The organism is Streptomyces sp. NPDC096205 (assembly GCF_044763135.1).
In the GTDB taxonomy this organism is placed as follows: domain Bacteria; phylum Actinomycetota; class Actinomycetes; order Streptomycetales; family Streptomycetaceae; genus Streptomyces.
This window is the reverse complement of record NZ_JBIWFS010000007.1, coordinates 487,643-543,537: the sequence shown is the minus strand read 5'-3', so window position 1 is coordinate 543,537 and position 55,895 is coordinate 487,643. Positions and strand designations below refer to the sequence as shown.

General features: G+C 72.0%; 51 protein-coding genes (1 of these 51 cut by a window edge). 21 read left to right on the top strand and 30 right to left on the bottom strand.

Annotation, left to right across the window (positions count from 1 at the left end):
* The first annotated feature begins 61 nt into the window (after positions 1 to 61).
* The 6 genes from ACIQ6Y_RS27295 to ACIQ6Y_RS27270 all read left to right on the top strand — a co-directional run bounded on the left by ACIQ6Y_RS27295 (position 62) and on the right by ACIQ6Y_RS27270 (position 7,031).
* Positions 62 to 1,111, top strand: coding sequence for a BMP family protein (locus ACIQ6Y_RS27295; protein WP_404042626.1), 1,050 nt, complete (start codon positions 62 to 64; stop codon positions 1,109 to 1,111).
* Positions 1,112 to 1,319: 208 nt separating this feature from the next.
* On the top strand, positions 1,320 to 2,867 hold the full coding sequence (locus tag ACIQ6Y_RS27290; RefSeq protein WP_404042625.1) for an ABC transporter ATP-binding protein: 1,548 nt from the start codon (positions 1,320 to 1,322) through the stop codon (positions 2,865 to 2,867).
* Positions 2,867 to 3,994, top strand: coding sequence for an ABC transporter permease (locus tag ACIQ6Y_RS27285; protein ID WP_404042624.1), 1,128 nt, complete (start codon positions 2,867 to 2,869; stop codon positions 3,992 to 3,994). The genes ACIQ6Y_RS27290 and ACIQ6Y_RS27285 overlap by 1 nt, the downstream gene beginning before the upstream one ends.
* Positions 3,991 to 5,265 (top strand): ABC transporter permease, encoded by a 1,275-nt coding sequence (locus ACIQ6Y_RS27280; protein ID WP_404042623.1) that lies wholly within the window; start codon positions 3,991 to 3,993, stop codon positions 5,263 to 5,265. The genes ACIQ6Y_RS27285 and ACIQ6Y_RS27280 overlap by 4 nt, the downstream gene beginning before the upstream one ends.
* Positions 5,262 to 5,651 (top strand): cytidine deaminase, encoded by a 390-nt coding sequence (locus ACIQ6Y_RS27275; protein WP_404042622.1) that lies wholly within the window; start codon positions 5,262 to 5,264, stop codon positions 5,649 to 5,651. Before ACIQ6Y_RS27280 ends, ACIQ6Y_RS27275 begins: the two co-directional genes overlap by 4 nt.
* A 96-nt stretch (positions 5,652 to 5,747) precedes the next feature.
* A complete protein-coding gene (locus tag ACIQ6Y_RS27270; RefSeq protein WP_404042620.1) occupies positions 5,748 to 7,031 on the top strand; it encodes a thymidine phosphorylase in 1,284 nt (427 codons plus the stop codon).
* Positions 7,032 to 7,171: 140 nt separating this feature from the next.
* On the opposite strand, the gene ACIQ6Y_RS27265 is transcribed toward ACIQ6Y_RS27270, so the two are convergent.
* Positions 7,172 to 8,095 (bottom strand): AEC family transporter, encoded by a 924-nt coding sequence (locus ACIQ6Y_RS27265; protein WP_404042618.1) that lies wholly within the window; start codon positions 8,093 to 8,095, stop codon positions 7,172 to 7,174.
* Between the two features lie 59 nt (positions 8,096 to 8,154).
* On the opposite strand from ACIQ6Y_RS27265, the gene ACIQ6Y_RS27260 reads away from it, so the two are divergent.
* A complete protein-coding gene (locus ACIQ6Y_RS27260) occupies positions 8,155 to 8,541 on the top strand; it encodes an STAS domain-containing protein (RefSeq protein WP_404042654.1) in 387 nt (128 codons plus the stop codon).
* Here ACIQ6Y_RS27260 and ACIQ6Y_RS27255 read toward each other — a convergent pair.
* Entirely contained in the window at positions 8,425 to 9,438 is a 1,014-nt protein-coding gene (locus tag ACIQ6Y_RS27255; RefSeq protein ID WP_404042617.1) for a sigma-70 family RNA polymerase sigma factor, read from the bottom strand. The two genes, ACIQ6Y_RS27260 and ACIQ6Y_RS27255, sit on opposite strands and share 117 nt — an antisense overlap.
* Before the next feature lie 257 nt (positions 9,439 to 9,695).
* Positions 9,696 to 10,970, bottom strand: a complete 1,275-nt coding sequence (locus tag ACIQ6Y_RS27250; RefSeq protein ID WP_404042616.1) for an MFS transporter — start codon at positions 10,968 to 10,970, stop codon at positions 9,696 to 9,698.
* 63 nt (positions 10,971 to 11,033) lie between these two features.
* Here ACIQ6Y_RS27250 and ACIQ6Y_RS27245 point away from each other — a divergent pair, with 63 nt between their 5' ends.
* Positions 11,034 to 11,987 (top strand): LysR family transcriptional regulator, encoded by a 954-nt coding sequence (locus ACIQ6Y_RS27245; RefSeq protein ID WP_404042615.1) that lies wholly within the window; start codon positions 11,034 to 11,036, stop codon positions 11,985 to 11,987.
* Positions 11,988 to 12,005: 18 nt separating this feature from the next.
* On the opposite strand, the gene ACIQ6Y_RS27240 is transcribed toward ACIQ6Y_RS27245, so the two are convergent.
* The 7 genes from ACIQ6Y_RS27240 to ACIQ6Y_RS27210 all read right to left on the bottom strand — a co-directional run bounded on the left by ACIQ6Y_RS27240 (position 12,006) and on the right by ACIQ6Y_RS27210 (position 19,782).
* Positions 12,006 to 12,851 carry an anchored repeat-type ABC transporter permease subunit gene (locus ACIQ6Y_RS27240; RefSeq protein WP_404042614.1) on the bottom strand — a complete coding sequence of 282 codons (846 nt, stop codon included), beginning with the start codon at positions 12,849 to 12,851 and terminating at the stop codon, positions 12,006 to 12,008.
* The gene (locus ACIQ6Y_RS27235) at positions 12,848 to 13,558 is read right to left on the bottom strand and encodes an anchored repeat-type ABC transporter ATP-binding subunit (RefSeq protein WP_404042613.1); all 711 of its coding nucleotides are present in this window, start codon (positions 13,556 to 13,558) and stop codon (positions 12,848 to 12,850) included. The genes ACIQ6Y_RS27240 and ACIQ6Y_RS27235 overlap by 4 nt, the downstream gene beginning before the upstream one ends.
* Positions 13,555 to 15,069 (bottom strand): choice-of-anchor M domain-containing protein, encoded by a 1,515-nt coding sequence (locus ACIQ6Y_RS27230; RefSeq protein ID WP_404042612.1) that lies wholly within the window; start codon positions 15,067 to 15,069, stop codon positions 13,555 to 13,557. The genes ACIQ6Y_RS27235 and ACIQ6Y_RS27230 overlap by 4 nt, the downstream gene beginning before the upstream one ends.
* Positions 15,069 to 16,598: an anchored repeat ABC transporter, substrate-binding protein gene (locus ACIQ6Y_RS27225; protein WP_404042610.1), complete on the bottom strand. Its 1,530-nt coding sequence runs from the start codon at positions 16,596 to 16,598 to the stop codon at positions 15,069 to 15,071. Before ACIQ6Y_RS27225 ends, ACIQ6Y_RS27230 begins: the two co-directional genes overlap by 1 nt.
* Entirely contained in the window at positions 16,595 to 18,268 is a 1,674-nt protein-coding gene (locus ACIQ6Y_RS27220) for a choice-of-anchor M domain-containing protein (RefSeq protein WP_404042609.1), read from the bottom strand. The genes ACIQ6Y_RS27225 and ACIQ6Y_RS27220 overlap by 4 nt, the downstream gene beginning before the upstream one ends.
* Complete coding sequence (locus ACIQ6Y_RS27215) at positions 18,265 to 18,909, bottom strand: choice-of-anchor M domain-containing protein (protein ID WP_404042608.1); 645 nt, start codon at positions 18,907 to 18,909, stop codon at positions 18,265 to 18,267. The genes ACIQ6Y_RS27220 and ACIQ6Y_RS27215 overlap by 4 nt, the downstream gene beginning before the upstream one ends.
* Before the next feature lie 108 nt (positions 18,910 to 19,017).
* Positions 19,018 to 19,782, bottom strand: coding sequence for an alpha/beta hydrolase family protein (locus tag ACIQ6Y_RS27210; RefSeq protein ID WP_404042607.1), 765 nt, complete (start codon positions 19,780 to 19,782; stop codon positions 19,018 to 19,020).
* 114 nt (positions 19,783 to 19,896) lie between these two features.
* Here ACIQ6Y_RS27210 and ACIQ6Y_RS27205 point away from each other — a divergent pair, with 114 nt between their 5' ends.
* Together ACIQ6Y_RS27205 and ACIQ6Y_RS27200 are read left to right on the top strand one after the other, a co-directional pair.
* Positions 19,897 to 21,051, top strand: coding sequence for an adenosine deaminase (locus ACIQ6Y_RS27205; RefSeq protein WP_404042606.1), 1,155 nt, complete (start codon positions 19,897 to 19,899; stop codon positions 21,049 to 21,051).
* A gap of 152 nt (positions 21,052 to 21,203) precedes the next feature.
* The gene (locus ACIQ6Y_RS27200) at positions 21,204 to 21,557 is read left to right on the top strand and encodes an ATP-binding protein (RefSeq protein ID WP_404042605.1); all 354 of its coding nucleotides are present in this window, start codon (positions 21,204 to 21,206) and stop codon (positions 21,555 to 21,557) included.
* Positions 21,558 to 21,625: 68 nt separating this feature from the next.
* Here the strand turns inward: ACIQ6Y_RS27200 and ACIQ6Y_RS27195 are convergent, their stop codons facing one another.
* From ACIQ6Y_RS27195 to afsQ1, 5 genes are all read right to left on the bottom strand, one after another.
* A complete protein-coding gene (locus tag ACIQ6Y_RS27195) occupies positions 21,626 to 21,829 on the bottom strand; it encodes a PspC domain-containing protein (protein WP_404042604.1) in 204 nt (67 codons plus the stop codon).
* Positions 21,830 to 21,892: 63 nt separating this feature from the next.
* The gene (locus ACIQ6Y_RS27190) at positions 21,893 to 22,456 is read right to left on the bottom strand and encodes a VanZ family protein (RefSeq protein WP_404042602.1); all 564 of its coding nucleotides are present in this window, start codon (positions 22,454 to 22,456) and stop codon (positions 21,893 to 21,895) included.
* A gap of 438 nt (positions 22,457 to 22,894) precedes the next feature.
* On the bottom strand, positions 22,895 to 23,494 hold the full coding sequence (locus ACIQ6Y_RS27185; RefSeq protein ID WP_404042653.1) for a hypothetical protein: 600 nt from the start codon (positions 23,492 to 23,494) through the stop codon (positions 22,895 to 22,897).
* A gap of 5 nt (positions 23,495 to 23,499) precedes the next feature.
* Positions 23,500 to 25,059, bottom strand: coding sequence for an ATP-binding protein (locus ACIQ6Y_RS27180; RefSeq protein ID WP_404042601.1), 1,560 nt, complete (start codon positions 25,057 to 25,059; stop codon positions 23,500 to 23,502).
* Entirely contained in the window at positions 25,056 to 25,733 is a 678-nt protein-coding gene (afsQ1, locus tag ACIQ6Y_RS27175; protein ID WP_404042600.1) for a two-component system response regulator AfsQ1, read from the bottom strand. Before afsQ1 ends, ACIQ6Y_RS27180 begins: the two co-directional genes overlap by 4 nt.
* Before the next feature lie 225 nt (positions 25,734 to 25,958).
* On the opposite strand from afsQ1, the gene ACIQ6Y_RS27170 reads away from it, so the two are divergent.
* Complete coding sequence (locus ACIQ6Y_RS27170; protein WP_404042599.1) at positions 25,959 to 26,729, top strand: SigE family RNA polymerase sigma factor; 771 nt, start codon at positions 25,959 to 25,961, stop codon at positions 26,727 to 26,729.
* A gap of 273 nt (positions 26,730 to 27,002) precedes the next feature.
* On the opposite strand, the gene ACIQ6Y_RS27165 is transcribed toward ACIQ6Y_RS27170, so the two are convergent.
* Positions 27,003 to 27,638: a uridine kinase gene (locus ACIQ6Y_RS27165; RefSeq protein ID WP_404042598.1), complete on the bottom strand. Its 636-nt coding sequence runs from the start codon at positions 27,636 to 27,638 to the stop codon at positions 27,003 to 27,005.
* Between the two features lie 124 nt (positions 27,639 to 27,762).
* Here ACIQ6Y_RS27165 and ACIQ6Y_RS27160 point away from each other — a divergent pair, with 124 nt between their 5' ends.
* On the top strand, positions 27,763 to 28,155 hold the full coding sequence (locus ACIQ6Y_RS27160; RefSeq protein WP_404042597.1) for a hypothetical protein: 393 nt from the start codon (positions 27,763 to 27,765) through the stop codon (positions 28,153 to 28,155).
* A gap of 93 nt (positions 28,156 to 28,248) precedes the next feature.
* Here the strand turns inward: ACIQ6Y_RS27160 and ACIQ6Y_RS27155 are convergent, their stop codons facing one another.
* Genes ACIQ6Y_RS27155 through deoC form a run of 3 tightly spaced genes read right to left on the bottom strand, consistent with a single transcriptional unit; the run spans position 28,249 to position 31,524 of the window.
* Positions 28,249 to 29,136: an aldehyde dehydrogenase family protein gene (locus ACIQ6Y_RS27155; protein ID WP_404042596.1), complete on the bottom strand. Its 888-nt coding sequence runs from the start codon at positions 29,134 to 29,136 to the stop codon at positions 28,249 to 28,251.
* Positions 29,129 to 30,565, bottom strand: a complete 1,437-nt coding sequence (locus ACIQ6Y_RS27150) for an aldehyde dehydrogenase family protein (protein WP_404042652.1) — start codon at positions 30,563 to 30,565, stop codon at positions 29,129 to 29,131. The genes ACIQ6Y_RS27155 and ACIQ6Y_RS27150 overlap by 8 nt, the downstream gene beginning before the upstream one ends.
* Entirely contained in the window at positions 30,565 to 31,524 is a 960-nt protein-coding gene (gene deoC / locus ACIQ6Y_RS27145) for a deoxyribose-phosphate aldolase (protein WP_404042651.1), read from the bottom strand. Before deoC ends, ACIQ6Y_RS27150 begins: the two co-directional genes overlap by 1 nt.
* 266 nt (positions 31,525 to 31,790) lie before the next feature.
* On the opposite strand from deoC, the gene ACIQ6Y_RS27140 reads away from it, so the two are divergent.
* Together ACIQ6Y_RS27140 and ACIQ6Y_RS27135 are read left to right on the top strand one after the other, a co-directional pair.
* Positions 31,791 to 32,423 (top strand): PH domain-containing protein, encoded by a 633-nt coding sequence (locus ACIQ6Y_RS27140; protein ID WP_404042595.1) that lies wholly within the window; start codon positions 31,791 to 31,793, stop codon positions 32,421 to 32,423.
* 50 nt (positions 32,424 to 32,473) lie between these two features.
* Positions 32,474 to 34,135, top strand: a complete 1,662-nt coding sequence (locus ACIQ6Y_RS27135; protein ID WP_404042594.1) for a hypothetical protein — start codon at positions 32,474 to 32,476, stop codon at positions 34,133 to 34,135.
* 189 nt (positions 34,136 to 34,324) lie between these two features.
* Here the strand turns inward: ACIQ6Y_RS27135 and ACIQ6Y_RS27130 are convergent, their stop codons facing one another.
* The 3 genes from ACIQ6Y_RS27130 to ACIQ6Y_RS27120 all read right to left on the bottom strand — a co-directional run bounded on the left by ACIQ6Y_RS27130 (position 34,325) and on the right by ACIQ6Y_RS27120 (position 37,427).
* Positions 34,325 to 35,965, bottom strand: a complete 1,641-nt coding sequence (locus ACIQ6Y_RS27130; protein WP_404042593.1) for a phospho-sugar mutase — start codon at positions 35,963 to 35,965, stop codon at positions 34,325 to 34,327.
* Between the two features lie 74 nt (positions 35,966 to 36,039).
* Positions 36,040 to 36,864, bottom strand: coding sequence for a purine-nucleoside phosphorylase (locus tag ACIQ6Y_RS27125; RefSeq protein ID WP_404042592.1), 825 nt, complete (start codon positions 36,862 to 36,864; stop codon positions 36,040 to 36,042).
* A gap of 125 nt (positions 36,865 to 36,989) precedes the next feature.
* Entirely contained in the window at positions 36,990 to 37,427 is a 438-nt protein-coding gene (locus tag ACIQ6Y_RS27120; RefSeq protein ID WP_404042591.1) for a gamma-glutamylcyclotransferase, read from the bottom strand.
* 116 nt (positions 37,428 to 37,543) lie between these two features.
* Between ACIQ6Y_RS27120 and ACIQ6Y_RS27115 the strand changes: the two genes are divergently transcribed.
* Complete coding sequence (locus tag ACIQ6Y_RS27115) at positions 37,544 to 38,989, top strand: NAD(P)H-quinone dehydrogenase (protein WP_404042590.1); 1,446 nt, start codon at positions 37,544 to 37,546, stop codon at positions 38,987 to 38,989.
* A 130-nt stretch (positions 38,990 to 39,119) separates the two neighbouring features.
* The gene (locus tag ACIQ6Y_RS27110; protein WP_404042589.1) at positions 39,120 to 40,070 is read left to right on the top strand and encodes a DeoR/GlpR family DNA-binding transcription regulator; all 951 of its coding nucleotides are present in this window, start codon (positions 39,120 to 39,122) and stop codon (positions 40,068 to 40,070) included.
* Between the two features lie 119 nt (positions 40,071 to 40,189).
* Here the strand turns inward: ACIQ6Y_RS27110 and ACIQ6Y_RS27105 are convergent, their stop codons facing one another.
* Entirely contained in the window at positions 40,190 to 41,962 is a 1,773-nt protein-coding gene (locus ACIQ6Y_RS27105) for an acetyl/propionyl/methylcrotonyl-CoA carboxylase subunit alpha (RefSeq protein WP_404042588.1), read from the bottom strand.
* Positions 41,963 to 42,308: 346 nt separating this feature from the next.
* Here ACIQ6Y_RS27105 and ACIQ6Y_RS27100 point away from each other — a divergent pair, with 346 nt between their 5' ends.
* Positions 42,309 to 42,755, top strand: coding sequence for a hypothetical protein (locus tag ACIQ6Y_RS27100; RefSeq protein ID WP_404042587.1), 447 nt, complete (start codon positions 42,309 to 42,311; stop codon positions 42,753 to 42,755).
* Here the strand turns inward: ACIQ6Y_RS27100 and ACIQ6Y_RS27095 are convergent.
* Genes ACIQ6Y_RS27095 through mmpB form a run of 4 tightly spaced genes read right to left on the bottom strand, consistent with a single transcriptional unit; the run spans position 42,730 to position 48,639 of the window.
* On the bottom strand, positions 42,730 to 46,923 hold the full coding sequence (locus ACIQ6Y_RS27095; protein ID WP_404042586.1) for a caspase family protein: 4,194 nt from the start codon (positions 46,921 to 46,923) through the stop codon (positions 42,730 to 42,732). The two genes, ACIQ6Y_RS27100 and ACIQ6Y_RS27095, sit on opposite strands and share 26 nt — an antisense overlap.
* Positions 46,920 to 47,801, bottom strand: coding sequence for an antibiotic ABC transporter ATP-binding protein (locus tag ACIQ6Y_RS27090; protein ID WP_404042585.1), 882 nt, complete (start codon positions 47,799 to 47,801; stop codon positions 46,920 to 46,922). Before ACIQ6Y_RS27090 ends, ACIQ6Y_RS27095 begins: the two co-directional genes overlap by 4 nt.
* A gap of 57 nt (positions 47,802 to 47,858) precedes the next feature.
* Entirely contained in the window at positions 47,859 to 48,467 is a 609-nt protein-coding gene (locus ACIQ6Y_RS27085; protein ID WP_404042584.1) for a Maf family protein, read from the bottom strand.
* A gap of 43 nt (positions 48,468 to 48,510) precedes the next feature.
* Positions 48,511 to 48,639, bottom strand: coding sequence for a morphogenic membrane protein MmpB (mmpB, locus tag ACIQ6Y_RS27080; protein ID WP_399645817.1), 129 nt, complete (start codon positions 48,637 to 48,639; stop codon positions 48,511 to 48,513).
* A 140-nt stretch (positions 48,640 to 48,779) separates the two neighbouring features.
* On the opposite strand from mmpB, the gene ACIQ6Y_RS27075 reads away from it, so the two are divergent.
* Positions 48,780 to 49,916, top strand: coding sequence for an SGNH/GDSL hydrolase family protein (locus tag ACIQ6Y_RS27075; RefSeq protein WP_404042583.1), 1,137 nt, complete (start codon positions 48,780 to 48,782; stop codon positions 49,914 to 49,916).
* Here the strand turns inward: ACIQ6Y_RS27075 and ACIQ6Y_RS27070 are convergent.
* Both ACIQ6Y_RS27070 and ACIQ6Y_RS27065 read right to left on the bottom strand, forming a co-directional pair.
* Positions 49,911 to 50,120, bottom strand: coding sequence for an acyl-CoA carboxylase epsilon subunit (locus ACIQ6Y_RS27070; protein ID WP_404042582.1), 210 nt, complete (start codon positions 50,118 to 50,120; stop codon positions 49,911 to 49,913). The two genes, ACIQ6Y_RS27075 and ACIQ6Y_RS27070, sit on opposite strands and share 6 nt — an antisense overlap.
* Before the next feature lie 9 nt (positions 50,121 to 50,129).
* Positions 50,130 to 51,725 carry an acyl-CoA carboxylase subunit beta gene (locus ACIQ6Y_RS27065; RefSeq protein WP_404042581.1) on the bottom strand — a complete coding sequence of 532 codons (1,596 nt, stop codon included), beginning with the start codon at positions 51,723 to 51,725 and terminating at the stop codon, positions 50,130 to 50,132.
* A 110-nt stretch (positions 51,726 to 51,835) separates the two neighbouring features.
* Between ACIQ6Y_RS27065 and ACIQ6Y_RS27060 the strand changes: the two genes are divergently transcribed.
* Together ACIQ6Y_RS27060 and ACIQ6Y_RS27055 are read left to right on the top strand one after the other, a co-directional pair.
* Positions 51,836 to 52,693: a biotin--[acetyl-CoA-carboxylase] ligase gene (locus ACIQ6Y_RS27060; RefSeq protein ID WP_404042580.1), complete on the top strand. Its 858-nt coding sequence runs from the start codon at positions 51,836 to 51,838 to the stop codon at positions 52,691 to 52,693.
* A gap of 175 nt (positions 52,694 to 52,868) precedes the next feature.
* Complete coding sequence (locus ACIQ6Y_RS27055; protein WP_404042579.1) at positions 52,869 to 53,960, top strand: adenylate/guanylate cyclase domain-containing protein; 1,092 nt, start codon at positions 52,869 to 52,871, stop codon at positions 53,958 to 53,960.
* On the opposite strand, the gene ACIQ6Y_RS27050 is transcribed toward ACIQ6Y_RS27055, so the two are convergent.
* Complete coding sequence (locus tag ACIQ6Y_RS27050; RefSeq protein ID WP_404042578.1) at positions 53,961 to 55,319, bottom strand: hypothetical protein; 1,359 nt, start codon at positions 55,317 to 55,319, stop codon at positions 53,961 to 53,963.
* Positions 55,320 to 55,523: 204 nt separating this feature from the next.
* Here ACIQ6Y_RS27050 and ACIQ6Y_RS27045 point away from each other — a divergent pair, with 204 nt between their 5' ends.
* Positions 55,524 to 55,895, top strand: partial view of an enoyl-CoA hydratase/isomerase family protein gene (locus ACIQ6Y_RS27045; RefSeq protein WP_404042577.1) — the beginning only. Its footprint extends 432 nt past the window's final position; only the first 372 of its 804 coding nucleotides appear in the window; its start codon is at positions 55,524 to 55,526; the stop codon falls past the right edge of the window.

Genomic DNA, 55,895 nt, shown 5'->3' with positions numbered 1-55,895 from the left:
CGGCGAAGCCAGCGCCGAAGCTGAACCGTCCTACGGCGCTTGTACGACAGGAGCACCACACATGCGCCGGATTTCCCGGATCACGGTCGCAGGCGCAGCGACCGCCTCTCTGGCCCTCGCGCTCTCCGCCTGTGGCGGTACCTCGACCTCCGCCGGCTCGTCGGAGTCGAAGGGCGACCTGGGCCTGGCCATCGCGTACGACGTCGGCGGCAAGGGCGACCAGTCCTTCAACGACGCCGCGTACGCGGGCCTGGAGCAGGCGAAGAAGGAGTTCGGCTACGACACGGCCGACATCGAGCCCACCGAGGGCGAGACCGACGCCGACAAGCAGCAGCGCCTGGAGTCCCTGGCCAAGCAGGGCTACAACCCCGTGATCGGCATCGGCTACTCCTACGCCACCGCCGTCAAGGGCGCCGCCGAGAAGTTCCCGGACACCACCTTCGGCATCGTGGACGACTCCACGATCGAGGCGAAGAACGTGGCCGACCTGGTCTTCTCCGAGGAGGAGGCGTCCTACCTCGCGGGTGTCGCCGCCGCCAAGGCCACCAAGACCGACACGGTCGGCTTCGTGGGCGGCGTGGACATCCCGCTCATCCACAAGTTCCAGGCCGGCTTCGAGCAGGGCGTCAAGGACACCGACCCGAAGGTCAAGGTCCTGTCGCAGTATCTCACCCAGACGGCCGAGGAGGGTGGTTTCTCCAGCCCCGACAAGGGCAAGTCGGCCGCCGAGGGTCAGATCGAGAAGAAGGCCGACGTCGTCTACGCGGCCGCCGGTCTGTCCGGTCAGGGTGTCATCGAGGCCGCCGCCGCCAACAAGGTGTGGGCGATCGGTGTCGACTCCGACCAGTACAAGCAGGCTGCTCTGGCGAAGTACAAGGACTCGATCCTGACCTCCGCCATGAAGGACGTCGCCAAGGCGGTCTACAACCTGGCGAAGTCGGTCGAGGACGGCAAGCCCGAGACCGGTATCGTTCGTGGCGATCTGAAGAGCGGCGAGGTGTCCCTGTCGAGCTCGAACCCGAAGTTCGCGGGCGACGCCCAGGTGCAGAAGGCCGTCGAGACTGCCAAGGAGAAGATCATCAGCGGCGACATCAAGGTCAAGTCCAGCTGAGGAACCACACCCTGAGCAGTGTGTAACCGAGGGGTTACGTCCGCTGAACGGGGTACGGGGAGGCTGCTCCCCGTACCCCGTCGGCAGCGGTGCGTCGCCCCCTTGTATGCCGTAGGGGCGCTACGCGCGTAGACGACCCCCGTCCCCAGGAGAGTGCGCCATCAACGCGTCCAGCAGCCCTCCGGCCGGAGCGGCGGTCAACGAATCGGTGACCGCCGTCGAACTCGCCGGGATCACGAAGCGATTCCCCGGTGTCGTGGCCAACCACGACATCCACCTCACCGTCCGCAAGGGCACCGTGCACGCCCTCGTCGGCGAGAACGGCGCCGGCAAGTCGACCCTGATGAAGATCCTCTACGGCATGCAGAAGCCGGACGAGGGCACCATCGCGATCGACGGCGAGCAGGTCAGCTTCTCGTCCCCGGCCGACGCCATCGCGCGTGGCATCGGCATGGTGCACCAGCACTTCATGCTCGCCGACAACCTGACGGTCCTCGAGAACGTCGTCCTCGGCAGCGAGAAGCTCTACGGCATCGGCGCCAAGGCCCGCCGCAAGATCAAGGAGATCTCCGAGCGCTACGGCCTCGGCGTCCAGCCCGACCTCCTGGTCGAGGAGCTCGGTGTCGCCGCCCGGCAGCGCGTGGAGATCCTCAAGGTCCTCTACCGCGGCGCCACCACGCTCATCCTCGACGAGCCGACGGCCGTGCTGGTTCCGCAGGAGGTCGACGCGCTCTTCGACAACCTGCGCGAGCTGAAGTCCGAGGGCCTGTCGGTCATCTTCATCTCCCACAAGCTGGGCGAGGTGCTGTCCGTCGCCGACGACATCACCGTCATCCGGCGCGGTACGACCGTGGGGACCGCCGTACCGTCGCAGACCACCCCGCGCCAGCTCGCCGAGATGATGGTCGGCAGCGAGCTGCCCACGCCGGAGACGGCCGAGTCGACCGTCACCGACCGCCCCGTCATCACCGTCGACAAGCTGCGCATGGAAGCGCCGGGCGGCAAGGCGCTGCTGGACGACATCACCTTCACCATCCACGCCGGCGAGGTGCTGGGCATCGCGGGTGTGGAGGGCAACGGCCAGACCGAGCTGGTCGACGCGCTGATCGGCCTGCGCAACGCCGACTCCGGCACGATCAGCCTCGCCGACGAGGAGATCACCGGCTGGGTCACCCGCAAGCGCCGCGAGCAGGGCATCGGCTACATCCCCGAGGACCGCCACCGCCACGGCCTGCTCCTGGAGGCCCCCCTCTGGGAGAACCGCATCCTTGGCCACGTCACCGAGAAGCCCAACGCCAAGGGCGTCTGGCTGGATCCGAAGGCAGCGCAGGAGGACACGCGGCGGATCGTGACGGAGTACGACGTCCGTACCCCGGGCATCGACGTCACCGCGGCCTCCCTGTCCGGCGGTAACCAGCAGAAGCTGATCGTCGGCCGCGAGATGAGCCACAAGCCGCGGTTCCTGATCGCCGCCCACCCCACCCGCGGTGTGGACGTCGGTGCGCAGGCCGCGATCTGGGACCACATCCGTGAGGCCCGCCGCGAGGGCCTGGCCGTGCTGCTGATCTCCGCGGACCTGGACGAGCTGATCGGCCTGTCCGACACGCTCCGGGTGATCTACAACGGCAAGCTGGTCGCGGACGCCGACCCGGCCACCATCACCCCCGAGGAGCTCGGCTCGGCCATGACCGGTGCCGTCACCGGACACCTCGAGCACGAAGAGACGCCGGAAGCCCCCGAAGACGAGGCCCGCTGATGAAGAAGTTCGACAAGGAGCGTGTGCTCCTCGCGGTGGCCGGACCGGTCATCGCGCTCGCCGTGGCCTTCGCGCTCAGCGCGATCGTGCTGCTCGCCTCGGGCAAGAACCCGATCGAGCCGTTCACGCTGATGTTCGAGCAGATCGGGTTCTCCGACAAGCAGGTCCTGATCATCAACCAGGCCTCGATGTACTACATCGCGGCCCTGGCGGTGGCCATCGGCTTCCGGATGAACCTGTTCAACATCGGTGTCGACGGCCAGTACCAGCTCGGCGCCATGCTGGCCGCGGTCGTCGGCGCGCACGCCGACCTGCCGGCCGCGCTGCAGATCCCGCTGCTGCTGCTGACCGCCATGCTCGTGGGCGCCTTCTGGTCCGGCATCGCCGGTGTCCTGAAGGTCACCCGCGGCGTCAGCGAGGTCGTCGCGACGATCATGCTCAACGCGATCGCCACCTCCGTCATCGCCTACCTGTGGCTGCCCGACGTCTTCGGCGTCAAGATCGGCAACAACAACACCACCGGCGAGATGCACGAGTCCGGCTGGGTGCCCGGCATCGACCTGGGCGAGGCCGGAGAGATCTACGGCCTGGTCGTCCTCGCCGCGCTGCTCGGCATCGGCTACTGGGTCGTCCTCAACCGCACCCGCTTCGGCTTCGACCTGCGCGCCTCCGGCGCCTCGGAGTCGGCTGCCGCGGCCAGCGGTGTCGACCCCAAGCGGATGACGCTGACCGCCATGCTGATCTCCGGCGCCGTCGCCGGTCTCGCGGGTCTGCCGATCCTCATGGGCCAGGCCCACACCTACAACCTGAACTTCCCCACCGGCATCGGCTTCCTCGGCATCGGCATCGCCCTGCTCGGCCGCAACAGCCCGGTCGGCATCGCCTTCGCCGCCCTGCTGTGGGCCTGGCTCGACAAGGCCTCCCCGGAGCTGGACTTCCACGGCTACGACAAGGAGATCGCGGTCATCATGCAGGGCATCATCGTCCTCGCGGTGGTCGTGTCCTACGAGGCCGTCCGCGAGTGGGGCCTGCGCCGCCAGCAGCGCCGGGTCGGCGCCGAGCTGGCCGCCGGGCATGTCCTCGGCGCCACCGACAACAACGTGAACAAGGAGGTGGCGGGCCGATGACCGCCCCTATCTCTGCGGCTGACGTCAACCAGCCCACGCTGCAGCCCGCGGCGCCGGCCGGCCGCCGCATGTCGCTGCCGGTGCTGCTGCTGGTCATCGCCGGCGGCCTGGCGCTGACCTCGATCGTCCGCCTGATCACCGGCGCGGACGGCATCACCAACGTCAGCCAGATGTCCACCGCCCTCCAGCTCGCCGTGCCCATCGGCCTCGCCGGTCTCGGCGGTCTGTGGGCCGAGCGCGCGGGCGTCGTCAACATCGGTCTCGAGGGCATGATGATCCTCGGCACCTGGTTCGGCGCCTGGGCCGGCTTCCAGTGGGGCCCGTGGACCGGTGTCCTCGTCGGCATCATCGGCGGCTGCCTCGGCGGCCTGCTGCACGCCTTCGTCACCGTGACGTTCAACGTCAACCACATCGTCTCCGGTGTGGCGATCAACATCCTCGCCCTCGGCGCCACCCGCTACCTCGCCCCGCTGGCCTTCGAGGGCCACCAGGGCGGCTCGGCGAAGCAGTCCCCGCCGGTGGAGTCCCTCGGCCACTTCACGGTGCCGGGCCTGTCCGACGCGCTGCGGGACCTCAACGCCAAGGGCTGGTTCTTCCTCTCCGACATCGCCGGCCTGCTCGGCGGTCTGGTCACCAACGTCTCCTGGCTGACTCTGATCGCCGTAGCCCTGGTCCCCGCCACCTGGTGGATCCTGTGGCGCACCGCGTTCGGCCTGCGGCTGCGCTCCTGCGGCGAGAACCCGGTCGCGGCCGAGTCCCTCGGCGTGAACGTCTACAAGTACAAGTACCTCGCCGTGATCATCTCCGGCGGCCTCGCCGGTCTCGGTGGCGCCTTCCTGTCGATCGTGGCCAACCCCTTCTACCTGGAGGGCCAGGTCAGCGGCCGCGGCTTCATCGGCCTCGCCGCGATGATCTTCGGCAACTGGATGCCGGGCGGCCTCGCCCTCGGCGCCGGCCTGTTCGGCTACACCGACAGCCTCAACCTGCGCGGCGGCTCGGAGAACGTCCACGCCCTGCTGCTGCTCGGCGCGCTGCTGCTGATCATCGGCGCGATCTGGCAGCTGGTCCGCAAGAAGTACGTCGCGGCCGCGATCACCGCCGTCATCGGCGGCCTGGTCTTCGCCTGGTACGCGGGCACCAACGAGGTCCCGAACCAGGTCGTCTCCGCCACGCCGTACGTCATCACGCTGGTGGTCCTGGCCCTGTCGGCCCAGCGCCTGCGGATGCCGAAGGCGGACGGTCTGCCGTACCGGAAGGGACAGGGCAAGTGACCTTCGACTGGGACGCCCTGCGGGCGGTGGCACGGGAAGCCATGTCCCACGCCTACGCGCCGTACTCGGGCTACCCGGTCGGGGTCGCGGCCCGCGTGGACGACGGCCGTACCGTCTCCGGCTGCAACGTCGAGAACGCCTCCTACGGGCTCGGCCTGTGCGCCGAGTGCGGGCTGGTGTCGGAGCTGCAGCGCACCGGGGGCGGCCGGCTGACCCACTTCACCTGTGTGGACGGCAAGGGCGAGATCCTCGTCCCGTGCGGCCGCTGCCGGCAGCTGCTGTACGAGTTCGGCGGGCCGGACCTGATCCTGGAGACACCGGCGGGCATCCTGCCGCTGTCTCAGATGCTGCCCCAGGCCTTCGGCCCGGACCATCTCACCAAGTAATTCCCCGCGGCCCCTCTGAGAGCCCCTGCTCAGAGGGGCCGCCCATTTCTCCAGCACTTTCTGCACCACTTTCTTCAGCACGTCGGAAGGAAAGCCATGGCCATGGACGCCATCTCCGTCATCCGCACCAAGCGGGACCGCGGTGAGCTCAGCGACGAGCAGATCGACTGGGTCATCGACGCGTACACCCGCGGCGAGGTCGCCGACGAGCAGATGTCCTCGCTCGCCATGGCGATCCTGCTCAACGGCATGAACCGGCGTGAGATCGCCCGCTGGACCGCCGCGATGATCGCGTCCGGCGAGCGCATGGACTTCTCCTCGCTGTCCCGCCCGACCGCCGACAAGCACTCCACGGGCGGTGTCGGCGACAAGATCACCCTGCCCCTGGCCCCGCTGGTCGCCGCCTGCGGCGCGGCCGTCCCGCAGCTGTCCGGCCGCGGCCTCGGCCACACCGGCGGCACCCTGGACAAGCTGGAGTCGATCCCCGGCTGGCGCGCGCTGCTGTCCAACGAGGAGATGCTGCACGTCCTCGACACGACCGGGGCGGTCATCTGCGCGGCGGGCGACGGGCTGGCCCCGGCCGACAAGAAGCTGTACGCGCTGCGGGACGTGACCGGCACGGTGGAGGCGATCCCGCTGATCGCCTCGTCCATCATGTCGAAGAAGATCGCGGAGGGCACCGGCTCTCTCGTCCTGGACGTGAAGGTCGGCTCCGGCGCCTTCATGAAGACCATCGAGGACGCCCGCGAGCTGGCCTCCACGATGGTCGGCCTCGGCACCGATCACGGCGTGAAGACGGTCGCCCTCCTGACCGACATGTCGACCCCGCTCGGCCTGACCGCGGGCAACGCCCTGGAGGTCCGCGAGTCGGTCGAGGTCCTGGCGGGTGGCGGACCTGCGGACGTGGTCGAGCTGACGGTCGCCCTGGCCCGCGAGATGCTGGCGGCCGCCGGCATCCACGACGCCGACCCGGCCAAGGCCCTCGCCGACGGCTCGGCCATGGACGTCTGGCGCCGCATGATCGCCGCCCAGGGCGGTGACCCGGACGCCGCGCTGCCCACGTCCAAGGAGCAGCACATCATCAAGGCCCCGGCCTCCGGTGTCCTCACCCGCCTCGACGCCTACGACATCGGCGTCGCCGCCTGGCGCCTGGGCGCCGGCCGCGCCCGCAAGGAGGACCCGGTCCAGGCGGGCGCGGGCATCGAGATGCACGCCAAGCCCGGCGACGAGATCCGCGAGGGCCAGCCCCTGCTGACCCTCCACACCGACACCCCCGAGCGCTTCGACTACGCCCTGAAGGCGGTGGAGGGCTCGTACGACATCGCAGCCCCGGGCACGACGTTCACGGCGTCGCCGGTGGTGCTGGAACGCATCGCCTGACCTGCGGGTTTCCCTTTCGGGTGAACGGGATCGGTGGACCTCCGCCGGTCCCGTTCGGCATGACTGGGGAAACGTTCAGCGCCTGGCCGTGGCCGTACCGTCGCGGCTCGGTCTCCACGTGCCCGACAGCAAGGCCTGAGTCACCCCAACACCGCCGCCACCCCCACCAGCACCGGTACCGACACCACCGTCGACAGCAGGACGGCCTCCCGGGCCAGTGCCTCGCCCACGCGGTACGTGCTCGCGTAGGTGAAGAGGTTCTGCGCGGCGGGCAGCGCGGCGGTGACGACCACGTCGAGGAGTGGGGCGCCGTGCAGGTCGAAGGCGCCTGCGGCCAGGAGCCAGGCGATCAGGGGCATGGCCACGGTCTTGAGGCCCACGGCCAGCAGGACGGGTTCCCTCTCGCCACCGCGTAGCGGTACGGCACTGCCCCGCAGGGCGATGCCGAAGGCCAGGAGGGCGGCGGGGACGGACATGTTGCCGAGGAGGGTCAGGGGGTCCAGCACCGGGGCCGGGACCGAGAGGCCTGCCGCCGACACCGCCACGCCCGAGAGGGAGCCCAGCGCGATCGGGTTGCGCAGGGGAGTGAGCAGGCGCTGCCACAGCGGGCGCTTCGAGGCGCCGCCCGTCGCCAGGTCCAGCACCGTCACCGCGACCGGCGTCACCCCGACCAGTTGGAAGAGCAGCACCGGAGCCACCAGCGAGGCGTCCCCGAGGACGTACACCGCGATCGGGATGCCGAGGTTGCCGGAGTTGACGTACCCCGCGCAGAGCGCGCCGATCGTCGTACGGCCCACCCCCCAGCCGCGTACGACCGCCACCGCCACGAACAGCGCGGCCACGGCCGCCGTGCTCAGGGCCGTCACCAGCAGGCGGGTCGAGAAGATCACCGACAGGTCGGCCTGGGCGAGGACGGTGAAGAGCAGGGCCGGCGTCGCCACGTGGAACGCCAGCTTGGTCAGGACCTCGCGGCCCTGGTCGCCGAGGTAGCCACGCCGACCGATGGCATAGCCGACGGCGATCACCACCACGATCACCGCGAACCCGCTCAGTACCCCCCGCACGCCCTCAACCCTTGGCCAGAGCACACACCCCGGTCAATGTGATGCCGACGACGTCCGCGATGAGTTCCGGCCGCCCGCGCGGTCTACCGCACGTGGACGCCATGACACCCGCTGTACTCGTGATCACCGGCCCCGTCACCCGGGGCGAGGTGACGGGGTGGTGCGATGCCCTGCGGGAGCTGCTCGGACCGGCCGGTGGCCGGCTCGTGGAGTGCGACGTGGCCGGGATCGGGCCGCCGGGGCTCGCGGCCGTCGACCTGCTGGCGCGGATGCAGCTCACCGCGCGCAGGTCGGGCGGCCGGATACGGCTGCGCGACCCCGCCCCCGAGCTACGCGCCCTGCTCGACCTCGTCGGACTCCGCTTCGATGTGGTCGCGCAGCCCGAACAGCGGGAACCACCGCTGGACGTCCAGGAAGCAGTGGAAACCGGTGATCCGGCCCTCTGAGACCTCCAGCACCTGGATCGCCCAGGGGGAGAAGCCGCCCTTCTCCGGGTCCGGCTTGTAGTGCGCGAACCCGGGCAGGCCGTTGACCTCGACCGGACGCAGCCGCGAACCGGCGCACCCGGCGCCGAGCGTCGTCATGAAGCCGGTGATGTCGGACGGGCCCAGCAGCCACAGGTCGAACGGCGGCATCGTCATGATGGCGTCCTCGTGCAGCAGCGCCGTCAGCGCCGTCATGTCGTAGCCCTCGAAGGCCGCGACATAGCGCTCCAGGAGCTTCTTCTGCTCCTCGTCCAGCGGGTTCGCCACCTCCGCGTCGGCCCCCGCCTCGGACCGCTCGGAGAGGGTGGCCCGGGCCCGCTGGAGCGCGCTGTTGACCGAGGCGACCGAGGTGTCCAGCAGCTCGGCGACCTCGCTCGCCTTCCACGCCAGTACCTCGCGCAGGATCAGCACCGCGCGCTGCTTGGGCGGCAGCTGCTGGAGCGCGGCCATGAACGCCAGCCGCACCGACTCCTTGGCCACGGCCGCCTCCGCCGGGTCTGCGGTGCTCGGCAGCACCCGGGCGTCCGGCATCGGCTCCAGCCAGGTGTGGTCGGGGCGCGGGGACAGCGCCGCCTGCGCGAGCGGGGTGGCCTCCGTCAGGTCCATCGGCCTGGCGCGCTTGTTGCCCGCGGTCAGCATGTCCAGGCACACGTTCGTCGCGATCCGGTACAGCCAGGAGCGCAGACTGGACCGGCCCTCGAACTTGTCGTGGCTCCGCCAGGCACGTACCAGCGTGTCCTGGACCGCGTCCTCCGCCTCGAAGGAGGAGCCGAGCATGCGGTAGCAGTAGCCCGTCAGCTCGACGCGGTACCGCTCCAGCTCGACGTCGAGATCTGTCGTCGTCGCGGTGTTGCTCATCGTCCACCCACCCCTGTGGCCGGTCCTGTGTCGTACGCCACAAGGACGCTACCGCAGGCCACTGACAATGGCCCGCGGTCCTGGAAAAGGGGCTGGTGGTGGGGGGTTCTGTGCATTGCCGGGTGCGGGTGGTACGTGGCCGGTCGCGCAGTTACCCGCGCCCCTTGAGCAGGCACAGTGCATGTCCCTGAAGGGGCGCGGGGAACTGCGCGAGCAACCCACGACCACCCGCACCCGGCAACGCACCGGACGACCCCTTACGCCGCCCGCGCCGCCACCAGCGCCGCCCGCGTACCCGCCAGGGTGATCCCCACGACGCCCAGAACCGCGACCACACCGACCGCCACCGTGCCGCCCCAGCCCCCTGCATGGAAAGCGACAGCGCCCACCGTGCTGCCGGCACTGGAGCCGACGTAATAGGCCGACTGATAGAGCGCGGACGCCTGTGCGCGACCCTTCGTCGCGGTCCTGCTCACCGCCGAGGACGCCACCGCGTGCCCCGCGAAGAAGCCGGCGGTGATCAGCACCAGGCCCAGCAGCACCGGCACCAGGGAGTCCGACAGGGAGAGCAGCAGGCCGGCTGCGGTGGTCCCGCCCGCCGCGTACAGGGCGCCGCGGCGGCCCAGGCGGCCCACCAGGCGGCCGGCCGTCGAGGCGGACACCGTACCGACCAGGTACACGAGGAAGATCGAGCCGACGATGCCCTGGGGCAGGGAGAACGGCTCGTCCGTCAGGCGGTAGCCGATCACCGTGTAGACGCCGCCGAACACCGTCATGAACAGCGCGCCGATCGCGTACAGCCGCCGCAGCAGCGGGTCGGCGAGGTGGCCGCGGACCGTGTCCAGCAGGACGCGCGGCCGCAGCGAGCCCGGCGTGAAGTGCCGAGGCGCGGGCAGCAGGAGGCGGAAGGCGATCGCGCAGGCGACCGCGAGCACGCCGATCACACCGAGCGCGACCCGCCAGCCCCACTCCTGGGCCACCCAGCCGGTGATGACCCGGCCGCTCATCCCGCCGACGCTGTTGCCCGCGACGAACAGGCCGATCGCGGTGATCAGCGCCCGCGGCCGCACCTCCTCGGCGAGATACGCGGTCGCCGACGCCGGAAGCCCCGCCAGGGCCGCGCCCTGCACCGCGCGCAGCGCCACCAGGGCCGGCAGCGAGGGCGCGAGGGGGACGAGCACCGCCACGGTCACGGCGACGGCCAGGGACGCCGTCATGACCGTGCGCCGCCCGAACCGCTCGGACAGGGCACTCATCGGAAGGACGAACACCGCCAGGCCACCGGTCGCGGCCGCCACCGTCCAGCTCGCCTCGCTCGCGCTGACCCCGAACTCGCCGGAGATCAGCGGCAGCAGCGCCTGGGTGGAGTACAGCAGGGCGAAGGTCGCGACACCGGCGAGGAAGAGCGCGAAACTCATGCGCCGGTAGCCGGGCCCGCCCGGGGTCATACGGGAATCAGCAGAAGACTGGACGGGAGCGGAGGACGGAACGGCGCCCACGACGGTGGACGCCCCGGTATCGGCGGGATTCATGCCTAGAAGGTAAGGAGACCTTCACTCATCCGTCCAATGCATGGAATCGGCATAATCGTTCCCGTGATGCATCAGCAGAGGTCAGGGGAGTGGCTGTCACCGAGTGGTGACACAGAAGACATCGTCGCGCTGCTCGCGCCACGGCTCGCGTACTTCGCCGGGGTCGCCCGCACCGAGCACGTCACCCGTGCCGCGCAGGAGATGAACGTCCCGCAGTCGACGCTGTCGCGGGCGATGGTCCGCCTCGAACAGGACCTGGGCGTCGAACTGTTCGCGCGCCGCGGGCGGACCGTGTCCCTCACGCCCGCCGGGCGCACCTTCCTCGGCTCCGTCGAGCGCGCCCTCGGCGAGATCGAGCGGGCCGCGGAGGAGGTGCGCGCCGACGCGGACCCGGCGACCGGCAAGGTGGCGTTCGGGTTCCTGCACACCATGGGCGCCGAGACCGTGCCCGGCCTGATCCACGCCTTCCGCGCCGACCACCCCCGGGTCCGCTTCAGCCTGGTGCAGAACTACGGCGAGGCCATGCTGGAGCGGCTGCGCGCGGGCGAGCTGGACCTGTGCCTGACCTCGCCGGTACCGGACGCCCCCGACCTGGTGGGGCGCCGGCTCGACGAGCAGAAGCTGCGCCTCGTCGTGCCGGCCGACCACCTGCTGGCCGGCCGCCGCCGCATCCGGCTCGCCGAGGCCGCCGAGGAGGCCTTCGTGACCCTGGAGCCCGGCTACGGCCTGCGCCGCATCACCGACGATCTCTGCAAGGAGGCCGGCTTCAAACCCCGGGTGGCCTTCGAGGGCGAGGAGGCCGAGACCTTGCGCGGCCTGGTCGCCGCCGGCCTGGGCGTCGCCCTCCTGCCCCCGCCGGCCGTCCCCCGCCCCGGCGTCGTCGAACTGACGGTGACCGCCCCGCGCGCGGCCCGCGAGATCGGCGTCGCCTGGCTGGAGGGCCGGCCGGACACGCCTCCGGTGGCCGCCTTCAAGAAGTTCCTGCTGTCGCGCCGGGGGCGCCTGCTCCACGAGTGACCCTTAAAGGCCGCCTGCTCAGGAAGCCGCGAGCCGCCCCCGCAGCAGCCGCCCGTGCCTCGGCGCCAGCAGCCACGTCAACACGAACAGCCCGGTCAGCACGACCACGATCGAGCCGCCCGCCGCCAGGTCGTAGGCGTACGACACGTAGAGCCCGGCCACGCTGCCCGCGCAGCCCAGCACCGAGGCGAGCAGGGTCATCGACCACAGCCGGTCGGTGAGCAGCCGGGCCGTCGCCGCGGGCGTGATGAGCAGCGCGAGCACCAGGACGTTGCCGACGGCCTCCAGGGACATCACGATCGTGGACGTCACCACCGCGTACAGCACCAGGTCGAGCCGGAACACCGGCAGCCCCGCCGCACGGGCGGTCTCCCGGTCCAGGCTCACCGTCACCAGCTCCCTGCGCAGGACCAGCACGACCGCGACGAGCACCGCCCCGATCCCGGCCACCGTCCACACGTCCGCCGCCGACACCGCGAGCACCTGCCCGAACAGGAACGACGACAGGTCCGTCGTCCAGCTGTCCCGCGTCGAGACGAGCACGATCCCCAGCCCGAACGCGAACGCGAAGAACACCCCGATGACGGTGTCCTCCTTCAGCCGCCGGTTCTGCGACACGAACGCGATCAGCACCGAGGTGACGATCCCGGCGGCCGCCCCGCCCAACAGCAGGTTGCCCTGGAAGGTGTAGGCGAGCGCCACGCCCGGGAACGCCGAGTGCGCCACCGCGTCCCCGATGAACGCCATCCCGCGCAGCACGACGTACACCCCGACCACCCCGCACACCAGCCCCACCACCGCGGCGACCGCGAACGCCCGCTGCATGAACGGCAGTTCCCAGGGCTCCAGCAGAAAGCCGATCACGCGGACACCCCTCCCATCGCCCGGTCCAGACCGAAGGCCCGCAGCATCCGTTCCGGGTCGGCCAGCACCTCCGGGCCGCCCTCGGCGACCACCGTCCGGTTCAGCAGCACCACCCGGTCACAGGTGCGCGCGGCCGCCGCCAGGTCATGGGTCGTCATCAGCAGCGCCTTGCCCTCCTCGGCGGTCAGCCGGCCGAAGAGCTCGTTGAGCAGATCCTGCGTCGGTACGTCGACCCCGGTGAACGGCTCGTCGAGCAGGAGCAGTTCGGGTTCGGCGGCCAGGGCGCGCGCCACCAGGACGCGCTGCCGCTGGCCGCCGGAGAGCTCACCGACGGGCCGTCGCCGCAGTGCGGCGAGTCCGGTGAGCTCCAGCGCGCGCCCGGCGGCCGCCCGGTCGGCCGGGCGGGGCCGGCGCAGCCGCCCCATCGCCCGGGTCCGCCCGGTCAGCACCGCGCCCGCGACATCGATGGGGAAGTCCCAGGCGAACTCGTGCCGCTGCGGCACATAGCCGACCGCGCCCCGCGTCTCGACCCGGCCGGTGTACGGCAGCAGGCCCAGCACCGCCCGCAGCAGGGTCGTCTTCCCGGCGCCGTTCGGCCCGATCAGACCCACCAGTTCTCCGGCCGCCACCTGGAGCGACACATCGTGCAGGGCCTGACGCCCGCCGAGCACCACCCCGGCCCCCTCGACCGCCACCAGCGCGCTCATGACGTACGGCCCCTCCGTCGCCGTACGCCCCACACGGCCGCACCACCGGCGAGCGCGAGCCCGCCCGCGACGGCGGCCACCCGCACGGGGTCCCCGGCGCCGGTGTGCGCCATGGAGCCATCGCCGCCGACCGAGGAGCCGCCCGAGCCGGAGCCATCTGAGCCCGACCCCGAGCCGGTGCCGCCCCCAGAAGGAGAGGAAGAAGACGAAGGAGACGCAGAGGGATCCGCGCCGCCGCCCCCCACATCCGCCTTCCCGCCCCCCACATCCGCCTTCCCGCCCCCCACATCCGCCTTCCGGTCCCCCACCACGAACGTCACCGGCACCGTGTCCGACACCGCCCGCCCGTTCGCCAGCGTGCCGCTCATCCGGAACGTCAGCCGGTAGGTGCCCTCCTTCGTGAACGCCCAGCCGCCGTGCGCGTGGGAGTTGGCGGGCACGTCGAAGGAGTCCGGCACGCCGTCCTTGCTGTTGAAGAGCACGGTCGCGCCGGACATGGCGTCGTAGGTGTACAGCGCGACCGAGCCCGGCCCGTCCGCCCCGGCCAGCGTGAACTCGACCCCGCCCCGCAGCGCCCCCGCGGCCACGTGGTCCGTGGACCAGCCGGGCCACAACAGCCCTTCCTGCTGCACCTGGTCGAGCAGCCACACCGGGTCGCCCGCCTTGCCGAGGAAGGCGAACTGCCCTCCCGGCGGAAGGGTGTTGCGGGCCGCAGGCTTCACCCGCAGCTCCAGCGCGGACGGCTCGCGCCACACGGTCCGTCCGGGCACGGTGCCGTCCTTGACGTGCAGCTGAAGGGTGCCGTCGAGCACCCGGGCGGCGAAGTCGATGTGCCCCTCGCCGAGGACCGTGTGCTCGGTCCGTACGTCGTCGTCCTCGGCCGCCGCCGCTGCCCGCACGGGAGCCGCCGCCTGGGCGAGCGTCCGCGGGGCCGCGGGGGAGGGGGCGACGGAGGACGCCCGCTCGGGAGCCTCCTCCTCGGTGGCGGAGGGCGACGGCTCAGGAACCCCGGTCTCCTCCTCGGCGACCCGGACCGTGTACACGGTCCCCGTCGACAGCTCCCGTCCGTCGGCCGACGTGGCAGCGGCGCTGAAGATCAGCCGGTAGGTGCCGGGCTCGCTGAACTCCCAGTCCGTCTCCGCCCGTCCACCGACCGGCACCTCCACGACGTCCGGCACGTCGTCCCCGCTGTCGAACAGCGGTCCGTCCGCCCCGCGCACCCGTACCTCGCCCGGCCCGTCGACCCCGTCCAGCGCCCAGCGCACGGTGTCATCGACGAGTGCGCCCGCCGGCACACCGGTGGTGTCCCAGCCGGGCGCGGAACCGTCCCCCGACGCCTCGATCACCGTAGGGGCCGCCGCTCCGGCGTCGAGCGTCAACGCCCCGTCCGCGTAGGCGATACGACCCATGCCACGGCCGTCCTCGTCCGCGGCGACGGCGGGACCGCCCCCGGCCGTCCCCGCCGCGGCCGCCACCAGCGCGGCCAGCGCTCCTGCTCGTGCCGCCCTCATCAGGCATTCCTCCCCAGGCACTTCGCGAGCTCGCGCGCGTTGTGCCGCATCATCGATACGTAGTCGTGGACCCGGTCGTCGAAGGAGTCGCCGTAGAGCGTGCAGACCCCGACGCCCTCGTCCTCCGCGACCCGCTTCAGCACATCCGCGCGGGCCGCCAGGTTGGGCTCCAGGAACACCGCCGGGATGCGCTTGTCCCGGATGGTGGCGCCCAGTTGCCGCACCTCGGCGGCGCTCGGCTCCTGTCCCGGCACGGGCACGACGAAGCCGGCGACCTCCATGCCGTACGCGTCGGCGAGATAGCCGAACGCGTCGTGCGTGGTGATCAGCTTGCGGTGGGCGGCGGGGATCGCCGCGAGCGTGCGGGCGACCTCCTGGTCCAGCACGTCGAGCGTCTGCAGATACGCCTTCGCGTTCCGGGCGTACGTCGCCCTGCCCGCCGGGTCGGCCTTGGTCAGCTCGGCCTGGATGCGCCGCACATAGGCTTGCGCGTTGGCGACGTCCTCCCAGGCGTGCGGGTCCAGGTCGCCGTGCACATGCTGGCCGACGACGGCCTGCGGCAGCACCCACACCGGGTCGCCGGGCGCGCCGAGGAACCGGTACGGCGCCTCCTGCGGCACGGACTCCCGCGCCCGGTCGGGCACGTTCAGCACCACGTCCCCGGGCGCGAGCCGACGCCGCTGCCCGCTGCCGGTCGCCTCGCCCCGCACGTACACCTCGCCGCTCGCCGCGTCCAGCGCCAGGTCGGCGTGCCCGCCGTCGAGGACTTCGGCACCCCGGGGCGCCTCGGCCGCGTCGCCGACGGTGAACGTGAAGGTGCCGCTGCCGATGCCCGCGCCGCCCCCGCCGAGCGTCTCGGTACGGCCGGACACGGTCAGCCGGTAGGTGCCCGGCTCGCTGAACGCCCAGTTGACGTGCGTGTGCGCCTCGGGCGGCAGGGTGAAGGAGTCGCGCGCGTCGAGCCCGTCGGCGGAGTCGACGTACACCTTCGGCCGCCCCAGCGTGTCGGTGAGGTACACGCGCAGCTCACCGGGCCCCTCCAGCTGCGTGGCGGTCGTACGGACCTGGGAGCCCTCCCCTGCGACCTCCCCCTCCACGGCCCAGCCGAGCCACAGCACGTCCAGCCCGAGGTCCTCCTCCAGCTCGATGACCGTGCCGCCGTATTCCTCCAGCCGCTCGGCGATCTCGATCTTCGGCGCCGACCTGGGCGCGTTCGTATGGACCATCTTCATGATCCCGGGCTCCTCCAGCAGCAGCCCGTTGCCGAAGACGATGTCCGCCCGCGCGACCTTCGCCGCGTCCCCGGGGCTCGGCTCGTAGGAGTGCGGGTCGCCGTGGTGCGGCACGATCGAGGTGACGTCCACCCGGTCACCACCGACCCGGCGCACCAGGTCCGCGAGGATGGCGGTGGTCGTCGACACCGTCAACTCCGCGTCCCCGGAGTCCCCTTGCCCGGCCCCGCACCCGCTCACCAGCACCGCTCCGGCCAGCGCCCCGGCGAGCGCCGCCCGCCTCTTCGCGCCGCTCATGAGGCCCTACGCCGCTGTCGGCGCCGGACGCTCAACACCGCGGCCCCGCCGAGCAGCAGCGCGGCGACCGCCGTCCCGGCGAGCAGCGCGGCCCCCGAACCGGTGGTGGCCAGACTGCCGTTCACCGACGTCCCACCACTGCCGTACGACGGTGCAGGGGCCCCTGCCGCAGACCCGGAGGGCGCCGCCGGAGCCGACGGGCTCGCGGCCGGCTCGCTCGAGGCGGCGGAAGGCGTGGCAGAGGGCGTCGCCGTCGTCGGTGTGGGCGTGGCCGAGGGCTCGGACCCCTCTCCGGGCCGCACACCGCCCGGGTCCACGTCGTCCCCGACGACCCAGGCCAGCGTCTCGGTGTCGCCGACTCGTGTGCCGTCGGCGAGGGTCGCGCTCCAGGACCAGGTGGTGCGGTAGACGCCCTCGGCGGTGAACGCCCAGTAGGTGTGCCGGTGGGTGTCCGCGGCGATGGTCATGGCGTCGGGCAGTCCGTCACCGCTGTTGATCTGCACCTCCGTGCCGCCCAGCGCGCCGTCGCTGAACAGCGCGACGTTCCCGGGCCCCCGCACGGAGTCGAGCCGGTAGGTGAACCTGCCGTCGATCTCGTCCTTGTCCCACTCCGTGGTGGACCAGCCGGGCCACACGATGTCCGGGTGCTGGCTCATCGGCAGCCACCACACCGGGTCGCCGGGTGTGCCGAGGAAGTCGTACCCCTGCGGGATCTTCCGCCGCGCGACGGGCGTCACATGGAGGACGACCTCGTCCGGCTCGTACCACTCGTGGTCCTCCGGGGTGCCCTCCTTCACCTGGAACTCCAGATCGCCGTCGGACTTACGGGCGGCCAGGTCGAGATGGCCCTTGCTGATGACATGGGCCGTCGGCGCGGTGCCGGACGGACCACCGGAACCGGTGGGCGTACCGGGCGTGCCGGGCGTTCCCGGTGTTCCGGTGGGTGTGGCCCCGTCGCCGGGCAGGACGTCGGCCGGGTCGACGTCGTCACCGACGACCACGGCGAGCGTCTCGGTGTCGGAGGCTCCACCGTCGGCGCCGGTCACGGTGAAGGTCAGCCGGTAGACGCCCTCGGCCGCGAACAGCCACGTCGGCGTGCGCCGTTGTGCATCCGCGCCGAGGGTGAACGCGCGCGGCGCCGGGTCGGCGCTGCCGAGGTACACCCGCGGCGGCTCGTCGGCGTTCTCCATCTCCGAGGTGAAGTCCGCCATGCCGAAGACGCCCGGCCCCGCGAAGGCGGACAGCCGCACCTCGGTGGCATCACCGGCGCGGGCGCCGCTCCAGCCGGGTTCCAGCGCGAACAGGCCGGCCGACTGCTGCCCGTTCAGCTGCCACAGATCCTGGCTGACCAGCCCGAAGGCCTCGGCCAGCGGGGACGGGGTGTGCTGCCGTGTGGCAGGCGGGACGTGCAGGACGACCTCGGAGGGCGCGCGTTCGACGGGGGTGGCGCCGGTGCGGTCGTCGATGCGCAGCCGAAGCCTTCCGTCGACGACCCGGGGGGCGAGGTCGATCTCGCCCTCGTCGAGCACGACGGCACCGCCGCCGGCGGCGCGGGCATCCCCGCTGCCGCCGGCGACGACCAGCCCTGCCGCGCCGAGGAGCACCGCGGTCGCCGTGGTGAGAGCGGCTGCCGTGAGGGCGCGCCCACCGCGCGTCAGGGCCGCCGTCACGAGCTGACGACCACGGTGTAGGTCGCGGTCGCGGACTTGGCGACACCGCCGACCGTGCCCTGGACACGGAAGGTCAGCTTGTAGGTGCCGGGCTCCTCGAAGGCCCAGTTGGCGTGGTTGTGCGTGGCGACACCGAAGGACTTCGACTTGTACGAGGTCGTCGCCGGGTTGCTGTCGTACCAGCGGCTTCCGGCGCCGGCGTAGACGCTGAAGTCGTCGGTCGAGCCGCCGTTGCGGGTGGCACCGGTGAGGGTGTAGGTGACGGCGTCGCCCCCGAAGACGCCGGTGGTGAGGTGTTCGGTGGAGATGCCGGGGAACAGCACGCCGCGGCTGTCGGCGAGGACCTCGTCGTCGGGCAGCAGCCAGACCTGGCTGCCGGTGCCGAGGAAGCCGTAACCGGGGTTGGCGACCTTCGCGGCGGCCGGCACGGACAGCGACACGTCGGCCGGCGCGTACTCGACGCCCGCTTCCTCGTCGTGGACGTGCAGCTGCAGGTTGGTGCCGTCCCACTCCGCGTCGAGGACGTCGACGTGGCCGGAGGAGAGGGTGGTGGCGGCGAAGGCCGAGGAGTTGAGACCGGCGGCGGCGAGCGCCGCGGCGGCGACACCGGTGACGGTGAGCAGATGGTTGCGGGTACGCAAAAGAGACCCCCCTGGATCATGAACATGCCCGCCATGGGCACGCCGAGACGATAATCATTTTCAACTAAGAGGCGCAAGGGGGTAGCGCACGAGGGGCAGGCGGCTGGATCAGTGGCGCCGCAACGAGCGGCCGAACCCGGAAGCCAGCGGCATCCGCAGCCCCAACGGCGGCGGCGCGGCCAGCGCGTCCTCCACGGGACGCGAGAAGGCATGCCCGAACAGGGAACCCATGACGAAGTCCTCGGCGAGGGCGAGCACTTCACTTCGGTGCTGCTGCAAGGCGTGCTTGTCGGAGTGGACTTCGAAGCGGCACACATCGCGGTTGGACTTCTTCGCCCGCGCCGCGAGCCGGAAGGACAGCTCCGGATCGGTCCGCTCGTCGTTCGTGCCGTGCACGATCAGCACCCGCCGCCCCGCGAGCTGCTTCACCGGTTCGGGCGGCGCCGCCATGTCCTCCTCGGGCAGCCAAGGGGCGATCGCCAGCACGGAGTTGACGGCTTCATGGCCGCCCGCGTGCAGCGCCGCGCGCCCGCCCATGTCGAGGCCGGCCAGACAGACGGGCACATCGCCGTAGCGTCGTACGACCTCGTCGGCGGCCCAGGCGGCGTCGCGCGCGAGATGGGCCTCGCTGCCGTTCCAGCCCCGGAAGCGGTAGTGCACCACATGCGTGACCAGCCCCTCCGCCCGGCCCGCACGGGCCAGCTGCCGTCCCAACGCCCTTACGGACGCGGACGCCAGCCAGGGCGAGGGCCGCCGCGCGGACTGCTCCTCACCCGCCGGGAGCAGCAGCACGACCCCGCTCACCGCCGTGGGCTCCGGCCCGAAACCCCGCCCCAGTCGGGCCTCACGCACCGACGTCGCTTCCTGTGCCATGGCAGAACAGTCTCAGAAGCGCGGGTGTACGCCACCCGTCCGTGCGGTCACCGTTACGTATCGGCCCGAGCCGTACACCGCGCCGTCTACGCGCGTAGGCGTTACAGTGCGAAAATGACGAGCCAGACTGACCGGATGAGGACCGCCCCGAGCCCGGACCAGATCCGCCGGGCACCCAAGGTTCTGCTGCACGACCACCTCGACGGCGGGCTGCGCCCCGGCACGATCGTCGAACTGGCCCAGGAGCAGGGCTACTCAGCTCTCCCCGAGACCGACCCGGCCAAGCTCGGCCTCTGGTTCCGCGAGGCCGCCGACTCCGGGTCCCTCGAACGCTACCTGGAGACCTTCTCCCACACCGTCGGCGTCATGCAGACCCGCGACGCCCTGGTGCGGGTCGCCCGCGAGTGCGCCGAGGACCTCGCCGAGGACGGCGTCGTCTACGCCGAAGTGCGCTACGCCCCCGAACAGCACCTGGAGGGCGGCCTCACCCTCGAAGAGGTGGTCGAGGCGGTCAACGAGGGCTTCCGCCAAGGCGAACGCAGCGCCCGCGAGAACGGCCACCGCATCCGCATCGGTGCCCTCCTCACTGCCATGCGGCACGCCGCCCGCGCCCTGGAGATCGCCGAACTCGCCAACCGTCACCGCGACCTGGGCGTCGTCGGCTTCGACATCGCCGGCGCCGAGGCCGGCTATCCGCCCACCCGGCACCTCGATGCCTTCGAGTACCTCAAGCGCGAGAACAACCACTTCACCATCCACGCCGGTGAAGCCTTCGGACTGCCCTCCATCTGGCAGGCCCTGCAGTGGTGCGGCGCCGACCGGCTCGGCCACGGGGTGCGCATCATCGACGACATCGAGGTCAAGGACGACGGCAGCGTCCACCTCGGCCGCCTCGCCTCCTACGTCCGCGACAAGCGCATCCCCCTGGAGCTGTGCCCCAGCTCCAACCTCCAGACCGGCGCCGCCACCTCCTACGCCGAGCACCCCATCGGACTGCTGCGCAGGCTGCACTTCCGGGCCACGGTCAACACCGACAACAGGCTGATGTCCGGCACCAGCATGAGCCGGGAATTCGAGCATCTCGTCGAAGCATTCGGTTACACGCTCGACGACATGCAGTGGTTCTCCGTCAATGCGATGAAATCAGCGTTCATTCCTTTCGATGAACGCCTCGCGATGATCAATGACGTGATCAAGCCTGGCTACGCCGAGCTCAAGTCCGAATGGCTGTTCCAGCAGACGGCCGCGACCAGGGACTCTACGGACTGACAGGGCGAACACGGGGCACGAAATGCGGGCGGGCATTCACAAGCCGTCCGCATTTCGATGTTTGCGGCGGCCGCCCGGGCGTGTTTACGTTCATGGACCGCTCCCCATCCCCGTGTCATCCCATTTCGAGTTCAGTCAAGGACGCATTCACGATGAAGCAGTCTGCTGCCAAGACCCTCGGTGTCGCCGCCCTCGGTGCCGCCTTCGCCGCCACCGGCGCGGGCGCCGCGAACGCCGCTCCGGCCGTGCCCGACGCGACCCAGGCGCTGGGGGCCGTCTCCCAGACCCTGCCCGCCGAGAACGTCTCCAAGGCGCTGCCGGGTGCCGGTGATGCCCTCACGCAGGCGCAGCCCGCTCTCGCCACCAGCCTCGCCACCGTGCAGCCGATCGCCACCCAGGCCCTCGCCGAGGGCCCGACCAAGCCGGTCGCCGGCCTCCTCGGCGGTCTGCCCCTCCAGGGCCTGCCCACGCACGGCCTGCCCGTGAACGGCATCCCGCTGGGCTGAGCACCTCACACGCCGTCGGGGCGCGACCTGGATCTCCGGGTCGCGCCCCGACGCATGCGCGCAGGGCGTCACCAGGCGGTGCGGGCGGCCTTGTCCTCGGAGGGCAGCAGTATCCACAGAGCGATGTACAGCAGGAACTGCGGGCCCGGCAGCAGACAGGACAGCAGGAAGATGACCCGCATCGTGGTCGTCGAGGTGCCGAAACGCCGAGCCAGCGCGGCACACACTCCGCCGATCATCCGGCCGTTCGTGGGGCGGGCAAGGCGGGACATGGCGGCTCCTTCGTGAGCTCCTCGGAAGGCGGCCCGAGCGGCTGCCTTCATCTGCCCTCCACGTTACGGAGACGAAGGGGGCAAAGCATCGCTCCAGGGGGCGATCCCGACCCTGGGAATCGTCGGGGTCCGACCCTGAGCCGCCTCCTCCTTCGGAAGGCCCGCCCGCCGCCGCAGCCGCGCCCGCCCCAGCGGAACCAGCACCACATGGACGAGGGCCACCCCGACGGTGTTCAGCAGCAGCGAGTCGACATCCACCACCTGGCCGGGCACACCCGTCTGCAACAACTCCACAGCCAGCGAGATCAGCGCCCCCGCCGCCGCCGTACGCAACAGCGACCCCAGCGGCGACACGGTCAGCCTTCCGCCCACCATCGGCAGCAGCACACCCAGCGGCGCCAGCAGCGCCATCCCCTCACCGATCCGCCGGGCCGCCTCGGGCCAGCCCAGCGCCAGATCGGCCCTGATCCCGGCGAGCGGCCGCAGATTGGCCGGCATCACCCAGGGGACGTCCAGCGGACGCAGCGTGAACCAGGCGACGAACGCGAGATGAGCGACGAGGAGAATCCCCCCGGTCACACGGATGCGGGACGCGGCGTTGCCGCCCATGGAGCCTTGACGCTGCACGCCCCCCTAGACGCGGCCCCCACCGCGAACGGTTCCGCGGACCGGAGGGTGAGGCCTACGACACACCGTTGCCGCGTCTCGCCGTATGCGGCTGCGGGCCGTCCTGGGCTGGTCGCGCAGTTCCCCGCGCCCCTGAGGAAGTGGGCCGTTCCCGCCGTATGCGACTACCGGCCGTCGTGGGCTGCTCGCGCAGTTCCCCGCGCCCCTGAAAGGGACGTTGCACGGCCGGTCAGTCGCGTACGGCGGGGAGGGGACGGGACGGGGGGTTGTCCGCCCGCAGCGGCCGGCGGAAACCCGTTCCACCCCCGTAGCCGACCAGATCGCCGGACCGAGGACGGACAACCCCCCGGCCCGGCCCCGACCCACCCACACAGCGGGTGCGCTACCGCCACCCCCACCGAACCCGCGCAGGCCGCCGCAGGCACCCGGCGGCGTCACTCACCCCGCGGCGGCCTCGGAAGACGGCGGTCGCACCTCACCCGGATGCGACCGCACATCCTCGGTGCACTCGTACCGGCGCAAGGCCCCCTCAGGGCCGCCCAGGATGACCGACCCGTCCCCCTCCGCGGCCTCGGAGTCGGAGAAGGTGCACACGATCTGGGCGAGGGCGTACGAGGACAGCGCCCCGGGCGGCGTGCTCAGCCGCAGCGTGTCCTCCGGGTCCCCGCCCCGAGGACCGCTCGCCTTCAGCCCGGAGGGCACGTCCGTGCTGTAGCCGGCCTCCCGCTCAGCCGCAGAGGGCCGTTCGGCCAGCTCCGTCAGCAGCCCCTGCGCCAGCAGCACCCGCCGAGCCGAGTCCGCCGTACCCTCCGGCACCCGCACCGACCGGTCCACCGTCACCAGCGAGGACGCACACCGCAGGAACACCTGCACGGCCAGCCCCCGAGAGGACTGCGTGGTGACATCCGCCCCGGCCAGCGAACAGTGCGCCCGAGAAGGCGCCGCCCCGAAGTCGGTCGGCACCTCGGTGGCCCGGATCCCGCACCCGGCGAGCACCCCGGCGAGGAGGGAGAACACCAACGCCCGACGCACCTTCACCCCGTTCACGAGGCGCCGCCCTCCTCGCCCGGCTCAGCCCGCTCCGCGACATCCGCCCCGTCCCGAGGCAACCGCAGCGTGAACACGGCCCCGCCCTCCGGCGAGTTGGCGGCAATGATCTCCCCGCCGTGGATGTGCGCGTTCTCCAGCGCGATGGACAGCCCCAGCCCGCTGCCCTCCGACCGCGGCCGGGACGCGCTCGCCTTGTAGAACCGGTCGAAGACATGCGGCAGGACGTCCTCGGGGATACCCGGCCCATGGTCGCGGACCGAGATGACGACCGAGTCGTCCGCCGTACGCACAGCGACCCGCACCGGCGAGCCCCCGTGCTTCAGCGCGTTCCCGATCAGGTTGGCCAGGATCACATCGAGCCGGCGAGGATCGAGCCGCGCGTGGATGCCGCGCTCGGCGTCCAGCTCCACCGCGTCCAGCCAGGCCCGGGCGTCGATGCAGGCGGTGATCTGGTCGGCGACGTCGACGTCGTCCAGCACCAGCCGAGCCGTACCCGCGTCGAACCGGGTGACCTCCATCAGGTTCTCCACGAGGTCGTTCAGCCGCCGCGTCTCGCTGACGACGAGCCGGACCGCGGGCTCGATCATCGGGTCCATGGACCCGGTCTCCGCCTCCAGCTCCTCCTCCAGCACCTCGGTCACCGCGGTGATCGCGGTCAGCGGCGTCCGCAGCTCATGGCTCATGTCCGCCACGAACCGCCGCGAGGCGTCGTCGCGCGCCGCCATCTCCGCGACCCGCTTCTCCAGCGCCTCGGCGGCGTTGTTGAACGTCCGCGACAGATCGGCGAGTTCATCGGTGCCCGACACCCGCAGCCGCGTGTCCAGCTTCCCCTCCCCGAGCCGCCGAGCGGCGACACCCAGCCGATGCACGGGCTTGAGCACCGTCGTCGCCGCGGCCTGGGCGAGCAGCGCGGAGCCGATCAGCGCCAGCGCCGTGGCGATACCCAGCGACCAGGCAAGGGAGTTGAGGTCCTTGGCCTCCGGCTCCAGCGACTTGAGCATGTAGCCGGACGCGCCGCCGCCGATCACCCGGGTGCCCGCCACCAGATAGGGGGTGCCGTCGTCGACGACGCGCTGCCAGTACAGGTGGTACTCGGCGTCGTTGGCCGACGTCAGCGACTGCTTCTTGTTCACCGCGGTGCGCAGCGACTTCGGTACGTCGCCCAGCGCGAAGCCGTTCAGCCCGCCCGAACTGCCGTAGACCGTCTTGCCGTCCGGGTCCTGGGCGACCAGCAGCACGGTGAAGTGCTGGCTGCCGCCCGCCATCTGCCCGGCGGTGCGCTGCAGTTCGTCCTGGGTGGGGTGCTCGGGCAGCGTGCCCGCGCGGTTCTGCATCTCCTGCTCGAAGTCGCGCAGCACCGCGTCCTGGGCGCGGGTGAGCACCGCCTCCCGGTTCAGCCAGTACGCGATGCCCGACGCGGACACCGCGGCCGTCAGCGCGACCAGACCGAACACGACCACCAGCCGCAGCCGCAGACTGGTGAAGCGCAGCCGTGAGAACACTCCCTTGCGATCCGCGGTCCAGCCGCGGAGACCCCCTTGCTCGTTCGTCACTGAGGCGGATCCAGCCGGTAGCCGACACCGCGCACGGTACGAATCAGCGTCGGCGAGGACGGCACGTCCTCCACCTTGGCGCGCAGCCGCTGCACACAGGCGTCCACGAGCCGCGAGTCACCGAGGTAGTCGTGCTCCCACACCAGCCGCAGCAGCTGCTGCCGCGACAGCGCCTGACCGGGCCGCCGGCTCAGCTCGAGGAGCAGCCGCAGCTCGGTCGGGGTCAGCTGCAGGTCCTCGCCGTTCTTCGTGACGGTCATCGCCGCCCGGTCGATGACCAGGCTGCCGAAGGCCGCGGCGTCGTTCGACTCGCGCTCCCCGCGCCGCAGCACGGCCCGGATCCGGGCGTCGAGGACCCGCCCCTGGACCGGCTTGACGACATAGTCGTCGGCGCCGGACTCCAGGCCCACCACGACGTCGATGTCGTCGCTGCGGGCGGTCAGCAGGATGATCGGCAGCTGGTCGGTGCGCCGGATACGCCGGCACACCTCGAAGCCGTCGATGCCGGGCAGCATCACGTCCAGCACGATCAGGTCCGGCCGCTGCTCGCGCAGCAACTGCAGACCGTCCTCACCGCTGGCAGCCGTGGCCACCCGGTGTCCCTGGCGCGTCAGTGAGAGCTCCAGGGCCGTCCGGATGGCGTCGTCGTCCTCGATCAGCAACAGGGAAGGCACGGGCTCATTCTGGCCCATGGATGCCACAAGGATCGACCTGTGGGCCCGATGGAACGCAGCCCTTACGCGTGGTGCCTGTCCGTGATCCCGTTCTTCCCGGTGGACGACCCCTGTGACAGCTCTGTGACAGTCGGCGGACACGGCGATGAAGTGGCCCGGGCAAGCTTTTCGGCACAGGCAAGGAAGCAAGCCGAACACCGGCAAGTCCACGACGGGGGGCGCGAGATGAACACGCTGCACAGCATGAACACCAGCGCAGTGATCACGCGCCTGCACGACGTGCACACGCACCGGGGTTCCGAGAAGTCCGGTGCCGTGAGCGGGCGGGGGTGCGCTCGCGGCACCGGACGTCAGCACACCGCGCATGTGCCGCAGGGCGTCGCGCCCTACATGACGGTGGTTGACGGTCTCACGGGGGAGACGCCGCACGGGGGAGCCGCGTACAGGGAGGAATCGGGGGAGCGCCGCTCGCTGTCGGAGGCCGAGTTCACGGCCTACGTCCAGGAGCGCCGCGCCTCCCTGTACGCCACCGCCTACCACCTGACCGGTGACCGCTTCGAGGCCGAGGACCTGCTGCAGAGCGCGCTGTTCTCGACCTACCGGGCGTGGGACCGGATCAGCGACAAGGCGGCGGTCGGCGGCTATCTGCGCCGCACCATGACGAACCTGCACATCAGCGCCTGGCGGCGGCGCAAGCTGAACGAGTACCCGACCGAGGAACTGCCGGAGACGCCCGGCGACACGGACGCGATGCGCGGCACCGAGCTGCGCGCGGTCCTGTGGCAGGCGCTGGCCCGGCTGCCCGAACTCCAGCGCACCATGCTGGTCCTGCGCTACTACGAGGGCCGCACGGACCCGGAGATCGCGGACATCCTCGGCATCAGTGTCGGCACGGTGAAGTCCAGCATCTGGCGCTCCCTGCGCCGGCTGCGCGAGGACGAGGTCCTCAGCTTCGGCCGTGACGAGGAGGACGCCTTCGGCGAGCTGGTCGCCTGAAGGTCGTAAAAAAAAGTTCCCCTGGGGGTGTATCAGGGGGACGGTACGGGGGTCTTGCTTACAGGTCCGGGGGGACGGGAACGGGGGAAGCACCACCGAGGGACCACGGGGGACACGGGGGAAAGCAAGGCATACGGGGGAAACACGGGGGAGCACAAAGGAAGCGGGACTGGAGGGCCGGGGGGTCCGTCCAGTCCCGCTTTCGCATGTGCGCTTCGCCGTACGACGGTCGGGCCGCGGCCCGCTCTCCGCCCTACGGACGCCGTACGACGGTCAGACCGCGGTCCGTGTTGCCGCGCAGCGACCCGCGGCCGCGGCGGCCAGCCGGTCCAGGGCCTCGTCCCGGTCGCAGGCGTGGGCGCCCAGCGCGCTCTGGCGGGCGACGATGGAACGCTCGGCACGCATCAGACGCCAGCCGCGGCGCAGCAGGAACGGCACCGACTTGCGGCCCTCCTTCAGATCGCGCAGGAAGCGCCGGCGGAAGGTGGTGACCGGACCGCGGCTCAGGCACAGCGCGTCGGCGAGCACTCCCGCCTCGCGGCAGCGCCCGACGATCTCGGCGGCGAAGATGCCCTCGGCGATGAACGCCGCGGTCCGCCCGATGTCGATGCTGTCGGCGCCGGTCCGGGCGCTGAGCGAGAGGTCGTAGACAGGGATGTCGGTACGGCCCGTGCGGCACAGGTCCTCGATGGCGGCGACGGCCGCGTCCGCGTCCCAGGAGTCCGGGTGGTCCCAGTCGATGTCGGAGCTCCCCGTCACCCGCGGCAGCGTCGGGTCGTCGCCCTCCTTGTAGAAGTCGTCGAGCCGCAGCACCGGAAGGCCGGAGCGGGCCGCGAGCAGGGACTTGCCGGAGCCGGAAGGGCCGCAGAGCAGCACGACTCGCGTGGGTATGGGCGGTTGGGGACTCACGGAACACCAGTGTGAGGCATCCGCGCGCGGTTCACGACCCAGCGGGTCGGCTTTGAAGCCCGCGTCACACCTCAACTACGCTTCGCGTCTGACCGATTACCTAGCGCATCAGAAGGTGGCACCGATGGGCCGACACGACGACTCCCCGAACTCCACGGGCCGGCGCGCGCTGGCCGTGCTGGCCACGGCAGGCGTGGCACTGGGCGCTTCCGCCACGACGGCCGCCGCCTCCGACACCGGGCCGGCGCTGGACGTGGTGCGGACGCGTCCCACCTCGCTGGGCCACATCGACCCGCAGGCCGGGCTGACGGCGCTCACCGGGTCCGTCCAGTACGTGACCGGGCCGATCACCGCCCTGAAGCCCAACCCCCTTGCCGGCACGGGTGTCGACCCGCTCGACAACGGGGTCGGCACCCAGCTCGCCGACTTCCAGCCGCTGACGTCCCAGGCGCTGACGGGGCCGGTGGCTCAGGCGCAGTCGATCGGGGGCATTCCCGGGGGCTTGCTGGGGGGCTGAGCTGGTGCCCCCAGGGGCGCGGGGAACTGCGCGACCGGCCACGGACCGCCCGCAGCCGCCGACGGTCGGCAGCTCCCCGCCGCTCCGCCGTCCTCAGTAGGCGGAGCCCGATGCGCCGAGGCTGCCCGTCGGGTGCCAGACCGTCTTGGTCTCCAGGAACGCCGTCATGCGGTCGGTTCCCGCCGGTGCGGCCCAGTCGTCCACAGGCTGTGGACGCAGGACGCGCTTGAGGTTGTCGGCCGCGGCGATCTCCAGCTCCTTGGCCAGCGCCTCGTCCGCGCCGGCCAGGTCGATCGCGTTGACGTCCTGGTGCGCGGCGAGGGGCGCCGCGATCTCGGCCGTACGGCCGGACAGGACGTTGACGACGCCGCCCGGCAGGTCGGAGGTGGCCAGGACCTCGCCCAGGGAGAGGGCGGGGAGCGGGGACTTCTCCGAGGCGACGACGACGGCGGTGTTGCCGGTCGCGATGACCGGGGCGATCACCGACACCAGGCCCAGGAACGACGACTCCTGCGGGGCGACGACCGCGACCACGCCCGTCGGCTCCGGGGAGGACAGGTTGAAGTAGGGACCGGCGACCGGGTTGGCGCCGCCGACCACCTGGGCGATCTTGTCGGTCCAGCCCGCGTACCAGACCCAGCGGTCGATCGCCTCGTCCACCTGTGCGGCCGCCTTCGACTTGGACAGCCCCTCGGCGTCGGCGACCTCGCGCACGAACTGGTCCCGGCGGCCCTCCAGCATCTCGGCGACGCGGTAGAGGATCTGGCCGCGGTTGTACGCCGTCGCGCCCGACCAGGCACCGAACGCCTTGCGGGCTGCGACGACCGCGTCACGGGCGTCCTTGCGGCTCGACTGCGGTGCGTTGGCCAGCCAGTTGCCCTTGGAGTCCGTCACCTCGTACACCCGGCCGCTCTCGGAACGCGGGAACTTCCCGCCCACGTACAGCTTGTAGGTCTTGAACACACTGAGACGGTCAGACATCGAGGTACGCCTCCAGGCCGTGGCGGCCGCCCTCGCGGCCGAAGCCCGACTCCTTGTAACCGCCGAACGGCGAGGTCGGGTCGAACTTGTTGAACGTGTTGGACCAGATCACGCCCGCGCGCAGCTTGTTCGCCACGGCGAGGATGCGCGAACCCTTCTCGGTCCAGATGCCCGCCGACAGGCCGTACGGCGTGTTGTTGGCCTTGGCGACGGCCTCGTCGGGCGTACGGAACGTCAGCACCGACAGGACCGGGCCGAAGATCTCGTCGCGGGCGACGGTGTGCGCCTGGGTGACGTTCGTGAACAGCGTCGGGGCGAACCAGTAGCCGGCCTCGGGGATGTCGCAGGCCGCGGACCAGCGCTCGGCACCCTCCGCCTCGCCCTTCTCGACGAGGGTGGTGATCCGGGCGAGCTGCTCCTCGGAGTTGATCGCGCCGATGTCGGTGTTCTTGTCCAGCGGGTCGCCCAGGCGCAGGGTGGAGAGCCTGCGCTTCAGCGACTCCAGCAGCTCGTCCTGGATCGACTCCTGGACCAGCAGCCGGGAGCCCGCGCAGCAGACCTGGCCCTGGTTGAAGAAGATGCCGTTGACGATGCCCTCGACGGCCTGGTCGATGGGGGCGTCGTCGAAGACGATGTTGGCGCCCTTGCCGCCCAGCTCCAGGGTGACCTTCTTGTGCGTGCCCGCGACCGACCGGGCGATCTGCTTGCCGACGGCCGTGGAGCCGGTGAAGGCGACCTTGTCGACGTCCGAGTGCGCGACGAGCGCGGCGCCCGTGTCGCCGTAGCCCGGAAGGATGTTGACGACACCCTTGGGCAGGCCCGCCTGGCGGCAGATGTCCGCGAAGAACAGCGCGGACAGGGGGGTGGTCTCGGCCGGCTTCAGGACGACCGTGTTGCCGGTCGCGAGGGCCGGGGCGATCTTCCACGCCAGCATCAGCAGGGGGAAGTTCCAGGGGATGACCTGGCCGGCCACGCCCAGCGGGCGCGGGTTCGCGCCGAAGCCGGCGTGCTCCAGCTTGTCGGCCCAGCCCGCGTAGTAGAAGAAGTGCGCGGCGACCAGGGGCAGGTCGGCGTCGCGGGTCTCCTTGATCGGCTTGCCGTTGTCCAGCGTCTCCAGGACGGCCAGCTCACGGCTGCGCTCCTGGATGATCCGGGCGATGCGGAAGAGGTACTTCGCGCGCTCGGAGCCCGGCAGTGCCGACCACTTCTCGAACGCCTTGCGGGCGGCCTTGACCGCCCGGTCGACGTCGGCCTCACCGGCCTGGGCGATCTCGGAGAGCACCTCCTCGGTCGACGGGGAGACGGTCTTGAAGACCTTGCCGTCGGCCGCCTCGGTGAACTCGCCGTCGATGAACAGGCCGTAGGACGGGGCGATGTCGACGACCGAGCGGGACTCGGGCGCCGGTGCGTACTCAAAAGTCATGTCGATCAGTCCACCGTCACGTAGTCGGGGCCGGAGTAGCGGCCGGTGGCCAGCTTCTGGCGCTGCATGAGCAGGTCGTTCAGCAGCGAGGAGGCGCCGAAGCGGAACCAGTGGTTGTCCAGCCAGTCCGCGCCTGCCGTCTCGTTGACCAGGACCAGGAACTTGATCGCGTCCTTGGTGGTGCGGATGCCGCCGGCGGGCTTCACTCCGACCTGTACCCCGGTCTGGGCGCGGAAGTCGCGGACGGCCTCCAGCATCAGCAGGGTGTTCGCGGGGGTCGCGTTGACGGCGACCTTGCCGGTGGAGGTCTTGATGAAGTCGGCGCCCGCCAGCATGCCGAGCCAGCTGGCCCGGCGGATGTTGTCGTACGTCGAGAGCTCGCCGGTCTCGAAGATGACCTTGAGGCGGGCGGCCCCGCAGGTCTCCTTCACCGCGACGATCTCGTCGTACACCTTCAGGTACTTGCCCGCGAGGAACGCCCCGCGGTCGATGACCATGTCGATCTCGTCCGCACCCGCGGCGACGGCGTCCCGCACGTCGGCCAGCTTCACGTCGAGCGCGGCGCGGCCGGCCGGGAAGGCGGTGGCCACCGAGGCGACCTTCACGCCGGAGCCGGCGACGGCCTCTTTTGCGGTGGCCACCATGTCGGGATAGACGCAGACCGCGGCCGTGGTGGGCGTGGTGCGGTCGGTCGGGTCGGGGAGGACCGCCTTGGCGCCGAGCGCCCGGACCTTGCCCGGGGTGTCCGCGCCTTCCAGCGTCGTCAGGTCGACCATCGAGATGGCGAGGTCGATCGCGTACGCCTTGGCGGTCGTCTTGATGGAACGGGTGCCGAGGGAAGCGGCGCGCGCCTCCAGGCCGACCGCGTCGACGCCGGGCAGCCCGTGGAGGAAGCGGCGCAGCGAGGTGTCTGACGACGTCACGTCCGAGAGGGCGTGTGCTGCGGTGGGTGCATTGGTGGGCATGGTCACCAGACGAGCATATCTACGCGCGTAGCGGCTGTACAGGGGGGCGGGTGCGCCTTATCGCCGTGGGTGGATTTGTCCCGTTCGCGTCTGCGGGTGGTCGTGGGTTGCTCGCGCAGTTCCCCGCGCCCCTTCAGGGACATGCACTGTGCCTGCTCAAGGGGCGCGGGGAACTGCACGATCGGCCACGGACGGTCCGCACCCGCGAACGCGCACAGACCCCCACGGCGAGGAGGCGAACAAAACCCCCAGGCATAATCGCGGGCATGACCACCAACGACCGGATCTACCGCTCGCCCATGGCCCTCGTCGGCGGCGTGCTGCTGCTCGCCCTCGCCGGCTGGCTCGGCATCGACGCGTTGATCCGGGGCGAGGGACGCACACCCTGGCTCGCCCTCGCCGCTCTGCTCACCTTCGTGCCGCTGGTCGTGGCCTACACCCTCAGGCCCGCCGTCTTCGCCGGCGAGGACCGCCTGCGCGTCCGCAACCCGCTGCGGGACGTCACCCTGCCCTGGGGCGAGATCGCCTCCCTGCGCTCCGGCTACACCAACGAGGTCGTGGCCAACTCCGGCGACAAGTTCCAGCTGTGGGCCGTCCCCGTCTCCCTGCGCGGCCGCAAGCGGGCCGCCCGCCGCCAGCAGCGCCGCGACGCCCAGGCCGCCGCCGCCAAGGCGGGCAAGCGGGTGCGGGGCAGCGCCTTCGGGCCGGCCGCCGACCTGGACGAGGGCCCGCTGCGCGACGAGGGCGACAAGATCATGGACGAGCTGCGCGCCATGCGGGAGGCCCGCGAGAAGGCGAAGACGTCGCAGGGCGAGGTCACCGTGCGCTGGGCGTACGAGATCATCGCGCCGGCCGTCGTGGGCGCGGTGCTGCTCGCGGTGCTCTCGGCGCTGGGGTGAGCCCGCAGCGCCAGGACAACCCCTTCCCCGGTTCGTCCGTCTGACCTTCGATGAGTACGAACGCCGACATCGAAGGTCCCCTGCCGCTGCCCGCCGGGCTCGTGCCCGAGGGCAGTCCGGCCTGGGACGGTGAGCGGGCCCGGCACTGGACGGCCGCGCTCGCGCCCCGCTGGATGCCCGGCCGGACACCCGACGCCGTGAACTTCTGCCTGCTCGTGGCCGCGCTCACCGCGAGCGGGGCCCTGCACCTGTACGCCGGCCTGCCCGCCTGGGTGGCCGCGCTCGCCGCGCTGCACCTGGTGTGGACGCCCCTGCGGCCGGAGGCCGTCGTGGTGTCCGCCCCGGTCGCGGCCGGACTGGTGCTCGTACAGGCGCAGGCACCGCTCGGCGCGCGGCTCGGCCTGGCCGTCGTACTCGCCGTGGCGTGGGCCCTCGTCCTGCCGCGGCTGCTGGCGCGCGGGCGGCAGCGGGCGGCGGCCCCCGGGGGAGTGACCGCGGTGGTGCCGGACGCCGCGGGGAAGGTCCTCCGCGGGCGGTTCCTGATCGGGGCGGGGGTGCTCGTCGCGGCGGCCGGGGCCACGCTGTTCGCCGTACGGGACTTCTGGGACCTGGCCGAGGACCGGCAGGTCACCCCGGCGCTGGCCTGGTGTGTCGTCGGGCTGGGCGTCACCGTGGTGCTCTCCGGGGTGCTGGCCCGCCGCCGTGCGCTCGCCCTGCGCGCGGGGCCCGTGCCGGTGCTGCGGGTGCTGGTGCGGGAGGGCGTCGACGTGGACCTGGAGGTCTTCGCGGCCGACGACCGGGCCGGACTGCGCCCGCTGTTCACGGTAGCCACGTCGTTCGCCGACGAAGACGACGAGGACGACGAAGACGACGAGGGCGACAAGGACGACGAGGACGACGACAGCGACGACGAGTTGCAGGCCCTCCTCGACCGGCTGGACGCCGAGGAGCCGGGCCCGCTGCGGGAGGCCGTCCTGTACGGCGCTCCCTGGGACGGGGCCGAGGTGGTCGTCGTCAGCGCCGCCGACCTGTCGGACGAGCCGCCCGTCACCGAGTGCTCGACCGGGCCGGTGCGGCCGCTGTCGGAGCGTGCCGTACGGCGCCGGGCCGCCCGGCAGAAGCGGGCCGTGACCGACGAGTCCGCCGACCGGCAGCGCCTGGACGACCTCGCCGCGTCCGTGGCGGGCGGACAGGTGCGCCGGTGGCGGGCCGGGCTGCGCGACTGGCTCTCCCTGCTCGCCTTCCTCGGGATCGCCTGCGTCTTCGTCTGGGACGAGCACGGGGTGCTGCGCTGGCCGGCCGGGGCGTTCGTCGCCGCGGTGGCCTACGGCGTGGCCCCGCACCTGGCCGCCTGGTACGTCGTCGCCGACCGCGAGGGACTGTGGCTGGACGGCCTGAAGGGGCCCCGGCACATCCCCTGGGAGCAACTGCGGCTGGTGAAGGTCGACAAGCACCAGCTGAAGATCGACAGCACCGACCGCGACTTCATGGAGTGGACGCTCAACGGCAACCGCTGGCGCCGCCTGGAGCGCCGCCTCGGCCGGGTGCACCGCCAGGACCGGATCGCCGCCGAGCTCACCGCGCTGTGGCAGGACCCGGCCAAGCGTCCGACCGAGGCCGTCGAGCCCCGCCACCGAGGCGGCCCGCACTGGCCGTACGGCCTGATCGCGGCCCTGGCCTGGGCGGCGCTGCTGCTGTTCGTGCTGCCGTAGGGGGACACATGCCCGGTGACGGCGACGACTCCGGCAGAGCGCGGTCCTGCACAAGATGGTGCCGAGCGTGCCCCACGAGCAGGGCGTCGGCGGCGCGGTGAAGTCACCCGGTGAGGCGCCCCGAGGCGGAGACGGCCGTGGGGCGCCCCCGGACGGTGGGGCGCCCCACGGACGAGGGGGAGGGCGGCGTCAGATGCCGGCCGCCGCCGAGAGGTCGCGCTTGATCGTGGCGAGCAGGTCGGCCGCCTTGGCGCGTGCCTCGGGCAGCCGGCTGTGGTCGGCGACCGGGACGACGACCTCCAGGTAGCACTTGAGCTTCGGCTCGGTGCCGCTGGGGCGGACGATGACGCGGGCGCCGTCCAGGGTGTAGCGCAGGCCGTCGGTGGGCGGCAGCGTCTCCGTGCCCCGGGTGAGGTCCTCGGCGCGGGTGATGGCCAGGCCCGCGAGCTCGGTCGGGGGCTGCTCGCGCAGGCGCCGCATGGCGTCGGCGATCAGGGACAGGTCCTTCACGCGTACGGAGAGCTGGTCCGTGGCGTGCAGGCCGTGCTCGACGGCGAGGTCGTCCAGGAGGTCCAGCAGGGTGCGGCCCCGCTCCTTCAGCTCCGAGGCCAGCTCGGTGATCAGCAGCGCGGCGGTGATGCCGTCCTTGTCGCGCACGCCCTCGGGGTCGACGCAGTAGCCGAGCGCCTCCTCGTAGCCGTAGCGCAGGCCCTCGACGCGGGCGATCCACTTGAAGCCGGTGAGGGTCTCCTCGTAGGGCAGGCCCGCCTTCTCGGCGATCCGGCCGAGGAGGGAGGAGGAGACGATCGACTCGGCGAAGGTGCCGCGCGCGCCCCGGGCGACCAGGTGGGCGGCGAGCAGCGCGCCGACCTCGTCGCCGCGGAGCATGCGCCAGTCACCACCTTCCGGGCCGTCCTTCACCGCGACGGCGCAGCGGTCGGCGTCCGGGTCGTTGGCGACGATCAGGTCGGGCTCCACCTCGCGGGCCTTGGCGAACGCCAGGTCCATCGCGCCCGGCTCCTCCGGGTTGGGGAAGGCGACCGTCGGGAACGCCGGGTCGGGCTCGGCCTGCTCGGCGACCAGGACCGGCTCGGGGAAGCCGGCGCGGGCGAACGCGGCCAGCAGGACGTCCTTGCCGACGCCGTGCATGGCCGTGTAGACGGTGCGGGCGCCGCGGGCGGAGCCGTCGGCGAGGACGGCGTCCGTGCGGGCCAGGTAGGCGTCCAGGACCGCGTCGTCGAGCACCGACCAGCCGCTGTCGGGCCGGGGCACGTCCGCCAGGGCCGCGATCGCGTCGATCTCGGCGGCGATCTCCGCGTCGGCGGGCGGCACGATCTGCGAGCCGTCGCCGAGGTAGACCTTGTAGCCGTTGTCGCGCGGCGGGTTGTGGCTGGCGGTGACCTCGACACCGGCGACCGCGCCCAGATGCCTTATCGCGAAGGCGAGCACGGGCGTGGGCAGCGGGCGGGGCAGCAGGACGGCCTTCAGGCCCGCGCCGGTCATCACGGCCGCCGTGTCGCGCGCGAAGTCGGCGGACTTGTAGCGGGCGTCGTAGCCGATGACGACCAGGCCCCCGGTCTCGCCCTTGGCCTTGAGGTAGCCCGCGAGGCCGGCCGCCGCGCGGATCACGACCGAGCGGTTCATGCGCATCGGGCCGGCGCCCAGCTCACCGCGCAGCCCGGCGGTGCCGAACTGCAGGGTGCCGCTGAAACGGGCGGTCAGCTCGGCGACGTCCTCGGCGTCGACGAGCGCGGCCAGCTCCTCGCGGGTCTCCGGGTCGGGGTCCTCGGCCAGCCACGCCTGGGCCCGTGCCATGAGATCGTCGGTCACGTGCGGTCAACCTCTCGTGTGATGGGGTGCGGGGTGGCCCACGGACCGCGGCCCGGGCCCACCCCTTGTGCGACTCAGATCCGGCCGAGCACCTGGGCCAGCAGGGAGCCCATCCGGGCCGCCGAGTCACGGCCGGCCTGGAGGACCTCCTCGTGGTTCAGCGGCTCGCCGGTCATGCCCGCGGCGAGGTTGGTCACCAGGGAGATGCCGAGCACCTCGGCGCCCGCCTCACGGGCCGCGATGGCCTCCAGGACCGTCGACATGCCGACCAGGTCCGCGCCGATGACCCGGGCCATACGGATCTCCGCCGGGGTCTCGTAGTGCGGGCCGGGGAACTGCGCGTAGACGCCCTCCTCCAGGGTGGGGTCGATCTCCTTGCACAGGGCGCGCAGCCGCGGGGAGTACAGGTCGGTGAGGTCGACGAAGTTGGCGCCGACGATCGGGGAGGTGGCGGTGAGGTTGAGGTGGTCGCTGATCAGCACCGGCTGGCCGGGGCGCATGCCCTCGCGCAGACCGCCGCAGCCGTTGGTGAGGACGACCGTCTTGGCGCCGGCGGCGACCGCGGTGCGCACACCGTGGGCGACGGAGGCGACGCCACGGCCCTCGTAGTAGTGGGTGCGGCCCAGGAACACCAGGGCGCGCTTCTCGCCGATCTTGTACGAGCGGATCTTGCCGCCGTGCCCCTGGACCGCCGGCGGCGGGAACCCGGGCAGCTCGGTGACCTGGAACTCGGCGTCGGGATCGCCCAGTGCGTCCACGGCCGGTGCCCAGCCGGAGCCCATCACAAGGGCGACGTCGTGGGACTCGGCGCCGGTCAGTTCGCGCAGGCGAGCGGCGGCGGCGTCGGCTGCGGCGTACGGGTCGCCCTGGATGTCGTCCGGAAGAAGAGATGCGTTCACGCCGACGAGAGTAGCCGGTTATCGCCTACGCGCGTAGATGACAGAGCTCACGGGATGGCGATCGTTGTCCTGTCGTTTCCTACGAACGGTGTGGCGTCAGGGGTCGGTGTGGCTGCCGGGACGGCTCAGCAGGGCCGCTTCCGCAGCTCCATCACATAGTCGTGCGGCGCCCCCGCCGACTCCGCCGCGTCGGCGACCTCGCCGAGGTAGCGGGCCGAGGGCAGGCCGCCCTCGTAGGCGTTCAGGACGTACACCCAGGCGGACTCCTCGCCGTCCAGGGTGTGCACACGCACCCGCATGCGGCGGTAGATGCCGAGGCCGACACCCTCCCAGCGGTCGAGGGAGTCCTCGTCCATCGGGGCCACGTCGTAGAGGGCGACGAAGACCTGGGCCGACGGGTCCTCGACGATCGTGGCGAGGGCGCCCTCCCAGCCCAGCTGCTCGCCCCCGAAGGTCAGCCGCCACCCGTTCAGCCAGCCGGTGGCGCGCATCGGCGAGTGCGGGGCGCGGCGCGTCATGAGCCGCGCGTCGAGGTTGCCGGCGTACGCGGCATAGAGCGACATGGGGAGAGGGTACGGCAGCCGGAACTCACACCACCGCAGTCCTCGGGCGTCCCCTTTGTAACGGACGTACCACGCCCGGCCCCCCTGGGCAGTAGCACCTTGAAGGGTGCGGGACAATGGGGTACGTGACTCGGATCGTGATCATCGGTGGCGGACCCGGCGGATACGAAGCGGCCCTGGTGGCTGCTCAGCTCGGCGCGGAGGTGACCGTCGCCGACTGCGACGGTCTGGGCGGAGCGTCGGTGCTGACCGACTGCGTGCCGTCGAAGACCCTTATCGCAACGGCCGAGGTGATGACCACCTTCGACTCCTCCTACGAGGAGCTGGGCATCATCGTCGCCGACGACACGCCTCCGCTGGAGCAGGCCGCCCGGGTCGTGGGCGTGGACCTCGGCAAGGTCAACCGGCGGGTGAAGCGGCTCGCGCTCGCCCAGTCGCACGACATCACCGCCGCCGTCACCCGGGCCGGCGCCCGTGTGATGCGCGGCCGCGGCCGCCTGGAGGGCATGCAGGCCCTCGACGGCTCCCGCAAGGTCGTCGTCACCGCCGCCGACGGCACCGAGGAGACTCTCACCGCCGACGCCGTGCTCATCGCGACCGGCGGCCACCCGCGCGAGCTGCCCGACGCCAAGCCGGACGGCGAGCGCATCCTGAACTGGACGCAGGTCTACGACCTCGACGAGCTGCCCGAGGAGCTCATCGTGGTCGGCTCCGGCGTCACCGGCGCCGAGTTCGCCGGCGCCTACCAGGCCCTCGGCTCCCGGGTCACCCTGGTCTCCTCCCGCGACCGCGTGCTGCCCGGCGAGGACCCGGACGCCGCCGCCGTCCTGGAGGACGTCTTCCGCCGCCGCGGCATGAACGTCATGGCCCGCTCCCGCGCCCAGTCCGCCAAGCGGGTCGGCGACCGCGTCGAGGTCACCCTCGCCGACGGCCGGGTCATCACCGGCTCCCACTGCCTGATGGCGGTCGGCGCCATCCCCAACACCGAGGGGATGGGCCTGGAGGAGGCCGGAGTCAAGCTCAAGGACTCGGGCCACATCTGGACCGACAAGGTCTCCCGCACCAGCGCCCCGGGCGTGTACGCGGCCGGTGACGTGACGGGCGTCTTCGCGCTCGCCTCCGTCGCCGCCATGCAGGGCCGTATCGCCATGTACCACTTCCTCGGCGACGCGGTGGCCCCGCTGAACCTCAAGACGGTCTCCTCGAACGTCTTCACCGACCCGGAGATCGCCACCGTCGGCTACACCCAGGCCGACGTGGACGGCGGTGTCATCGAGGCCAAGGTCGTGAAGCTGCCGCTGCTGCGCAACCCGCGCGCGAAGATGCAGGGCATCCGCGACGGCTTCGTCAAGATCTTCTGCCGCCCGGGCACCGGCATCGTGGTCGGCGGCGTGGTCGTCTCGCCGCGCGCCTCGGAGCTCATCCACCCCATCTCGCTCGCCGTCGACAACAACCTGACGGTCGAACAGATCGCGAACGCGTTCACCGTGTACCCGTCCCTGTCGGGCTCGATCGCCGAGGTGGCACGGCAGCTGCACACCCGTAAGACCGGCGACGCGTAAGGCATTTCCTCGTCCGCGAGGGCGACGGGGGTATGCCCGCATACCACTTCCCGTCGCCCTGTGCGCGCAATTTCTGTTATTCGGCGCAAACTGCTGAAACCAGACGGCCCTTGGGGTTACTGTCAGTTTCGTGTTCGCTGCAGAACGTCGCCAATTGATCCTCGAAATGGTGCGAGCCAACGGGGCCGTGTCGCTCCGTGAGCTCGCCCGCGTCGTCCAGACCTCCGAAGTGACCGTACGGCGTGACGTGCGGGCACTGGAGGCAGAAGGACTCCTCGACCGCCGGCACGGCGGTGCGGTACTGCCCGGCGGACTCACCCGCGAGTCCGGCTTTCCGCAGAAGTCACATCTCGCGACCGCCGAGAAGACCGCCATCGCCGACCTCGCCGCGAACCTCGTCGAAGAGGGCGAGGCCATCGTCGTCGGAGCCGGAACCACCACCCAGGAGCTGGCCCGCCGGCTGGCCCGTATCCCCGGCCTGACCGTCGTCACCAACTCGCTGCTGGTCGCCCAGGCCCTCGCCCACGCCAACCGCGTGGAGGTCGTGATGACCGGCGGCACGCTGCGGGGCTCCAACTACGCACTGGTCGGCTCCGGCGCCGAGCAGTCCCTCCAGGGGCTGCGCGTGTCGCGGGCCTTCCTGTCCGGCAGCGGCCTCACCGCCGAGCGGGGGCTGTCCACCTCGAACATGCTCTCCGCGTCCGTGGACCGGGCGCTGGTGCAGGCCGCCGCCGAGGTGGTCGTGCTCGCCGACCACACCAAGCTCGGGACGGACACCATGTTCCAGACCGTGCCCACGGATGTGATCACCCGGCTGGTCACCGACGAGCCGCCCGCACACGACGACCGCGCGGCGACCGAGTTGCAGGCGCTGGCCGACCAGGGCGTGCAGATCGCGGTGGCCGGCGGCTCGGGAAACGGGGCCCCTGCCGGGGGTGAGGCCGCGGGGGTGCGCCCTCAGCGGCGGGACGTGCCTCTGCCGGCGCCTCGGCGTGGAACGACCCTCCGTGCGGGGGTCCTCGGTGAACAGGGGGCGTCTGTGGAGCGGGCTGCGCGGGTGGCTGATATGCGGCGTAGGTGAGTTTCGCTCGCCTCTCGCCGTAGGACTTGCCGTTTGGGCGCGTCTTGCCGTTCGTTGTGGCTTGTCGCGCAGTTCCCCGCGCCCCTGAAGGCACGCGGGGAAACCCCGTCGAAAAGTGATCAGTCCTTGATCTCGCAGATCGCCGCGCCCGACGTGATGGACGCGCCGACCTCCGCGGTCAGGCCCTTGATCGTGCCCGACCGGTGGGCGTTGAGAGGCTGCTCCATCTTCATGGCCTCCAGGACGACGACCAGGTCGCCCTCCTCGACCTGCTGGCCCTCCTCGACGGCGATCTTGACGATCGTGCCCTGCATGGGCGAGGCGAGGGTGTCGCCGGAGGCGACGGGGCCGGACTTCTTGGCCGCGCGGCGCTTGGGCTTGGCGCCCGCCGCGAGGCCCGTGCGGGCCAGGGACATGCCCAGGGAGGACGGCAGGGAGACCTCCAGGCGCTTGCCGCCGACCTCGACGACGACCGTCTCGCGGCCCGCCTCCTCGTCCGTCTCGGCGTCGGCCGGGGCGGCGAAGGGCTTGATCTCGTTGACGAACTCGGTCTCGATCCAGCGGGTGTGGACCGTGAACGGGTCGGACGAGCCGGTGAGTTCGGGCGCGAACGCCGGGTCCTTCACCACCGCGCGGTGGAACGGGATGGCGGTGGCCATGCCCTCGACCTGGAACTCCTCCAGCGCACGCGACGCACGCTGCAGGGCCTGCTCACGGGTGGCGCCGGTGACGATCAGCTTGGCCAGCAGCGAGTCCCACGCCGGGCCGATGACCGAGCCGGACTCCACGCCCGCGTCCAGCCGGACACCCGGACCGGACGGCGCGTCGAACCGCGTGACCGTACCGGGAGCCGGGAGGAAGTTGCGGCCCGGGTCCTCGCCGTTGATGCGGAACTCGAAGGAATGGCCGCGGATCGCCGGGTCGTCGTAGCCCAGCTCCTCGCCGTCGGCGATACGGAACATCTCGCGGACCAGGTCGATACCGGTGACCTCCTCGGTGACCGGGTGCTCGACCTGGAGGCGGGTGTTGACCTCCAGGAAGGAGATCGTGCCGTCGAGGCCGACGAGGAACTCCACCGTGCCGGCGCCGACGTAGCCGGCCTCCTTCAGGATGGCCTTCGAGGCGCTGTACAGCTCGGCCATCTGCTCGTCCGAGAGGAACGGCGCGGGGGCCTCCTCCACGAGCTTCTGGTGGCGGCGCTGCAGGGAGCAGTCACGGGTGGAGACCACGACCACGTTGCCGTGCTGGTCGGCGAGGCACTGGGTCTCGACGTGGCGCGGCTTGTCCAGGTAGCGCTCGACGAAGCACTCGCCGCGACCGAAGGCGGCGACCGCCTCACGGACGGCCGAGTCGTACAGCTCCGGCACCTCTTCGAGGGTGCGGGCGACCTTCAGACCGCGGCCACCGCCACCGAAGGCGGCCTTGATGGCGATCGGCAGGCCGTGCTCCTCGGCGAAGGCCACGACCTCCTCGGCACCGGAGACGGGGTCCGGGGTGCCCGCGACGAGCGGGGCACCGGCGCGCTGGGCGATGTGCCGGGCGGCGACCTTGTCACCGAGGTCGCGGATGGCCTGCGGCGGCGGGCCGATCCAGATCAGCCCCGCGTCCAGGACCGCCTGAGCGAACTCGGCGTTCTCGGAGAGGAAGCCGTAGCCCGGGTGGACGGCGTCGGCCCCGGACTCCCGGGCCGCGTTCAGGATCTTGTCGATGACCAGATAGCTGGTGGCCGGGGTGTCACCGCCCAGGGCGAACGCCTCATCCGCCGCGCGGACATGCAGAGCGTCCCGGTCCGGGTCGGCGTAGACAGCGACGCTGCCGATCCCGGCGTCCCGGCATGCACGGGCCACGCGGACAGCGATTTCGCCACGGTTGGCGATGAGCACCTTGCGCACGATTGAGGCTCCCTCCTTGAAACAAGCCGAGTTTAGGGACTGCCGACACGGCAGTTCGACCCGTCCCCAATGGTGAGCTGTGCCACACGGAGCGTGATGCGAGGCCTGCTCCACCCGTGAAATCCCTTGTCGCACCTTGATACGCAGGACTCCTCCGGGAAACCCTAGCCCTCTCATGTGGCCAAGGTCTCTGTGCGAGCGTGCTGCGGCCCACTCTGTTTCTTTGTCGAGTCCCTACGAATGGCCCAATGATTCTTTGCCCGTCACCGAACCCTTGTCCGCTGGTTTACCCGTTAGTAGCGTTCGCGATGGCTCGAACGTCGCGTTCGGAAGAGGGTGGGGACCCGTGGTGCGCAGACCGGTGGCGTGGCTGTTGGCGCTCGTTCTGCTCGTGGAGGGCCTGGCGATCGCCGCGATCAACTGGTTCCTCGGAGTGGTCGTAGAACGCCAGCACATGTCCATGGGCGGCCTCGACCCGGACGTGATGTCCCTGTCCTCGAAGGTCGGCGGAATTCTGTTCGGGCTGTACTTCCTGCTGTGCGCCTACATAGCCCTGCTCGTCGCCCTGCGCGACCGCGCGCCCGCCGGCTTCGGCCGCATCACCCTGATCAGCGCGGCGGTCGTCCACGGCCTGCTGGCCGCCCTGACGTGGGGTCTGGTGGGCTGGCCGGCCTTCGCGTTCATGGCCGCCGTGCTGGGCCTGATCGTTCTGCTGCTCATGACGTACGACGCCCAGAAGGCCCCCGAGACGGCCGCGGGGCCGGAACCTACGGGTGAGGCCGCGCCCGCGTGAGGACGACGACCTCGTCGGCCATGCCGATGACGATGTCGGGGCCGTGGGCGGCGACCGTGTCGGTGGGCAGGGGCAGATGGATCGTCTCCACGAGGTCGAGGGTGGTCAGGTCCCAGATCTGAAGCGTCGGCTTCTCCTCGACGCCGTACTCGCCTCTGCCGGTGACCTCCGCGCGGAAGGCCACGACGGCATGTGGACGGCCGTCGATGGTGGTGTACGCCAGCGCCCGGACGTCATGCCGGGGGCTGCTGTCCAGGACGGTGCCGTGGGTGCTGCCGTCGAGGGCCTGCACCACGACACCGTCGTAGCGGGCGATGAGGGCGTGGGGGCGCCCGTCCAGTGGGAAGCAGACCAGCCTGTGCACTCCACCGACCGAGCCGCCGTACTGCTCCGTGCGCTCCGACCCGTCGGTCAGGTCCCAGACGCTCATGTCGTCCAGGGTGCTGGTCAGCGCGTGCGGGCGGCCTTCGAGGTCGGTGCAGGCCAGCCCCCGGGGGTTGTCGGAGATGGCGAGCTGCGCGCGCGGAGCCGCTCGCAGGAGATCCCAGACGTGGACGGCTCCGTCGACGGCCCACAGCGCGTGCGGGTGGCCTTCGAGCTCGGTGCAGGCCACCTTGTAGACCCAGCCCGTTCCGTCGGCGATCCGCTCCGGTTCGCGGTCACCGGCGAGGTTCCAGAGGTACACCCGTCCGGACGGGGTCCCCAGGACCGCGTGGGGTTCCCCGTCGATCGTGGTGCAGCAGGAGGCCGACACCCATCTGTTGATGTCTGCCGACTTAGTGGGCCCGGGCGTGTCGGTGGCGAGGGGCCACAGCAGGACCGTGCCCGACTGGTCGCCGGTGACGGCGTGCGGACGCCCGTCGATCGTGACGCAGGACACCGATTCCACCGCGTGGGTGTGGCCCGCACCCGGGGTGTGCGAGGTGGCGTCGGTCAGATCCCAGATCCGGACTCCGTCGCCGCCGCCGGTGACGGCGTGCGGGCGGCCGTCGAGGGTGACGCAGGTGATCGCTTTGACGTCCTCGGTATGACCGGTGAGTGCCGCCCGCTGTGTCCCGTCGAGCAGATTCCAGACGTGGACCGTCTTGTCGTAGGAGACGAGGAGATGTGGGCGGCCGTCGACCGGGGCGCAGACAGCGGCGGTGGGAAACCCGCTCTCGGACACCTGGCGAGCGAAGCGGCGGGCGCCGGTGGCGAGATTCCAGAGTTCGACCTGTTCGTAGCCGCACACGGCGACACAAGGGTCGCCGTCGATCACCGTCGAGGCCAGTGCGTACGGCTGTCCGGCGCGCCGCCTGAAGCGCCGGCTGCGCCATCGCCGCCACGGCTTTCCGGTGATCAGGTCCCGCACCTCGGCCCGCCGACCGTACCCGGGCGGGGCGACGAGGTGGGCGTGCCCGCCGAGGCTGACGACCGTGGCCGCCCCCAGGCCGAGTTCGAACTCGGCGGACCGGGAGTGAGGCGTTCCGTCGACGAGGTCCCAGACCCTGAGGGACGTCCGGGTGAGCACGGCGGCGCGGAGGCGTCCGTCCACGGTCGCGCATTTGAGGGTCTCGACGGGCCCACCCACCAAGCAGCAGAGCACCTCCCTCTCCTCGGCCAGGTTCCACAGCCGAACGGTCCCGTCCTCGCTGCCGGACACGGCATGCGGGACGCCGTCGACGTCGACGCAGCTCAGGGCGCTCACGGTGTCGGTGTGGCCGGTGAGAGTCATCCGGCAGGTGCTGTCGGTCAGGTCCCAGACACCGAGGCCCCCCTCGCCGAAGACGCCGGTGACGACATGCGGCCGCCCGTCGATGACGGTGTGGTCGACGGCTCTGACCAGGCGGGGATGGTCCCGCAGAGTGCCGCGCAGCGCCGGATCGATCAGCCCGCCCGTCGCCCACCGGGGCAGCCATGCCCGGCCCCGCGCGAACCGACCGCTCAGCGCGTTGTCGCCGTACCGGGCCGCGTCGATGGCGAGGATGTCGCGGCGCTCGTGGACCGCGGCGTCCGCGTGGGCGGCGTAGGACGCCCGGTAGACGGCGGCCCGGCGGCGGTGCTCCGGGGTGACGGCGCGGTCCAGCACCCGGACCAGATGCGCCGGCGCCGCGTGGAGCAGGAACTCCGTGTCGCCCAGCAGGTCGTCAAGGACGCCGCCCGCCGCCGCGTGGGTCGCCAGGTGGTCGCGCAGATAGGGATGAGCCGTCGCCCAGTCGCGTACGCCGGTCTCCGGGGCGGGACGGACCTGGCCGAGCAGGGCCTCGGTGACGGCCCGGTGGGCGGCCCGGTCGGCCGGGCCCCGGCGGCGCAGGTACTCCGCGAGGGACTCGTGGAAGAGGCGGAACGCCGAGTCGCCCGTCGCGGTCCTGGTCTCCACGACGTACGAGCCCGCGTGCTCGTGCAGCCAGCGCAGCTCCTCCTCGGAGCACGGCTCGCCGGAGAGCGCCTCGGCCACCGCGGACCACACCGTGGACCAGGGCAGGCCCGCGCCCTGGGCGTACGCCAAGGGCGTCAACAGGCGTTCCACGAGCGGGCGTCGGGACCCGAACTGCTTCAGGTACGCCTCGAAGGCGTCGTCCGCGCTGCTCGGCAGCCGCCCCTCCCAGCCGGGGACGGCCGTGTCGATGCGCTGCGGCTCCCGGATCAGGGCACGGGCCGTCATCCGGGCCACCAGGAAGGACGTCCCTGCCCGGGAGGCGATCCCGTGGGCCACCCGGCCGGCCGCCTCGGGGGCGCCCCGGTACGGGGAGGCCGACGTGGGGTCCGCCGCGTCCAGCAGGAGCTTGGTGGCGTACTCGGCGATCTCGTGGCCGCTGACGCGCTGGTCCAGGTCGATGACGTCGACGGCGGCGCCGAGCGCGGTGAGCAGGGAACGCCGGGTCCCCACGATCAGCCGTACGGCGGGTAGCGCGGACATCGGCCGCAGCAACCGCTGGGCGACCAGGCGCCCTTCGCGGGTGTCACCGGCGGCACCCGCCTCGTCCAGCGCGTCGACCAGGACGGTCACGGGATGGGCGGCGTCCCGTTCGCCCAGCGCCCCCAGCAGGTCCTCCAGGGCGGCGCCGGGCTTGTGCACGACCTCGGCGAGTACGGCGGTCAGGTCCTCCAGCGTCGCGTGCCGGGCGTGCAGCTGGACGACCTGGTGCTGGTCGGCGGTCCGGCCGAGGAGCCGGCCCAGGACGGCCGACTTGCCCGATCCGGGGTCGCCGGTGACGATCCGGGCCCGGCCGTCGTGGTGCGGCGCGTCCAGCCAGTCGGTCAGCTCGTCCAGGACCGCCGTGCGGCCGGTGAAGTAGTCGCCCTTCTCCTCCAGGCTGCCCACTCCGCGCCCGCGGGTCTCGAAGTGGCCGCGGGTCTGGCGGCGCAGCCGGAGCAGGGTGTCACCGTCCAGCGCGCGGCCGGCCAGGGCGGGTATGTGGTCCTTGTTGCGGAAGAAGGGCGCGTAGCCGTCGCTCTCGATCGTCGACAGCCGGGCCTGCTGGGTCAGCCGCTCCGCCGCGAAGTACTTGTTGACCCGGTGCGTGACCTCCCGTACGCCGACGAACTCCGGCAGCACGCCCAGCCGCGGCTCGTGGAGCACTTCCGTGAGCGCGTCCACGAAGGCGTTCTCCCGGGCCCTGTCCTTCGAGCGGGCGGACGCCAGCAGCCAGCGGCCCGCCGCGCCCCGCCGGAAACGCGCGAGCTGGGAGGCCGTCCGGCCGATGTCCCCGGCGCCCTCGGCGGCGTAACAGGTGTCCAGGACGATCAGGAGCTGGCCCACCTCGCTCTTGACCAGCGCCCGGCCCAGATCCTCGCTGGGCAGCGCGGTCGCGTCCAGGGAGTCCGGCACGCTGGTGGAGCAGAGCAGATAGTGCCGGTCGAGGTCCTTCACCCCGTGCCCGGCGAAGTAGAGCACCACCACGTCGTCCGGCCCCAGCTCCGCCTCCGCCGCCCAGGTCCCGATGCCCTCGCGCAACTGCTGCGCCGTCGGGTCCGCCGCCAGCTCGGGCAGCACCGTCTCGTACCCCATCGGCTCCAGCAGACCCCGCAGCCGAGTCACGTCGTGGGGCACGCCGGGCAGTGGGGGGACGGTGGTGTCCGTGTATGTGCCGACGCCGATGGCGACGAGGAATCTCCGGCCCGTCGCCGGTGCGTCACCGGCGAGGCCGTCCGCCGGGCCTCCGACGGCCGCTTCGGCGGTGGTCATACGAGCCCCCGGGCCACCGCCGCCCCCGTCTTCGGTGCGGACAGATAGCGGGCGAAGTCGTGCATGCGGGCGCCGTTGTCGATCGTCTCGTCCGTCACCCGGTCGCCGAAGCGGTCGCGGAGACGGTCGGTCAGGGCGACGATGTCGCCCCGGTCGGCGATGTTGCTCCAGTGGCGGACCTGGCCGGGCCAGGCGCCGAGGCCGTCCGTCGGGAGGGGAGTGAGGCGGTCGAAGACGATCCCGCGCAGGCCGAGCGGCGAGCCCACGGTCACCAGGTCGAGCGGCGGCCACTCGGGATGCGCGCAGATCGTTTCGTACGCCACCACCGAGCCCAGCGAGTGGCCGACCAGCACCTTCGTGTCGGGCCCGACCTGCTCGGCGACCCGCCGCACGGCGGCGGCGCGCAGCTCCGGCTCGGTCAGATAGCGGCGCACCTGGCGCAGCGCGAAGATCAGCATCCGGTCGGACACCCGGCCGAAGAACGCCGACGCGGCGAGCGCGTCCAGGGCCGAGCGCACCCAGGTGTAGCGCAGCGCCCGGGAGACGGCGAAGGCGCCGGCGCTCCGGGTGCCCGGCTCGTCGGGGGCCGGTACCGCCGGGTCGACCTCGGCGGCGGTCTGCCACCACAGGGCGAGGAGTTCGGCCTCCAGGTCGTCCTCGACGTCGGTCTCGTCCCACGGGGGCAGGTCGATGGAGCGGGTGCCCGGCTCGAAGTACAGGTCGCCGTAGAAGGCGCAGGTCACGTCGTCGGGGTCCACCCGCACGCCGGCCTCGCTGAGCTGCACGCCGTCCTGGAGGGCGGGTACCAGGTCCCGGCGCAACTGCTCCGGGCCCAGGAACTCCTGCGCGATGCCGTGCACCATGACGATCCGGCTCATCAGCGGCTCCTGCCCCCCGTGCGGATGCCCTACATCGTCACCGTACGCCGTGGGACCTCAGGTCCACAGGTCGGTGATGGAAACCCCCAGGCGGCCCAGCAGACGGCGGACCAGGGGCAGGCTGATGCCGATGACGTTGCCGTGGTCGCCGTCGATGCCGTCGATGAACGGGGCCGAGCGGCCGTCGAGGGTGAAGGCGCCCGCGACGTGGAGGGGCTCGCCGGAGGCGACGTACGCGGCGATCTCCTCGTCGGTGGGATCGCCGAAGCGGACGACCGTGGAGGCGGTGGCCGAGGCGTAGCGGCCGGTGGCGGTGTCCCAGACGCAGTGGCCGGTCTGCAGGACGCCCGCGCGGCCGCGCATGGCCTTCCAGCGGGCGGTGGCCTCCTCGGCGTCGGCGGGCTTGCCGAGGGCCTGGCCGTCGAGTTCGAGCACCGAGTCGCAGCCGATCACCAGCGCGCCCTGCACCTCGGGCCGGGCGGCCACCACGGAGGCCTTGGCCTCGGCCAGGGCGAGTGCCAGTTCGGCCGGGGTCGGCGCGGTGACGGCGTCCTCGTCGACGCCGCTCACGATCACCTCGGGGGCCAGTCCGGCCTGGCGCAGCAGCCCGAGCCGGGCGGGGGACTGGGAGGCGAGGACGAGTCGGCGGCGCGGCTGATCAGTCATGCCGCCAGCGTATCGGCGCGGTCCCGTGGTGGCAGGCCGTGTCTCACCTCAGGCCGATCGCGATCATCGCCAGCACCATGGCCACGGCCATGAGAACGCCCAGCCGCCGCAACATCGCCTGCATCTCACGCAGTTCCTCGGGCGGCTCGTTCTCCGGGTCGGACCACAGCATGACCGCAATGGTCCGGCCGGCGGCCCGGGCGGCGCCTGAGTACGCGTACTCAACTTAACTAAATGGGACTCGGGTTCTGTTAGCCTAATGGTGCTTCGGTTCCATTAGGATCGATCCGTCAAGGCGAGGAGGACCCTGCCGTGTTCACCACTGTCTGGACCGCATCACCCCAGCTCCCCAGCGAGGGCTTCACCCCCAACTGGTCCCGCGAGGGCTTCTGGCGCCAGTCGCTGCGCCAGATCGTCCGGCTCTCCGCAGGCGGAGACCGGGTGCGGATACGGCTGTCCCACGCGTACGGCACCTCGCCGCTGCGGGTCGCGGCCGCGAGCGTGGCACGGGCGGGGGAGGGGGCCGGGATCGAGGCGGGGACGCTGCGGCCGCTCACCTTCCGGGGAGAGCGGGAGGCGGAGATCCCGGCCCGCGGCGAGGCCGTCAGCGACGCCGTCGAACTCGCCCTCGGCGCGGGTGACTCCCTCGCCGTCACCCTCTACTTCGACACCGCGACCGGGCCCGCGACCTTCCACGCGCAGGCCTTCACGCACAGCTACCGCGGCGAGGGCGACCTCACGGACGCGACGGCCGCCGGCTTCGACGCGGTCACCGAGTCCTGGTACCTCCTGTCCGCCGTCGAGACGGACGCGGGCCGCCGGGACGCCGTCGCCCTCTTCGGCGACTCGATCACCGACGGCTTCGGCTCCACCCCGGGCACGGACCGCCGCTGGTCCGACGCCCTCGCCACCCGCACCGGGCGGCCCGTGCTGAACGCCGGGATCGGCGGGAACCTGCTGCTCAACGACTCGGCGTGGTACGGCGAGAAGGGCGTCCACCGGCTGTCCAGGGACGTCCTGGCCCACCCGGGCGTGGACACCCTCGTGGTGCTGCTCGGGCTGAACGACATCGGCTTCAGCGAGACCGACGAGCAGCCGACGTACAAGCCCGCGCCCGTCCTGGAGGCGGACGAACTGATCGCCGGACACCGGGAGTTGATACGCCAGGCTCGCGGGGCCGGGCTACGGGTGATCGGGGCGACGCTGCTGCCACTGGGGGGCTCGGACCACTGGGGCGAGCACGCGGCGAAGGTGAGCCATGAGCTCAACGAGTGGATCCGGAACTCCGGGGAGTACGACGCCGTCGTGGACCTCCACCGGGCCCTCGCCGATCCCCAGGACCCCGACCGGCTGCGGGCGGCGTACGACTTCGGCGATCACCTGCACCCGAATGACGCAGGGTACGAGGTGATGGCCGAAGCCGTCGCGGCCGTGCTCCAGGGCCTATGAGGGCCAGTACGTGCGGGCCCAGGCCGAACGCCCCGGCTGGGGCACCGGCCGGGCCGCGATGCGGGACGGGTCGGACCAGGAGTCCCTCGGGGCGGGTGCGCCGGACGGCAGAGCCGATGCCGCCACGGCGCGGGCCCTGACCACCGCCAGGGCGGCGGCCAGCTCCTCGGGGGTCGGGTTGCCCCGTACGACCTTGATCGTCACAGCGGCTCCTTACAGGGGGATGTTGCCGTGCTTCTTCGGAGGCAGGGATTCCCGCTTCGTGCGCAGCTGACGCAGGCCGCGCACGATGTGGCGGCGCGTGTCGGACGGGGCGATCACGGAGTCGACGTAACCGCGCTCGGCCGCGACGTAGGGGTTGAGGAGCGTGTCCTCGTACTCCTGGATCAGCCGGGCGCGCACCGCCTCCAGATCCTCGCCGTTCGCCTCCGCCTCGGCCAGGGTGCGCCGGTGCAGGATGTTGACCGCGCCCTGGGCGCCCATCACCGCGATCTGCGCCGTAGGCCAGGCCAGGTTGATGTCGGCGCCGAGGTGCTTGGAGCCCATGACGTCGTAGGCGCCGCCGAAGGCCTTGCGGGTGATCACCGTGATCAGCGGGACCGTGGCCTCGGCGTAGGCGTAGATCAGCTTCGCGCCGCGGCGGATGATGCCGTCGTGCTCCTGGCCGACACCCGGCAGGAAGCCGGGCACGTCCACGAACGTCAGCACCGGGATGTTGAAGGCGTCGCAGGTGCGCACGAACCGGGCCGCCTTCTCGGAGGCCGGGATGTCCAGGCAGCCCGCGAACTGCATCGGCTGGTTGCCGACGATGCCGACCGGGTGGCCCTCGACCCGGCCGAAGCCGGTGACGATGTTCGGCGCGAACAGCGCCTGCGTCTCGAAGAACTCGGCGTCGTCCAGGACGTGCTCGACGACCGTGCGCATGTCGTACGGCTGGTTCGCCGAGTCCGGCACGATCGTGTCCAGCTCGCGGTCCTCGTCCGACACCGCCAGGTCGGCCTCCTCGGGGAAGGCCGGCGCCTCGGAGAGGTTGTTGGACGGCAGGTACGACAGCAGCTGCTTGACGTACTCGATCGCGTCCTTCTCGTCCCCCGCCATGTGGTGGGCCACACCGGAGACCGAGTTGTGGGTGCGGGCGCCGCCCAGCTCCTCGAAGCCGACGTCCTCGCCGGTGACCGTCTTGATGACGTCCGGGCCGGTGATGAACATGTGCGAGGTCTGGTCGACCATCACCGTGAAGTCGGTGATCGCGGGGGAGTACACCGCGCCGCCCGCGCACGGGCCGACGACGAGGCTGATCTGCGGGATCACACCGGAGGCGTGCGTGTTGCGGCGGAAGATCTCGCCGTACGCGCCCAGCGAGGCCACACCCTCCTGGATGCGGGCGCCGCCGGAGTCGTTGATGCCGATGACCGGGCAGCCGGTCTTCAGCGCGAAGTCCATGACCTTGACGATCTTCTGGCCGTAGACCTCGCCCAGGGCACCGCCGAACACGGTGAAGTCCTGCGAGAACACCGCGACCGGGCGGCCGTCGACCGTGCCGTAGCCGGTGACGACGCCGTCGCCGTACGGGCGGTTGGCATCCAGGCCGAAGTTGGTGGAGCGGTGACGCGCGAACTCGTCCAGCTCTACGAACGAGTCCTCGTCGAGGAGCAGTTCGATCCGCTCACGCGCCGTCAGCTTGCCCTTGGCGTGCTGCTTCTCGACGGCACGTGCCGAGCCGGCGTGCGTCGCCTCCTGGATGCGGCGCTGGAGATCCGCGAGCTTGCCCGCGGTGGTGTGAATGTCGATCTCTTCCGGCTCGGACATCGGGATGCGGCTCCCTGCCTGCTCAAAAGGGGGGACGATTACTCATCCGTAGCGTAGTGGTGGGCCTACCGATCGGCAGTGCGGCATACAACACACCTAGGGTGGCTTGCATGACGCCGCGAGAGCCTTCCGAGAACCGCTGGTCCGACCTGGACCGGCCGCCCCTGAACGTCATGTCCCTGCGCCGGGGACTGGTGCGCGAGGGAGGGCTGTGGCGGGGGGTGGAGGTGGTGCGCAGCACCGGCTCCACCAACTCCGACCTCGTCGCGCTCGCCGTCGCGGGCAAGGCCGAGGAGGGTGCCGTCCTGGTCGCCGAGGAGCAGACCGCCGGACGCGGCCGCCTGGACCGGCAGTGGAGCGCCCCGCCGCGCTCCGGCCTCTTCTTCTCCGTCCTGCTGCGGCCCGCCGAGGTCCCGGTGGCCCGCTGGGGCTGGCTGCCCCTGCTCACCGGAGTCGCCGTCGCGACCGGCCTGTCCCGCGCGGCGGGCGTGGACACGGCACTCAAGTGGCCCAACGACCTCCTCGTCACCGTCGGCGGCGAGGAACGCAAGGCCGGCGGCATCCTCGCCGAGCGCGCCGGCGACGACATGGTCGTCCTCGGCGTCGGCATCAACGTCACCCTCCGCGAGGACGAACTCCCCGTCCCGCAGGCGGGTTCCCTCGCCCTCGCGAACGCCGTCAGCACCGACCGCGACACCCTCCTGCGGGCCGTCCTGCGCACCCTGGAGGACTGGTACGGCCGCTGGCGCGCGGCCGGCGGCGACCCTGCGGCGTCCGGCCTCCAGGAGACGTACGCGGCGGGCTGCGCGACCCTGGGACGGACGGTCCGCGCCGAGCTCCCGGGCGACCGCTCGCTGATCGGCGAGGCCGTCGCGATCGACGGCGACGGAAGGCTGGTCATCGCAACGGAGGAGGGCGTACAGGAACCGGTAGGCGCAGGAGACATCGTGCACTTGAGACTGGCGTGAGGATGCGTAGTCGAAGGGGCGCGGGGAACTGCGCGAGCAACCAAGGACAACCCGCACCCGGCCGCGATCGGAAACCAGGCACACGCAGCCCCGACGCGGCGAAACCCAACGGAGTGAGGCCGTACAGTTGAGGCCGGTCGATACCTGACCGCGACAGATCGGAAGGGCAGCAGGCGTGACCGTCGACGACACCGGCACCGACCCCGGTGAGGACCCGCTCGCGCTGCGTCTGGAACAGCTCATCCTCGGCGCCGAGCGGCGCTACACCCCTTTCCAGGCGGCCCGCAGCGCCGGTGTCTCCATGGAACTGGCGTCCCGCTTCTGGCGGGCGATGGGCTTCGCCGACATCGGCCAGGCCAAGGCGCTCACCGAGGCCGACGTGCTGGCGCTGCGCCGGCTGGCCGGTCTGGTCGAGGCGGGGCTGCTGAGCGAGGCGATGGCCGTGCAGGTGGCCCGTTCCACCGGGCAGACCACGGCCCGGCTGGCCGAGTGGCAGATCGACTCCTTCCTGGAGGGCCTGACGGAGCCGCCGGAGCCGGGCATGACCCGGACCGAGGTGACGTACCCGCTGGTCGAGCTGTTGCTGCCCGAGCTGGAGGAGTTCCTCGTCTACGTCTGGCGCCGACAGCTCGCCGCCGCGACGGGCCGGGTCGTGCAGGCCGGCGACGACGAGGAGATGGTCGACCGCCGGCTGGCCGTCGGCTTCGCCGACCTGGTCGGCTTCACCCGTCTCACCCGCCGCCTGGAGGAGGAGGAGCTCGGCGAACTGGTCGAGGCCTTCGAGACCACGGCCGCCGACCTGGTCGCCGCGCGCGGCGGACGGCTGATCAAGACCCTGGGCGACGAGGTGCTGTACGCCGCGGACGACGCGGGCACGGCGGCGGAGATCGCCCTGCGCCTGATCGAGACGATGGCGAACGACGAGACCATGCCGGAGCTGCGGGTGGGCATCGCCTTCGGCACGGTCACCACCCGGATGGGTGACGTCTTCGGTACGACGGTGAATCTGGCCTCCCGTCTGACCTCCATAGCCCCCCGGGACGCCGTGCTCGTCGACAGCGCCTTCGCCGAGGAGCTGATCCGCACGGGCGAGGCGCCCGCCTCCGAGACGGAGGCCGCGGAGGCGGCTGCCGCCGCGGAGAAGGAGGGCGAGGAGCCGCCGGCCTACCGTTTCGCGCTCCAGCCGATGTGGCAGCGCCCGGTGCGAGGCCTCGGCGTGGTCGAGCCGTGGCTGCTGACGCGCCGGGAGGGCGCGCCTACGTTGTGATCACGGCTGCTCGTCCAGCACGCACAGCCCGATGACCGGCAGGCACAGCCCTGGCGGCGGGGTCGGCTGGGTGGTGGCCGGGGGCGGTGAGGAAGGCTGCGGCCGGGGCGTGGTCGGCGTCGGCTGCGGGGCCGGGGAGCGGGTGGCCGACGGCGGTTCCGCGGTCGGCTCGTCCGTCCGGGGTGTCGGGGTGCTCGGCGCCTGCGGGATGCCGGTGGCGGTCGGGGCGGCGGGCTCGGACGCGGCGGCGGAGTTCGGCGCCGTCGCCTTGTCGGGTACGTCCGCACCGACGCCCGGCACCGGCGAGGAACCGGCCGCGCCGAGCGGGACGGTCGCCGACGGGCTCGCCTGCGGCACGGTGGTGACGGTGGCCCCCGCGTTCGTCGCCCGCTCGGTCCCCCGGTACGGATTGATCCGCGGCTCGGCCTCCACCGCCCCCGGCCCCCCGATCCCCGTCTCCGGCGCCATCCGCACCAGGCTCAACGCCCCCGCCGCCAGCGCCAGTCCACCCACCGCCAGCACCGCCCTGCGCGGCCGCGGCCGCCGGTGCCGACCCCGCATTCTCCCGAGCCCGGCCGCGCCGGGTGCCGGCGTGGGCGTGAGGCTCGCCTCCTCCCGGGCGCCGTCCCTGGCCTCGGGCCCCACCGGTGCGCGGGACGCGCACGCCTTCGCGACGGCGTCGGACCCCGAGGCTGCTGCGAGGGCGCGGGGGTCGGTGAGGCGGCGGGCGGGGTGGGGCTCCGCGACGGGGTGGGACTGCGCGAGCGTGTCGGGCCCCGAGGCTGCTGTGGGTGCGCCGGGGTCGGTGAGGCGGCGGGCGGGGTGGGGCTCCGCGACGGGGTGGGACTGCGCGAGGGTGTCGGATCTGCGGAGCCCCGCCTCGGCGTCGAGGTCGGCGGTTGCCGCGGCGGCGTTCGGCGCGCCGGTCTCCGTCAGGGCGCGGGCCGCGTGGGACTGCGCGACCCCGCCGGACTTGCGGGTGCCCGCCTCGGTGTCGGTCGGGTCAGCCCCCGCTGCGGCTTCGGCGCTTGCCCCGGGTTCCTGCGTTGCGGCTTCGGCGTTCGCCCGGAGTCCCTGCGGCGCAGCTCCGGCGGTCGCCCCGGGTGCCTGCGCAGCGGCTTCGGCGTTCGCCCCAGGTTCCTGCGCCGTAGCTTCGGCGTGCGCCCCGGGTTCCTGCGCAGCGGCTTCGGAGTTCGCCCCGGGTTCCTGCCGCGCAGCTCCGCCATTCGCCCCAGGTCCCTGCGGCGCCGCAGCCGGTTGTTCGCCGGCCGCCTGTCGCGGGGCCGAGGGCGTCGTGGCCCTCGCGCGGGCGGCAGCCCTGCCGGCGGTCCCTGTGTCCCCGGTCGTGTCGTCCGTCATCGTGATGCCTCCCCGATGCGCTCGCGCCCCCGTGCGCCGTGGCCGTGCACGCTAGGCGCTCCGGCGGCGCCGGGTGGGGGAGTCGGTGGGGATGTCACTCGAACGGGTTGTCGGCGAGGTGCCCCGGGCGGCTCTTCCCCCGGAGGGACCCGGCTGCGATGATCGGGGCGAGAGTTGTTAACCCGCGTTAACCGGAGGGTGTTCATGAGCGAGGAGCGGTTCGGGGAGTTCGTGGCCGTGCGGCGGCACGGGGGCGGGGGCCACGTGGCCGAGCTGGCCCTGGACCGGCCGAAGGCGATGAACGCCGTGTCGACGGAGATGGCGCGCTCCATCGCCGGGGCGTGCGCGGCGCTGGGGGCGGACCGGAGTGTCCGGGCCGTCGTGGTCACCTCCACGCACGAGCGCGCCTTCTGCGTCGGCGCCGACCTGAAGGAGCGCAACTCCTTCACCGACGCCGAGCTGGTGCGCCAGCGCCCCGTCGCCCGGGGCGCCTACACCGGCGTGCTGGAACTGCCCGTGCCGACGATCGCCGCGGTGCACGGCTTCGCGCTCGGCGGCGGCTTCGAGCTGGCGCTG

Coding starts and splice junctions, on each gene's coding strand:
- ACIQ6Y_RS27095 (WP_404042586.1), bottom strand. CDS start 46,923: ATGACCACCGCCGAAGCGGCCGTCGGAGGCCCGGCGGACGGCCTCGCC.
- ACIQ6Y_RS27205 (WP_404042606.1), top strand. CDS start 19,897: ATGACGAGCCAGACTGACCGGATGAGGACCGCCCCGAGCCCGGACCAG.
- ACIQ6Y_RS27120 (WP_404042591.1), bottom strand. CDS start 37,427: ATGTCGCTCTATGCCGCGTACGCCGGCAACCTCGACGCGCGGCTCATG.
- ACIQ6Y_RS27115 (WP_404042590.1), top strand. CDS start 37,544: ATGGGGTACGTGACTCGGATCGTGATCATCGGTGGCGGACCCGGCGGA.
- ACIQ6Y_RS27090 (WP_404042585.1), bottom strand. CDS start 47,801: ATGAGCCGGATCGTCATGGTGCACGGCATCGCGCAGGAGTTCCTGGGC.
- ACIQ6Y_RS27285 (WP_404042624.1), top strand. CDS start 2,867: ATGAAGAAGTTCGACAAGGAGCGTGTGCTCCTCGCGGTGGCCGGACCG.
- ACIQ6Y_RS27160 (WP_404042597.1), top strand. CDS start 27,763: ATGGGCCGACACGACGACTCCCCGAACTCCACGGGCCGGCGCGCGCTG.
- mmpB (WP_399645817.1), bottom strand. CDS start 48,639: ATGCTGTGGTCCGACCCGGAGAACGAGCCGCCCGAGGAACTGCGTGAG.
- ACIQ6Y_RS27200 (WP_404042605.1), top strand. CDS start 21,204: ATGAAGCAGTCTGCTGCCAAGACCCTCGGTGTCGCCGCCCTCGGTGCC.
- ACIQ6Y_RS27280 (WP_404042623.1), top strand. CDS start 3,991: ATGACCGCCCCTATCTCTGCGGCTGACGTCAACCAGCCCACGCTGCAG.
- ACIQ6Y_RS27050 (WP_404042578.1), bottom strand. CDS start 55,319: ATGACGGACGACACGACCGGGGACACAGGGACCGCCGGCAGGGCTGCC.
- ACIQ6Y_RS27085 (WP_404042584.1), bottom strand. CDS start 48,467: ATGACTGATCAGCCGCGCCGCCGACTCGTCCTCGCCTCCCAGTCCCCC.
- ACIQ6Y_RS27155 (WP_404042596.1), bottom strand. CDS start 29,136: ATGTCTGACCGTCTCAGTGTGTTCAAGACCTACAAGCTGTACGTGGGC.
- ACIQ6Y_RS27260 (WP_404042654.1), top strand. CDS start 8,155: ATGAGTTCCGGCCGCCCGCGCGGTCTACCGCACGTGGACGCCATGACA.
- deoC (WP_404042651.1), bottom strand. CDS start 31,524: ATGCCCACCAATGCACCCACCGCAGCACACGCCCTCTCGGACGTGACG.
- ACIQ6Y_RS27140 (WP_404042595.1), top strand. CDS start 31,791: ATGACCACCAACGACCGGATCTACCGCTCGCCCATGGCCCTCGTCGGC.
- ACIQ6Y_RS27170 (WP_404042599.1), top strand. CDS start 25,959: ATGAACACGCTGCACAGCATGAACACCAGCGCAGTGATCACGCGCCTG.
- ACIQ6Y_RS27210 (WP_404042607.1), bottom strand. CDS start 19,782: ATGGCACAGGAAGCGACGTCGGTGCGTGAGGCCCGACTGGGGCGGGGT.
- ACIQ6Y_RS27195 (WP_404042604.1), bottom strand. CDS start 21,829: ATGTCCCGCCTTGCCCGCCCCACGAACGGCCGGATGATCGGCGGAGTG.
- ACIQ6Y_RS27250 (WP_404042616.1), bottom strand. CDS start 10,970: ATGAATCCCGCCGATACCGGGGCGTCCACCGTCGTGGGCGCCGTTCCG.
- ACIQ6Y_RS27225 (WP_404042610.1), bottom strand. CDS start 16,598: ATGAGCGGCGCGAAGAGGCGGGCGGCGCTCGCCGGGGCGCTGGCCGGA.
- ACIQ6Y_RS27255 (WP_404042617.1), bottom strand. CDS start 9,438: ATGAGCAACACCGCGACGACGACAGATCTCGACGTCGAGCTGGAGCGG.
- ACIQ6Y_RS27270 (WP_404042620.1), top strand. CDS start 5,748: ATGGCCATGGACGCCATCTCCGTCATCCGCACCAAGCGGGACCGCGGT.
- ACIQ6Y_RS27065 (WP_404042581.1), bottom strand. CDS start 51,725: ATGTCCGAGCCGGAAGAGATCGACATTCACACCACCGCGGGCAAGCTC.
- ACIQ6Y_RS27135 (WP_404042594.1), top strand. CDS start 32,474: ATGAGTACGAACGCCGACATCGAAGGTCCCCTGCCGCTGCCCGCCGGG.
- ACIQ6Y_RS27060 (WP_404042580.1), top strand. CDS start 51,836: ATGACGCCGCGAGAGCCTTCCGAGAACCGCTGGTCCGACCTGGACCGG.
- ACIQ6Y_RS27295 (WP_404042626.1), top strand. CDS start 62: ATGCGCCGGATTTCCCGGATCACGGTCGCAGGCGCAGCGACCGCCTCT.
- ACIQ6Y_RS27230 (WP_404042612.1), bottom strand. CDS start 15,069: ATGAGGGCGGCACGAGCAGGAGCGCTGGCCGCGCTGGTGGCGGCCGCG.
- ACIQ6Y_RS27235 (WP_404042613.1), bottom strand. CDS start 13,558: ATGAGCGCGCTGGTGGCGGTCGAGGGGGCCGGGGTGGTGCTCGGCGGG.